This is a genomic window from Collinsella aerofaciens (assembly GCF_015561195.1).
Lineage (GTDB): Bacteria > Actinomycetota > Coriobacteriia > Coriobacteriales > Coriobacteriaceae > Collinsella > Collinsella aerofaciens_AC.
In genome coordinates this window covers 1-57,421 of sequence record NZ_JADMSU010000008.1, presented here as the reverse complement: position 1 = coordinate 57,421, position 57,421 = coordinate 1, and the positions used below count along the sequence as shown (strand labels likewise).

The 57,421-nt window shown below is 61.2% G+C and carries 48 protein-coding genes and 4 tRNA genes (1 of these 52 cut by a window edge); 43 read left to right on the top strand and 9 right to left on the bottom strand.

The window, feature by feature from the left end:
• Positions 1 to 939, top strand: the 3' portion of a protein-coding gene (locus I2H81_RS08195; RefSeq protein ID WP_195645210.1) for an SIS domain-containing protein. The gene continues 30 nt to the left of window position 1, outside the view; 939 of the gene's 969 nt are visible here — the last part of the coding sequence; its start codon lies off the left edge, out of view; the stop codon is at positions 937 to 939.
• Between the two features lie 130 nt (positions 940 to 1,069).
• Here the strand turns inward: I2H81_RS08195 and I2H81_RS08190 are convergent, their stop codons facing one another.
• Complete coding sequence (locus I2H81_RS08190) at positions 1,070 to 2,047, bottom strand: L-lactate dehydrogenase (protein WP_195645209.1); 978 nt, start codon at positions 2,045 to 2,047, stop codon at positions 1,070 to 1,072.
• Positions 2,048 to 2,258: 211 nt separating this feature from the next.
• Here I2H81_RS08190 and metA point away from each other — a divergent pair, with 211 nt between their 5' ends.
• Together metA and I2H81_RS08180 are read left to right on the top strand one after the other, a co-directional pair.
• Entirely contained in the window at positions 2,259 to 3,185 is a 927-nt protein-coding gene (metA, locus tag I2H81_RS08185; protein ID WP_195645208.1) for a homoserine O-acetyltransferase MetA, read from the top strand.
• A gap of 458 nt (positions 3,186 to 3,643) precedes the next feature.
• Positions 3,644 to 4,606 carry a hypothetical protein gene (locus I2H81_RS08180; protein ID WP_195645207.1) on the top strand — a complete coding sequence of 321 codons (963 nt, stop codon included), beginning with the start codon at positions 3,644 to 3,646 and terminating at the stop codon, positions 4,604 to 4,606.
• 270 nt (positions 4,607 to 4,876) lie between these two features.
• Here I2H81_RS08180 and I2H81_RS08175 read toward each other — a convergent pair whose 3' ends face one another.
• Complete coding sequence (locus I2H81_RS08175) at positions 4,877 to 5,473, bottom strand: 5-formyltetrahydrofolate cyclo-ligase (protein ID WP_195645206.1); 597 nt, start codon at positions 5,471 to 5,473, stop codon at positions 4,877 to 4,879.
• A gap of 123 nt (positions 5,474 to 5,596) precedes the next feature.
• Positions 5,597 to 8,635, bottom strand: coding sequence for an insulinase family protein (locus tag I2H81_RS08170; RefSeq protein ID WP_195645205.1), 3,039 nt, complete (start codon positions 8,633 to 8,635; stop codon positions 5,597 to 5,599).
• Positions 8,636 to 9,204: 569 nt separating this feature from the next.
• Between I2H81_RS08170 and I2H81_RS08165 the strand changes: the two genes are divergently transcribed.
• Positions 9,205 to 10,671 (top strand): ATP-binding protein, encoded by a 1,467-nt coding sequence (locus tag I2H81_RS08165; protein ID WP_195645204.1) that lies wholly within the window; start codon positions 9,205 to 9,207, stop codon positions 10,669 to 10,671.
• Positions 10,672 to 10,771: 100 nt separating this feature from the next.
• Here the strand turns inward: I2H81_RS08165 and I2H81_RS08160 are convergent, their stop codons facing one another.
• Positions 10,772 to 11,074, bottom strand: coding sequence for a hypothetical protein (locus tag I2H81_RS08160; protein WP_195645203.1), 303 nt, complete (start codon positions 11,072 to 11,074; stop codon positions 10,772 to 10,774).
• Positions 11,075 to 11,479: 405 nt separating this feature from the next.
• On the opposite strand from I2H81_RS08160, the gene I2H81_RS08155 reads away from it, so the two are divergent.
• On the top strand, positions 11,480 to 12,562 hold the full coding sequence (locus I2H81_RS08155; protein ID WP_195645202.1) for an HNH endonuclease: 1,083 nt from the start codon (positions 11,480 to 11,482) through the stop codon (positions 12,560 to 12,562).
• A gap of 445 nt (positions 12,563 to 13,007) precedes the next feature.
• Here I2H81_RS08155 and I2H81_RS08150 read toward each other — a convergent pair whose 3' ends face one another.
• Both I2H81_RS08150 and I2H81_RS08145 read right to left on the bottom strand, forming a co-directional pair.
• Entirely contained in the window at positions 13,008 to 13,694 is a 687-nt protein-coding gene (locus I2H81_RS08150) for a DUF5710 domain-containing protein (RefSeq protein ID WP_195645201.1), read from the bottom strand.
• A gap of 335 nt (positions 13,695 to 14,029) precedes the next feature.
• Positions 14,030 to 14,104, bottom strand: a tRNA-Val gene (locus I2H81_RS08145).
• Positions 14,105 to 14,393: 289 nt separating this feature from the next.
• On the opposite strand from I2H81_RS08145, the gene I2H81_RS08140 reads away from it, so the two are divergent.
• The 3 genes from I2H81_RS08140 to glmM all read left to right on the top strand — a co-directional run bounded on the left by I2H81_RS08140 (position 14,394) and on the right by glmM (position 19,293).
• On the top strand, positions 14,394 to 15,416 hold the full coding sequence (locus tag I2H81_RS08140; RefSeq protein ID WP_195645200.1) for a DMT family transporter: 1,023 nt from the start codon (positions 14,394 to 14,396) through the stop codon (positions 15,414 to 15,416).
• 149 nt (positions 15,417 to 15,565) lie between these two features.
• Positions 15,566 to 17,878, top strand: a complete 2,313-nt coding sequence (locus tag I2H81_RS08135; RefSeq protein WP_195645199.1) for a DUF4012 domain-containing protein — start codon at positions 15,566 to 15,568, stop codon at positions 17,876 to 17,878.
• Positions 17,879 to 17,961: 83 nt separating this feature from the next.
• Complete coding sequence (gene glmM, locus I2H81_RS08130) at positions 17,962 to 19,293, top strand: phosphoglucosamine mutase (RefSeq protein ID WP_117637400.1); 1,332 nt, start codon at positions 17,962 to 17,964, stop codon at positions 19,291 to 19,293.
• 205 nt (positions 19,294 to 19,498) lie between these two features.
• On the opposite strand, the gene I2H81_RS08125 is transcribed toward glmM, so the two are convergent.
• On the bottom strand, positions 19,499 to 21,073 hold the full coding sequence (locus tag I2H81_RS08125) for a carboxypeptidase M32 (protein WP_195645198.1): 1,575 nt from the start codon (positions 21,071 to 21,073) through the stop codon (positions 19,499 to 19,501).
• Between the two features lie 503 nt (positions 21,074 to 21,576).
• Between I2H81_RS08125 and pheS the strand changes: the two genes are divergently transcribed.
• From pheS to I2H81_RS08095, 6 genes are all read left to right on the top strand, one after another.
• Positions 21,577 to 22,653, top strand: coding sequence for a phenylalanine--tRNA ligase subunit alpha (gene pheS / locus I2H81_RS08120; RefSeq protein ID WP_117648217.1), 1,077 nt, complete (start codon positions 21,577 to 21,579; stop codon positions 22,651 to 22,653).
• Positions 22,654 to 22,833: 180 nt separating this feature from the next.
• The gene (gene pheT / locus I2H81_RS08115; protein ID WP_195645197.1) at positions 22,834 to 25,287 is read left to right on the top strand and encodes a phenylalanine--tRNA ligase subunit beta; all 2,454 of its coding nucleotides are present in this window, start codon (positions 22,834 to 22,836) and stop codon (positions 25,285 to 25,287) included.
• A 325-nt stretch (positions 25,288 to 25,612) separates the two neighbouring features.
• The gene (gene cbiM, locus I2H81_RS08110; protein ID WP_195645196.1) at positions 25,613 to 26,695 is read left to right on the top strand and encodes a cobalt transporter CbiM; all 1,083 of its coding nucleotides are present in this window, start codon (positions 25,613 to 25,615) and stop codon (positions 26,693 to 26,695) included.
• Positions 26,673 to 27,509 carry an energy-coupling factor transporter transmembrane component T family protein gene (locus tag I2H81_RS08105; RefSeq protein ID WP_195645195.1) on the top strand — a complete coding sequence of 279 codons (837 nt, stop codon included), beginning with the start codon at positions 26,673 to 26,675 and terminating at the stop codon, positions 27,507 to 27,509. Before cbiM ends, I2H81_RS08105 begins: the two co-directional genes overlap by 23 nt.
• A gap of 46 nt (positions 27,510 to 27,555) precedes the next feature.
• Positions 27,556 to 28,326 (top strand): energy-coupling factor ABC transporter ATP-binding protein, encoded by a 771-nt coding sequence (locus tag I2H81_RS08100; protein ID WP_229108135.1) that lies wholly within the window; start codon positions 27,556 to 27,558, stop codon positions 28,324 to 28,326.
• 80 nt (positions 28,327 to 28,406) lie between these two features.
• Positions 28,407 to 29,255, top strand: a complete 849-nt coding sequence (locus I2H81_RS08095) for a hypothetical protein (protein ID WP_229108134.1) — start codon at positions 28,407 to 28,409, stop codon at positions 29,253 to 29,255.
• Positions 29,256 to 29,456: 201 nt separating this feature from the next.
• On the opposite strand, the gene pyk is transcribed toward I2H81_RS08095, so the two are convergent.
• On the bottom strand, positions 29,457 to 30,917 hold the full coding sequence (pyk, locus tag I2H81_RS08090; RefSeq protein ID WP_117634311.1) for a pyruvate kinase: 1,461 nt from the start codon (positions 30,915 to 30,917) through the stop codon (positions 29,457 to 29,459).
• A 442-nt stretch (positions 30,918 to 31,359) separates the two neighbouring features.
• On the opposite strand from pyk, the gene I2H81_RS08085 reads away from it, so the two are divergent.
• The 26 genes from I2H81_RS08085 to proC all read left to right on the top strand — a co-directional run bounded on the left by I2H81_RS08085 (position 31,360) and on the right by proC (position 54,874).
• On the top strand, positions 31,360 to 34,041 hold the full coding sequence (locus I2H81_RS08085; protein ID WP_195645192.1) for a cation-translocating P-type ATPase: 2,682 nt from the start codon (positions 31,360 to 31,362) through the stop codon (positions 34,039 to 34,041).
• A gap of 473 nt (positions 34,042 to 34,514) precedes the next feature.
• Positions 34,515 to 35,468, top strand: a complete 954-nt coding sequence (gene rsgA / locus I2H81_RS08080) for a ribosome small subunit-dependent GTPase A (protein ID WP_195645245.1) — start codon at positions 34,515 to 34,517, stop codon at positions 35,466 to 35,468.
• Between the two features lie 251 nt (positions 35,469 to 35,719).
• Entirely contained in the window at positions 35,720 to 36,379 is a 660-nt protein-coding gene (gene cpaB, locus I2H81_RS08075; RefSeq protein ID WP_271817506.1) for a Flp pilus assembly protein CpaB, read from the top strand.
• The gene (locus I2H81_RS08070) at positions 36,379 to 38,028 is read left to right on the top strand and encodes a nucleotide-binding protein (protein ID WP_195645190.1); all 1,650 of its coding nucleotides are present in this window, start codon (positions 36,379 to 36,381) and stop codon (positions 38,026 to 38,028) included. Before cpaB ends, I2H81_RS08070 begins: the two co-directional genes overlap by 1 nt.
• On the top strand, positions 38,025 to 39,353 hold the full coding sequence (locus I2H81_RS08065) for a CpaF family protein (protein ID WP_195645189.1): 1,329 nt from the start codon (positions 38,025 to 38,027) through the stop codon (positions 39,351 to 39,353). The genes I2H81_RS08070 and I2H81_RS08065 overlap by 4 nt, the downstream gene beginning before the upstream one ends.
• Positions 39,326 to 40,252: a type II secretion system F family protein gene (locus tag I2H81_RS08060; protein WP_195645188.1), complete on the top strand. Its 927-nt coding sequence runs from the start codon at positions 39,326 to 39,328 to the stop codon at positions 40,250 to 40,252. Before I2H81_RS08065 ends, I2H81_RS08060 begins: the two co-directional genes overlap by 28 nt.
• Positions 40,249 to 40,890, top strand: coding sequence for a type II secretion system F family protein (locus tag I2H81_RS08055; protein ID WP_055250542.1), 642 nt, complete (start codon positions 40,249 to 40,251; stop codon positions 40,888 to 40,890). The genes I2H81_RS08060 and I2H81_RS08055 overlap by 4 nt, the downstream gene beginning before the upstream one ends.
• Before the next feature lie 10 nt (positions 40,891 to 40,900).
• A complete protein-coding gene (locus I2H81_RS08050) occupies positions 40,901 to 41,134 on the top strand; it encodes a hypothetical protein (protein ID WP_089572694.1) in 234 nt (77 codons plus the stop codon).
• A complete protein-coding gene (locus I2H81_RS08045; protein WP_195645187.1) occupies positions 41,098 to 41,661 on the top strand; it encodes a hypothetical protein in 564 nt (187 codons plus the stop codon). The genes I2H81_RS08050 and I2H81_RS08045 overlap by 37 nt, the downstream gene beginning before the upstream one ends.
• Position 41,662: 1 nt before the next feature.
• Positions 41,663 to 41,881 carry a hypothetical protein gene (locus tag I2H81_RS08040; protein ID WP_195645186.1) on the top strand — a complete coding sequence of 73 codons (219 nt, stop codon included), beginning with the start codon at positions 41,663 to 41,665 and terminating at the stop codon, positions 41,879 to 41,881.
• Complete coding sequence (locus I2H81_RS08035; RefSeq protein ID WP_117563703.1) at positions 41,817 to 42,353, top strand: TadE/TadG family type IV pilus assembly protein; 537 nt, start codon at positions 41,817 to 41,819, stop codon at positions 42,351 to 42,353. Before I2H81_RS08040 ends, I2H81_RS08035 begins: the two co-directional genes overlap by 65 nt.
• Positions 42,354 to 42,417: 64 nt before the next feature.
• Positions 42,418 to 44,478: a hypothetical protein gene (locus I2H81_RS08030; protein ID WP_195645185.1), complete on the top strand. Its 2,061-nt coding sequence runs from the start codon at positions 42,418 to 42,420 to the stop codon at positions 44,476 to 44,478.
• Entirely contained in the window at positions 44,478 to 44,954 is a 477-nt protein-coding gene (locus I2H81_RS08025; RefSeq protein ID WP_195645184.1) for a hypothetical protein, read from the top strand. The genes I2H81_RS08030 and I2H81_RS08025 overlap by 1 nt, the downstream gene beginning before the upstream one ends.
• Positions 44,951 to 45,310, top strand: coding sequence for a DUF192 domain-containing protein (locus tag I2H81_RS08020; RefSeq protein WP_271817505.1), 360 nt, complete (start codon positions 44,951 to 44,953; stop codon positions 45,308 to 45,310). The genes I2H81_RS08025 and I2H81_RS08020 overlap by 4 nt, the downstream gene beginning before the upstream one ends.
• A 58-nt stretch (positions 45,311 to 45,368) precedes the next feature.
• The gene (locus I2H81_RS08015) at positions 45,369 to 45,635 is read left to right on the top strand and encodes a hypothetical protein (protein WP_148332421.1); all 267 of its coding nucleotides are present in this window, start codon (positions 45,369 to 45,371) and stop codon (positions 45,633 to 45,635) included.
• On the top strand, positions 45,635 to 45,919 hold the full coding sequence (locus I2H81_RS08010; RefSeq protein WP_148332461.1) for an ATP-binding protein: 285 nt from the start codon (positions 45,635 to 45,637) through the stop codon (positions 45,917 to 45,919). Before I2H81_RS08015 ends, I2H81_RS08010 begins: the two co-directional genes overlap by 1 nt.
• 123 nt (positions 45,920 to 46,042) lie before the next feature.
• Positions 46,043 to 46,115: transfer RNA gene (locus tag I2H81_RS08005), tRNA-Phe, on the top strand.
• Between the two features lie 483 nt (positions 46,116 to 46,598).
• Complete coding sequence (locus I2H81_RS08000; RefSeq protein WP_055309641.1) at positions 46,599 to 47,660, top strand: glycoside hydrolase family 5 protein; 1,062 nt, start codon at positions 46,599 to 46,601, stop codon at positions 47,658 to 47,660.
• A 6-nt stretch (positions 47,661 to 47,666) separates the two neighbouring features.
• Positions 47,667 to 48,545 carry a 16S rRNA (cytidine(1402)-2'-O)-methyltransferase gene (gene rsmI / locus I2H81_RS07995; protein WP_195645182.1) on the top strand — a complete coding sequence of 293 codons (879 nt, stop codon included), beginning with the start codon at positions 47,667 to 47,669 and terminating at the stop codon, positions 48,543 to 48,545.
• A gap of 69 nt (positions 48,546 to 48,614) precedes the next feature.
• Positions 48,615 to 50,216: a methionine--tRNA ligase gene (gene metG, locus I2H81_RS07990; RefSeq protein ID WP_195645181.1), complete on the top strand. Its 1,602-nt coding sequence runs from the start codon at positions 48,615 to 48,617 to the stop codon at positions 50,214 to 50,216.
• 110 nt (positions 50,217 to 50,326) lie between these two features.
• On the top strand, positions 50,327 to 51,187 hold the full coding sequence (gene rsmA / locus I2H81_RS07985) for a 16S rRNA (adenine(1518)-N(6)/adenine(1519)-N(6))-dimethyltransferase RsmA (RefSeq protein ID WP_195645180.1): 861 nt from the start codon (positions 50,327 to 50,329) through the stop codon (positions 51,185 to 51,187).
• Positions 51,177 to 52,094: a TatD family hydrolase gene (locus I2H81_RS07980; protein ID WP_195645179.1), complete on the top strand. Its 918-nt coding sequence runs from the start codon at positions 51,177 to 51,179 to the stop codon at positions 52,092 to 52,094. Before rsmA ends, I2H81_RS07980 begins: the two co-directional genes overlap by 11 nt.
• A gap of 43 nt (positions 52,095 to 52,137) precedes the next feature.
• Positions 52,138 to 52,224 (top strand) — tRNA-Leu (locus I2H81_RS07975).
• A 390-nt stretch (positions 52,225 to 52,614) separates the two neighbouring features.
• The gene (locus I2H81_RS07970; protein ID WP_195645178.1) at positions 52,615 to 53,553 is read left to right on the top strand and encodes an SPFH domain-containing protein; all 939 of its coding nucleotides are present in this window, start codon (positions 52,615 to 52,617) and stop codon (positions 53,551 to 53,553) included.
• Between the two features lie 6 nt (positions 53,554 to 53,559).
• A complete protein-coding gene (gene rlmH, locus I2H81_RS07965) occupies positions 53,560 to 54,030 on the top strand; it encodes a 23S rRNA (pseudouridine(1915)-N(3))-methyltransferase RlmH (protein WP_035136824.1) in 471 nt (156 codons plus the stop codon).
• Positions 54,031 to 54,103: 73 nt separating this feature from the next.
• On the top strand, positions 54,104 to 54,874 hold the full coding sequence (gene proC / locus I2H81_RS07960; RefSeq protein WP_195645177.1) for a pyrroline-5-carboxylate reductase: 771 nt from the start codon (positions 54,104 to 54,106) through the stop codon (positions 54,872 to 54,874).
• Between the two features lie 157 nt (positions 54,875 to 55,031).
• Here proC and I2H81_RS07955 read toward each other — a convergent pair whose 3' ends face one another.
• Positions 55,032 to 55,205 carry a DUF6724 family protein gene (locus I2H81_RS07955; protein ID WP_006235069.1) on the bottom strand — a complete coding sequence of 58 codons (174 nt, stop codon included), beginning with the start codon at positions 55,203 to 55,205 and terminating at the stop codon, positions 55,032 to 55,034.
• A 111-nt stretch (positions 55,206 to 55,316) separates the two neighbouring features.
• On the opposite strand from I2H81_RS07955, the gene serS reads away from it, so the two are divergent.
• The 3 genes from serS to I2H81_RS07940 all read left to right on the top strand — a co-directional run bounded on the left by serS (position 55,317) and on the right by I2H81_RS07940 (position 57,305).
• Positions 55,317 to 56,600: a serine--tRNA ligase gene (gene serS, locus I2H81_RS07950; RefSeq protein ID WP_195645176.1), complete on the top strand. Its 1,284-nt coding sequence runs from the start codon at positions 55,317 to 55,319 to the stop codon at positions 56,598 to 56,600.
• Positions 56,601 to 56,773: 173 nt separating this feature from the next.
• Entirely contained in the window at positions 56,774 to 57,151 is a 378-nt protein-coding gene (locus I2H81_RS07945) for a hypothetical protein (RefSeq protein WP_195645175.1), read from the top strand.
• A 77-nt stretch (positions 57,152 to 57,228) separates the two neighbouring features.
• Positions 57,229 to 57,305, top strand: a tRNA-Arg gene (locus I2H81_RS07940).
• Positions 57,306 to 57,421: the final 116 nt, after the last annotated feature.

Genomic DNA, 57,421 nt, shown 5'->3' with positions numbered 1-57,421 from the left:
ATCGAGCGCAAGGGCAAGATCGAGAACGTCTTTTGGATCGCTTGCGGCGGTTCGATGATCGATCTCATGCCGGCCAACGAGCTGCTCAAGCGTGAGGCCACCACGTTTACCTCGACGGTCTACACGGCACGCGAGTTTTGCCTGATGGCTCCCAAGAGTCTTGGCGAGAAGTCGCTCGTCATCGCCTGCAGCCACAGCGGCAACACGCAGGAGGTCGTCGACGGCTGCGAGATGGCGCTGGCCGCCGGTGCCGAGGTCATTGCCCTTACCGACTGCGAGGGCTCAAAGATCGACAACGGCAAGTGGACTACCTGGGTCTATCCGTGGGGTGAGGGCGTGTCGCAGGCCGAGGTGCCGCAGGGCATTGGCGCTCTGATCGCCGCCGAGTTGCTCGACCAGCAGGAAGGCTACGAGTCACTCGCCGACATGTATGAGGGCCTCAAGCAGATGGATGCGCTGCTGCCCGCCGCCCGTGAGAAGGTCAACGCCGAGCTGGGCGCCCGCTTTGCCGAGCTCTGCCAGCAGCACAAGTTCTTCTATATCCTGGGCTCCGGTCCCAACTTTAGCCAGACCTATGCCATGGCGATTTGCTCGCTCATGGAGATGCAGTGGCAGCACTGCTGCTACATCCACTCCGGCGAGTACTTCCACGGCCCGTTCGAAGCCACCGAGCCCGGCGTGTTCTACTTTGTGCAGCTCGGATCGGGCGAGTGCCGCCCCATGGAGGAGCGCGCTCTTGCGTTCCTCAACACGCACACCGATACCGTCATGGTGCTCGATGCGCTCGAGTACGGCGTGGGTGAAGTGCCTGCCAGCGTGCGTTCGTACCTGGAGCCGATCTTCTTCTACAACATGAGCTGCGAGCTGCGCGCCGCCCGCGGCAAGGTCTTCGACCACAGCCCCGAGGTTCGTCGCTACATGGGCATCGAGCAGTACTAGGTACCGGGAAAAGTATTCACCTTCGATTCGCAAGCGAACAGCGTGCGTAAAAAGCGGGCCGCGCCGGGGATTTCCGGCGCGGCCCGCTTAGTATCGCGCTTAGATTCGCAAGGTTGCGGCAGCCGGCGGCCTACTTCGCGTCGTATGCCTCGGCGTCCCACCAGTCGAGCTGGGCGATGTTGTCGCGGATGTGCTGGCAGCTCTTGTGGAAGCCCTCGAGCTCGTGCTCGGACAGGTCGAGCGTGTAGACCTCCTCGACGCCCTCGGCGCCGATCACGCACGGCAGGGAGGTAAAGATGCCCTCCTCGCCATACTGGCCGGTTATGAGCGTGGAGGCGGAAAGCACGGCGTGCTCGTTGTGCAGCACGGCGGCGCAGACGCGCGCGGCGGAGTTGGCGACGGCGTACTCGGTGCACTGCTTGCCCTGGTAGGTAACATAGCCGCCCTTGCGCGCGAGCTCCTCGACCTCCATGTGGTCAAAGGCGTACTTGTCGGGGTTCTCGGCCTGGAGCTCGTTAAGGCTCTTGCCGGCGACGGTTGCGGCCTTAAAGGCGGCCAGCTGGCTAAAGCCGTGCTCGCCGATCATGTAGGCGTCGATGGACTTGGGGCTCACGCCGACCTTCTTGGAGATCTCGGTGCGCAGGCGGGCGGAATCCAGACCGCAGCCCGAGCCGATGATCTTTTTGGGATCGTAGCCGGTCAGGTGCCACAGCTCGGTGCACACGACGTCGCAGGGGTTGGAGATGCTTACGAAGATGCCGTCGAAGCCGGCGTCGACGATGCGCTTGGCAAAGGTGCGGGCGGCGTCGGTGGTAAAGAACAGCTCGCCGTCGCGGTTGCCAGCAGCCAGCGCGACCTTACCAGCAGCGTTGACGATGACGTCGCAGCAGGCCAGCTCCTCGTAGTGGTCGTAGCAGTTGACGATCTTGGTGTTATACGGGGCAAACGAAAGGGAGTCGCGCAGGTCCTGGACCTCGGACGTCACCTTGGCCTCGTTGATATCACACAGGTATAGTTCGTCAGCAATGCCCTGCATGAGCAGGCTATTGGCGACATGTGCTCCTACGTGGCCCTGGCCGACCACACCGATCTTACGCGTCTGGTACATATACGTATCCTTTCGGCCGACTTTTTCGCGTCGAACCATTGTAGCGTCCTGCTGCCACTTTGCCAGACTAAAGCGCCGTAGATTTTTGGGACATGCCTTAATCTCTACTTTTGGAGCGATTTGGGCCGCTGACGGCATCGCTGGGCGATGTGCTCGCGCGGATGGGGCCGCTCGTTGTACCATAGCTGCAACTGACTCGTAAGGAGCATCCATGCCCATTCGCATCCCCGACGCCCTCCCTGCCGCCGCGCAGCTCGAGAGCGAGAACATCTTTGTCATGACCGAGTACCGCGCGCTGCACCAGGACATCCGTCCGCTGCGCGTGCTCATCCTCAACCTCATGCCCACCAAAATCGCCACCGAGACACAGATCATGCGCAAGCTCTCCAACACGCCGCTGCAGGTGGAGGTGGACCTGCTGCGCACCAAAACGCACGAGGCCACGCACGTGAGCGCCGGCCACCTGGAGACGTTTTACCGCACATTCGACGACATCCGCGACATCCACTACGACGGCCTGATCATCACGGGCGCGCCGGTGGAGCAGATGCCGTTCGAGGAGGTCGACTACTGGCCCGAGCTCTGCCAGATCATGGATTGGTCCACCACGCACGTGCACTCTACGCTGCATATTTGTTGGGGCGCACAGGCCGGCCTGTACCATCATTACGGCATTCAGAAGTACGACCTGCCGGCAAAGGCGAGCGGCGTGTTCGAGCATTATCTGGTGAAGCCGCAAAGCCCGCTGGTCCGCGGCTTCGACGACCGCTTCTATGCCGTGCATTCGCGCAACACCGATGTGCGCCGCGAGGACGTGGAGGCCGAGCCGCAGCTTGAGGTCGTGGCCGTGTCCGACGAGGTGGGCCTGTACATCGTCAAGTCGACCGACAGCCGCCGTTTCTTTGTCTTTGGCCATCCCGAGTACGATACCGACACATTGCGCCTGGAGTACGAGCGCGACGTGAAGCGCGGGCTCAATCCGGAGGTGCCGGCGCATTACTTCCCGGGTGACGATCCCACCGCCGAGCCGCGCAACGTCTGGCGCAGCCAGGCCCAGCTGCTCTACACCAACTGGCTCAACTACTACGTCTACCAGACCACGCCCTACGACCTGGCCCGCGCTGGCGAGGAGCACTAGGCTGCTGTCGTGGCTGTGGCTGCGGCGGTTACCGTGGCCGCTACGCGACGAGCGTGGATAATCGGACACACGAGCGTGGATTTTCGGACGTTTGAAAACGAGCGTGGATAATCTCCCATTTTTGGCCGAGGAACGGGCTCAAAACGGGAAATTTTCCACGCTCAATTTCTTCAGCCGTCGTACCGGCGGCCCCATCACGCGTCGAGTACATACGGACCATGTCACAAACTAGGTAGTTTTGAGCCACGGCATATTTTCTTTCAATGAAATCGACGGCTTTTGAGGCTCAAAATGTGGAGACAGGGACCTCTCGACAACCGTTCTACCTGCAGATATAAGCCATTAACCTAAAACGTCCAAAACCGTCAAGCATTTGGTCAGCTGCTGGACAGCATTTGGTCAGACTTCGCATGAAACCGTCTGGTACGTTGGCGCCGTTCCAAGAGTTGGGAGGCGACATGGCAAACATGACGGCGAATCAAAGACTCACAAGCCACATTAAAGCTTGCGAGCAGCAGATGAGCTGCGTGTACGCGCGCACGACGGCGGAGGCAAAGCAGATTGAGCGGCGGGTGGTGGCGGGAAGTCTCGAGGTGGTCATGCCGGGGTTGTATGCGCGTCCGGAATACTGGTTCGAGCTCAAGTTTCGGCAACGTTATCTGCATCGGGTGCGGGCGCTTGCGCAAAAGCACCCCGACTGGACGTTTTGTTCCTATACGGCGGCTGTTATCTATGGTCTTTCGGTTTCGCATGCCAATTTGACGCACATCCATATTGCCGTGGCGCCGGCGCAATCGACGATGCCAGGCTCTCAGGTCGTTCGCCATCGGTATGCTTATCGGACACGGGCCAGCCAGATGGATATTGCCGTGACCGATATCGATCAGACGATTACGGATTGCCTGGTCGATGCGTCGTTTGTCGAGGGGCTGATCATTGCGGACTCGGCGCTCCATGAGCAGCTGTTGTCGAAGGAGCATCTCGTTGAGGCAGTCGACAAGCTTGGCTTAAATCGCCGCGGTGTTGTGACGGCGCGCAGGGTTGCACGGTGTGCCGACGGCCTGTCGGAAAGCGGCGGCGAGTCCAAGGCGCGGGCGCTGATGATCGAGCGCGGCTGGCAGGTTCCGGAGCTGCAAGTTGAGCTGTTCGATCCGGTCGAGCCGGGAAGGCCGTATCGCGTTGACTATTTGTGGCGCGTGGGTGACCGGTTGATTATTGGGGAGTTCGACGGATTCGTTAAAAGCGAGAAGGCGGCGGAGGAGGGCAAGCTCGCAAAGGCGCAATTTGACGAGCGCCAGCGCGAGTCGAGGCTTTCGCTGCTTGATAACTGCAAGATCGTGCGCTTGTGCTGGGATGATCTGAGGGATCCGGCAAAGCTCGATCGCAAGCTCAAAGTTGCCGGCGTGCCGCGTGCGTGCTGAGGCAGTAGCAGGGCGTTGAGTCGCACGAGCGTGGAAATCCGGACGGACGAGCGTGGAAATCTGGACGCGTATTGGTTGAGCGTGGATTATCGGACACACGAGCGTGGATTTTCGGACGCTTGCCGAATGAGCGTGGAAATCTGGACAGACGAGCGTGGAAAAACGGACGTTTGCAACATGAGCGTGGATAATCTCCCGTTTTTGGCTCGTAAGGGGGCTCAAAGTGGGAGATTTTCCACGCTCATTTTTTTTGGTGCAGCCCGCCAGCGGTTAGGCGCTGATGATGTTGGGCAGCGGCAGGTCGTGGGCGTCGGTGGGGACGTGGTCGATGCGCTGTTCGTCAAAGGCGATGCCGATGATCTGGCATGTGGCCGAAAGCGTGGGCAGGTAGCGGTCGTAGCAACCACCGCCGTAGCCCAGGCGCGCGCCGGCGCGGTTGAAGGCTACGAGCGGAACGACGATCATGTCGAGAGCTTCGGCGGGCACGATGGGAAAGCGGTCGCTGTCGATGTCCGTGGCCGCGAAGGGTCTCGTGGGGTGGGCGATAAACGGGACCTCGGATGCATCGCCGGCAGAGAGTGCCCGCATGCACATGCGCTGGCCGCATGCGGCGGCGTCGCTTGCCGAGAGCATGCATGGATAGGCTGCGCGCCAGCCACGCGTGGCGGCCGCAGCGGCAAACGCGGCTGGGTCTGCCTCGGAACCCATGGCGGCATAGACGGCGACGGTACGCGGCGTCGCCGAATCCGAGCGCTCCAACAGCTCAACAAGCCGCGCACAGATAGCAGCGGACTTTGCCGCCCGCACATCCAACCCAATCGCATCACGCCGAGCAATCACCGCCCGCCGCAACTCAGCCTTATCCATCCCAGCCCCCTCTCCCAAACCTACCAAAAAGGGACAGGTTTATTTTGACAGGTTTTATCTGGGTAAACGTCAAAACCACCACAAAGGTGCCTGTCCCCTTTGTGGTGGTTTTGCTTGCTGTGGTTAGCCCAGCAGGTCGACTACGTTGAAGTTGGCGTTGCTCTTGGCGATGACGTCGCGGCCGCCAAAGACGCAGGTGGGCGACTCGGCTGCGATGCGCGTGACATCGGCGCCGAGCGAGCGCAGCTCACCGGGCGTGGCGGCGAGCATCTGGGCGCGACGCTCCTCGCGCGCGTGCGGATCGAGCCCGGCCAGGTAGGTCGTGTTGCGGCGCTTGGTGAGCGCGTACGGCTTCACCGGCGCGTCCATGCCGCTCACGCAGCTCACGATAAAGCCCTCGAAGGCGGCCTCGTCGGGCTCAAAGCTGCCGAGCCATTCGCCTGCGCGCGCCACGCGCTCAATCGAGGGGTCGATCGCCGGGTCGCGGTAGGTGTAGAACGCCGTCTGGCGCTCGCCGGCTGCGCGGAATCCGCAGCCGTATGCACCGCCCTTCACGCGGATCTCGTTCCACAGGTAGTCGTAGGAGAGCGCGTTGGCGGCCACGGCCCAAGCGCCTGTCACGTCGAGCCCCAAGCGACGCGGATCGCACGCACGCGCGGCAAAGCAGATGTCGCTGGGGATCACGAAAGCCTCGTGGCAGTCGCACGGCGCCGGCACCACGAGCGCGTCGCGGCCGGCGCCATCGCCCGCGCCAAGCCCCAGGTTGCCCGCGGCATCCCAGTACGCGTCAAAGTCCTCATCGCTGCCGGTAAAGCTCGCCATGCAGCCGTCGGCCACAAAGATGCGGCCTGCCAGCTCGGCAAGTTTGGCACGCAGGTCGTCCAGTCGCTCGTCAAAGTGCTCGAGCAGATCGCGCAGGAATAGGTAGAAGTCCACGCCCGAAAGCTGTTCGCGCACCACGGCTGAAGGCGAGCCGTAGCTCATCGCGCGACCGAGCGCCGCCGAGTGACCGTTGTTGATAAAGCCCTGCTCGAGCCCAATGCGAATCTGCGTGAGCACGTCGCGCACGCGGTCGGCGTCGGCGTCGAGCAATAGCGTGCTCGACCACACCTCGCGCGGCAGGCTCGCCAGCGCATCGATTTTTTCGGACAGGGCACCGGCGCTCACCAGCAGATAGGGGCGCACGCCGTCCACGTCGGGCTGGGTCATGACCTCGGTCGTGAAGCTCAAAAAACCCAGCTTGCCGGCAAGCAGGTTGTCGAGCTCCTCGGCCGAATGCTCGCTCGTGGGCAGCTGCTTGAGCAGGCGGCAGAGCAGCGTCACATAGGGCAGGTCCTCAAACGCGACACAACTCAGGTCGAAGTACTGCATGGCGTAGGCCAGGCGGTTGGTGGGGATGCCGTGGCGCAGACAGGGGATGGGCGCGGTCGTGTCCACAACGAGCGGCGGCTCGGGGCGCGCCTCGCCAATGTCGGACACGCGCAGGCGCGGCAGCGTGGCCTTGGCCTCGGGCGTGTCCTCGGCCTCCTGCGCGGCACGCAGCACGGCCGTGCGCTCGACCACATCGGCCAGCTCGGCATCGTTCATGGCGTCGCGCTTGGCTGTCAGCTCGGCGGCCTCGGTACCCTCCGAACCCTCGGCGGCGTCCACCGGCACCAGCTCGACCAGTGCCATGTGGTCGTTCTGCAGCACCAGCTCGCGCAGCAGGTCCTCAAAGTAGCTGCCGTTCAGCTCGCCGCGCAGCTCCTCGTACACCGGGCCGTACTTGAGTGCCAACGTTGCGGCGTCGTCATCGTAGAGCCAGGTGCTCAGCGCGTCGCACGCAATGGCCACGCCGTCGGCGATACCGTAGTCGCGCTGGCGCAGGTCGTATTCGTTGCTGCTGATGATGGCCTCCAGGCGCTCGCGCGGAACGCCGTGCTCGCACAGGTTGCGGCAGGCGTCTTGGAACACGCGGCGCAGCTCGCGCGCCACGCCGGGCTGCGCGTTTTGCAGCATGATGAGCTCGTAGGGCTGCAGGCTCTCGGCCGCGGTGTAGCTCACCACGTTGCCGCCCAGGCCGGCGGCCAGAATGGCCTTCTTAACCGGCGCTTCGTTGGAACCCAGCAGCGCCTCAAACAAGATGTCCGCTGCGATCGTGCGCTTGCGGTCGAGCGCGCTGCCCAGCACAAGGCCCAGGCCCACCAAGGCGTTCTCGGGCGTGGTGGCCATCTCGACACGCTTGTACTCGCAGGTCACGGGCGCTTGCACGCCCAGCGGATTGGGTGCCAGCGTGGACGGGTTCTCGCCGGCGGCGACGGCTGCGTCCATGCGGCGGCTCGCAGCGCTCGGCTGCGACAGATAGCGCTCGTCCAAAAAGGCCAGTGCGCGGTCCACGTCCAGGTCGCCGTAGAGCGTGATGTAGGAGTTGGAAGGATTGTAGTGGCGCGCGTGCGTGTCCAGGAACTGCTCGTAGGTGAGCGCGGGAATCGCGCGCGGGTCGCCGCCACTCTCGTGCGCATAGGCGGTGTCGGGATAGAGCGCGGCGTTGACGGCGTCGTCCAGCACGCTCATGGGGTCGGACAGCGCGCCCTTCATTTCGTTGAACACTACGCCGTTATAGCGCAGCGTGCCCTCGCGCAGGCTCGCGGAGCTGTCGCCGCCCTCGCCCCCGGCGCTCTCCGGCAGGTCCAGCTCGTAGTGCCAGCCCTCCTGCTCAAAAATGGTGGGCTTGGTATAGATGGCCGGGTTGAACACCGCGTCCAGGTACACGTCCATCAGGTTGTAGAGGTCCTGCTCGTTGGTGGTGGCGACGGGGTAGATGGTCTTGTCGGGGTAGGTCATGGCGTTGAGGAACGTCTGCATGGAGCTCTTGATCAGGTCCACGAACGGCTCCTTGACGGGAAACTTGGCCGACCCGCACAGCACCGAGTGCTCAAGAATATGGAACACGCCGGTGGAATCGGCCGGCGGCGTCTTAAAGCCAATGGCAAAGGCCTTGTTTTCGTCGTCGCACGCCAGGTACAGCAGGCGAGCGCCCGAGACGGTGTGGCGAAGCACGTAGGCGTCCGAGTCGAGCTCGGGTACGGTCTCGCAGCGCTCGACGGCAAAGCCGTGGCAGGTAGTGCCGGGCACCAGCAGTGCGGCGGCAGCGGCGCGCGGGTCGGTTGAGGTGGTGGGCATATGCAGTCTCCTTTGACGCCCCAGCGGGGGCGAATCGAGTCGAATCCTCGAGAGTATACCCATATGGGGGCGCGGCTCTGCGGCGAACTGAAGACGATGCCGGCGGATTGGACAAAGGTCCCGCGCGTTCACCGCACGAGCGTGGAAACTTGGACGCCTATCGAATGAGAGTGGATTTTCGGACGGAATCAGCCTCAAAACGCCCAAAAACCGTCCAAATATCCACCCTCATTTCCCGACCGTCCAAAATCCACGCTCATCCGCCGCCCGCACATCTCTCATATCTCATTCGTCTCTAATACGAGAGATAACAGAAAGATGAGAGATAAATATGAGAGATAACAATGCTGCAAGGAGACAGACAACCATGGTATTGTCTCAATATAGATTGTTTTACCAGCGAAAACATGTTTAAATGAAACAGATGACAGACATCTTATCTTTCATCTCTCACTCCTCTCTAATATGAGAGATAACAGAAAGATGAGAGATAATTACGAGAGATAACTGAGAGACGAAGGAAATCTATTCGCGGCATTCTTCGCAGAACCGAGCGAAAGGACGTGCAGATGAACGAAAACGAACTGACCGGTCTGCTCGAGTCTTTAAGGCGCATGGGCTCGGACGATCTTAACGTTGAGGTCAAGGAGAGCGCCACGACGCTTTCCCGCGACGTATGGGAAACGGTCAGCGCTTTCGCAAACACCGCCGGCGGCATCATCGTACTCGGAGTGAGCGAGCGCGCGGGTTTTGTCCCAGTTGCAAACTTTGAGACCGAGAAAGTGCTCAACCAATTCGTGGCGGGCATGGGCGATGCTGGCGGTCGCGGAAAGCTGGCCAATCCGCCCAAATACACCATTGAGCGCGTGGGGCTTCGGGGTACCGTTGTTCTCGTCATCACAATCGAGGAGCTCGGCCCGTCGAGCAAGCCTTGCTATGTAATAGAACGGGGCGCCCAGGGCGGCAGCTACAAGCGCATCGATGACAAAGACGTGCCGCTTTCGTCGACCGAGGTTTTGGCGCTGTCGTCATACGAACGGACGAGTCCTAGCGATCGCGATACGGTGCCCGGCACGAGTGTGAGCGATCTCGACGAGTCGCTGGTCGACCGCACGATAGAGCGTGCCTATTCGTTGACGCCTCGAGCGATGCACGGTGCGACGGACAGGAAGACAAAGATGGAGCGTCTGAATTTCCTCGACCCCCAGGGCAATGTTACCAAGGCTGGCCTCCTTGCCGCGGGCGTTTACCCTCAGCAGTTCTATCCCAAGCTCTTCATTGATGTAGCTGTCCATGCGGGAACTCAAAAGGGCGCTGCGGGACCGCTAAGGTTTATGGACCGCACAGTCTGCGAGGGCACCCTGGGCGAGATGATTTCGGATACTGTCGCGGCTGTCGCCAAAAACCTGCGCCGCACCTCGACCGTCCAAGGCATCTCGCGTATCGACTCGCTGGAGATTCCCGAGGAGGTCCTGCGCGAGGCAGTCGCCAACGCGGTTATCCACAGGGAATACGGGGATCGGTTCTGTGGGCAATCGATCGCCGTCGACGTTTTTGACGACCGTATCGAGGTGACGAATCCCGGCGGCCTTTATGGAGGGAAGACTCGCGAGAACTTGTTTGACGGCAGCTCCCGATGCCGTAACGCGACGCTCGTGAAACTCATGTCGATTGTCCCGCTGCCGGATGGCGCAGGTTCGCCGGCTGAGGGCAATGGCTCGGGCATCCCGATGATGATCGATGCCATGCGCGCACATGGTCTGGCCGAGCCCCTGTTCTGCCCGGGGTTCGATCGGTTCAAGGTCGTACTTTACCGTTCAAAGATCGAGTCGGTCGATCATGGCGGGGACTTGATTATGACGGCACTCAAGCGCTACGGCGAATTGGGGACGCGCGAACTGGCGGAGCGCACGGGACTCACGGTTTCCCAGGTTAGGGCACGCGTCAATGCGCTCATTGAGCAGGGTGAGCTTGAGCCGACGGCGCCGTCGACAAGCCGCAACCGCAAATATCGACTGTCAGAGCGCGTGGAATAAATGCGTTAGTGGACGAGGCGACCCAATAATCGACCCTCGATTGGCGCCCACTAAGGTAAAGCGGTTGTTGCTCAGTCGACGGTGATGCTAAAGACTCGGCTTACGCCGGCATGGCCCCGAACCCGTCCATCAAGAACAGCCTAAGAACCAGCTTGATGACATATCCCGGTTTGACTTCTGCCGCGTCAAAGACGTGGCGCTCGGTGAGCTCGCTGCAGTATGCATAGATGTCGCGGATAAGGTCCGCGCCCGAAAGCGTAAACATGTAGCCTGCGTCCGAAAGCGCATTGGGCGCGGCGGACAACTTGGCCATGTGACAGAACGTTTGCAGGTCGGGCGCCATAACATTCTGGTAGTCGAGGTGGCCGCTGGCATCCTGTGCGGCAAGCTCCAATTGGCGCACAGGATGCCAGCGCCGCCGCTAACACAAAGCTCGGCGTAGGCGCATTAACGTCCTGAGTGGTCGCTACAAGCCTGCCCGCCGCCTGCGTGACAAGCCAGGCGACCTCGCGCTGGCAGCGCACGGCCTTGCGCGTAACCGGCTTGATGGACGAAGAAGAAACGCTCCCCTTAGGCGGATTCGAAGCAGTCATAAGACCCTCCCATGAACAATCCGGCCCAACAAGCCCGGATGAAACACGTGCTACATCAGTATACAGGGGAGTGGGGTAGCGGGGTACAAGCGCGCCAGCGGCAAACCGAGAGCATCAACGATGTGTCGATCGCGGAATGAGATCTCGTAATAATTGACTCTCGGCCATATTATTGAGGGGCATGACTCGCGTTCGTATGGTTGTAGGTGTTGGCGATGAACGACATTGACCTTGCTGTTCCGTTGATGGATGGACCAAGCTATGACCGTGCCTGCAGTCTCGTGCCTTCCGAATACGTTGAGGCATGGGAGTGGTTTCTGGGTGAGGAGCAGCGCGGCGGCGTTTGGACCAGCCTTCCGCACCGCACCAAGGTAGATAGCCCTCAGTATCAGTATCGTTTGAGAATTGGCTCGGACTTCTTTCCCGTAACGCGGGATTCAGGGATCTTCTGGCCGGGCCAGGATCGGGTGAAGCAAGATCCCAATAAGACGTTTGCGCTTTCGGTCCATAACTCTAAAAAGAGCTTCTACACCGATGTGCCTCCGCTCTATTTGGACGATGGTACGTGGGTCATTAAGTACTCGGTTCAAGCGCCGGGTACCGTTGGTTTTCGAGACCAGAATTACAACCGTAAAATGCTCAACTGCATGGAATGTGGCGTCCCAGTCGGAGTCATATTTGCAACCGAGGTGGGCTATAAGGTGCTCGGCCTTGCGTTTGTTGAGCGGTTCGAGCCGGAAAACGGATGGTTTGTTTTGCACGGTCCTGTTCATAAAGGCGGACCGGACCCTCGTTTTGCGCCCGACATGAGTTATCTGAAGCACGTACCCGTCAATATTGAGTTTGCCGGACAGGGTGCAACCGACGACGAAAAGGTCCGCTATGCGTTAAGGCGCGAGCGATTGGGGCAACAATGGTTCCGCAAGCAGCTCGTTGCCGCCTATGACGGTCGTTGCGCGGTGTCGGACTGCGGCGTCAGCGAAGCTCTGGAGGCTGCACATATCGAGAATTACTCGGGACCCAAATCGCAGGTTGCCAGCAACGGCATTCTGCTTCGGCGCGACCTTCATTCCCTATTTGATGCTCACCTGATTTCGTTTGAGCCTGTTTGCGGCGAATATCGGCTGTGCGGATCGTACCTGCTGGATAAGACCGACTACGCTTCCTTTGCGGGTGCGACGCTAAGGCAGCCGAATGAGCGTCAGTGGCGACCCAATACGGTGTTTCTTGAGGCCCATCGCATTGAGTTCGATCGCTCGGAAAAGAAGCGTGAAAAGGTGGGGCTTCTGCCGTATTAGCGTATTTGGCTTTGGCGGTCTTTTACGATCGTGTTGTTTGATCGGATCGCGTGGCGATGCAATCTCGCGCACGCCTGCTGGTGCATGCTCTTCCTGATTTGTATAGCGAGAGGGGAGCGAGCGTGAGCTGGCGAGGCGATATTGCGATGGGGAAGTACGGAAAACTGCCGTGCGCCCTTATAGACAACAAGATGTTTCCGAGCGTAGAAGTTGATTGCGGGTCGTTTGTCGTCGCCTGTCCTTGCTGCGGCTCGCAAATACCGTGCCTCGACATTTGGTTCATCGATGCGCGCGACAGACTTAGCGACGAAGCGAGAAAACGGACAGGCGTTCATATGCCGGTGTATCAGGAGAAATGCCCTGTTTGTGGCCTCGATATCGTGTACGATGCCGGCGACGAGGGATAGGTGATGCGGAGGAGCTGGCTGTGAAGGCATCTCCGTTCCTACAAATAAATCCCCTCACCGAGCTGCTTGTGGAACTCGGCGTGATGGTCGCGTGCCCAAGTAAAGAGTGCCTGGTCAAAGTCGGTGCGCGTGGCCGGGACGCCAAAGACGCCGGCAACTTCGACACGCACAAAGTCCAGTGCCGGCAGCTTGTTGATGGCGGTGAGGGCAAACGGGGACGTGGGTTCTTCGAACAGATAGTGGCTGCCTTGCAGCGCGTCGCAACTGGTGCACGTGTTGCCGAGCGACGGGGCTTTGGAGGCTCGCGCGCCTACGGGCTTGTAGCCGCAGCGCTTAGAAAGATAGTCGCGGATCTCGCCCGGGACGCAGCCAAGAGCGGGCACGATGGCGAGTGCGTTGGCGTTGGCCGTGTCGATGGTAATGTGCCCGGCTTCGTTGGGCGCGTGCGCGATGGCGATGCCCTTGCCGTCATCGGTTCGATAGGGAATGCCGAAGGCCGCGACCGAGGTCTCTTTGTGACACTTCCAGCACTCGCGCTTGCCCAGTACTAGATATATATACGGCGCTGAGGGGTCGGATCGGTCAACACCGGGCAGCCACTCGGCAAAGGGCTCGGGGTTGACGCCGCTGGGTACATACCAGATCTTCTTGGTTCGGTCCCATTTGGCGCCCAGCGCCTTGGCTTCTTCTTTGTGCGAAAAGGGGACATCGAGCTCGGTGCGCATGGCGGCTCCTTGGTGCTGCAGGTGCAAGTGGCTCAAGGATACCGCAGGGCGCAGACATCGCGGCGTTTTGCTGAGAAGTTGCGGTGCGGACTGATTGGTTATGCCGATGGATAGATCGGCAAGTAGATGGTCGGCTTTTGGCCAGTTGGGCGGTTGGAGCAGCTTGCGGCGCAGTTTTGTGCCTGGCTATTGTTGATGTTGGGGTATTGAATATGTTTGGCAGCCATTCGTCAGGTGAATTGATGCTACGTTGCGATGACGGTTGGAACTGCCAGCGGATTTGGCGACATAAAACAAAACAGCCCAGAGGACATGGCCTCTGAGCTGCGAACATTTGGTGGGCGTTAGAAGATTTGAACTTCTGACCTCTTCCGTGTCAGGGAAGCGCTCTCCCCCTGAGCTAAACGCCCGATCAAGGGTGCGCAAGCGCGCAAGGGATAATATAACGGAGCCTGAACTCGGTGGCAAGAACATTTTTAAAAATCGCTTACATTGTGGAATTCGGGAGCTTTGTCATATCCATTTCAAAAGAGCCCGCTGCCGCGATTTGGCTGTCGCATAATGCAAGGCCATTGCGGTATCGAGCTATGGAAAGACGCCTGCGGAATTGTCCTACCGATAAGCGGACAAGCCTTCGGCTGGTGCCTTCGCCGTGGTAAGGTAAGCCGAATTGCTTCCAGACTGTTTCGGGGGAGTGGAATGAGCAAAGAGTGTGTCGAGCAGGTCGAAGGCGCAGGGGCTTCGGTGCCGATGACCGATATATCGAACATTGATGTGCCCGAGGGCACCGACGAGCTCAGCCGCAACACCCGTCGCGCATGGCGCGACCGCCTGAACAGCGCTTCGACGCGCAAGATGATCACGGGCGTCTTGGCTACGCTGGTGGGCGGTTCGTTTTGGGGCTTCTCGGGCACCAGCGCGAGCTTTCTGTTCGATACCTACCACGTCGACACCTTGTGGCTTATGAGCGTGCGTCAGATTCTCGCCGGTCTACTCTTTATGGCCGTGGTTGTTACGCGCGACCGCGAGCGCCTGATTAAGCTCTGGACCACACCCGCCGATCGCAAGCAGCTGCTGCTCTTTACCGCCTTTGGTCTGCTGTTCAACCAGTTTTGCTATCTTTCGGCCGTGCGCCTGACGAACGCCGGAACCGCGACGGTGCTCCAGTGCCTGCAGCTCGTTATCATCATGGGCTACACCTGCGTGACCGATCGCCGCATGCCGCGTACTCGCGAAGTCATCGGCATTGGCCTGGCTCTGGGTGGAACCTTTTTAATCGCCACCGGCGGCGACCCCACCAGCCTGAATATCTCGCCGCTTGGCCTGGCAGCAGGTCTTATGTGTGCGGTCAGCGCCACGTGTATGGCGGTGATTCCCGCCAAGATCCTGCCCGAATACGGCAGCCCCATCGTCACGGGCTCGGCAATGCTCACGGCGGGCGTGGTCTCGTGCGTCTTCGTGCAGCCTTGGGCGCATATGCCGGCACTCGACGCTGCCGGCGTCGAGGCGCTCGCGGTGTTCGTGGTTATCGGCTCGTTTTTTGCTTACATGCTCTATATGCAGGGCGTTAAGGACATCGGCTCGGTGCGTGCGAGTCTCATCGGAACTGTGGAGCCGGTTTCGGCGACCATCACCAGCGCCGTTATGCTGGGCACGGTGTTTTTGCCGACCGACCTTATCGGCTTTGCCATGATCATCGTGATGATGTTCCTCACGGTGTAGCTGGCGCCGCCGCCAAGACAGAAAAGGTGTTGTGCCGCATTTTCGCCAATTGATGTCCGTGTCTGGAGTTTAGCTGTCGATGTCCAAAATGCCATAAACTAGTAACGTTATGGACTTTTTCATTGCGACTCAATTGCGAGGATTTCTTTATGGCTGGTAATCACTTTAAGGGCAGCGATAGCGGCCGTCCTGCAGTTCCGCCGCGTCCGAACGGGGCTGGTAAGGCCGGCACGCCGGGCGGCGCTGGACAGGGCGGTTCCGGTAAGCGCGTGTCCCCGGGCGAGACGGCGATGTTTACCGCTCTGTACGAGCAGTCACAAAAGGCAAAAAAGACCGGCCGTGCAAGAGGGAATGTCTTTGCGGGCGGTGCAACCTCCACGTCGCAGCCGAGTGGGGCTCCTTCGGTACCCGCGAACAACGCAGGTGCTACCAACGCCGCGAATGCCGCCAGCAACGTTAATGCCGGCAAGGCCGCCAACAATACTCCCTCTGCCGGTGGCGCGGGGCTTACGGGTAACCTTGGCACGATTTACACCGGCGCCTCCGAGACTGGCACGTTCGCCCGCCTGGATGATAGCGGTGCCGAGTTTGCGGGCTCGGGTTCCAAGGAAGATTATTACGATTTTGGCTTGAACTACGGTAGCGACACTTCGTCGAGTTCGACCTCTGACGGCCTGGTCCGTCATCGCCATCGCAAGGGCGAGCGCAAAAAACGTCACACTGGCGCCATTATTGCCGCTGTAGTCGCGGTGCTTCTCGTTGTGCTTGGCGCAAGCGGCTTTATGCTGCTTAACTCGGCAAAGACCGTAAAGAGCGAAGCGAAGGAGGCCGTCGAGATCGTCGGTGGCCTTAAGGACAAGGTCACGTCGGGCGATTTTTCGACGCTGCCTGACGACGCGAAGAAGATTGATGAGCTCTGCGACAGCATGAAGGCGGAGACCTCGAGCCCGCTGTGGACGGCGGCTTCGTTTATCCCGGTGTATGGCAGCGACATCAATGCGGCCCGCACCATGATCGACGCCCTGTCCGATGTCTCGAGCAATGCGCTGGTTCCCATGGCCGATAACCTTTCGCAGGCCACGCCCGGCAAGCTGTTCCAGGACGGCATGATTAACGTGTCCGCGCTGCAGGCGGTCGCCGATTCGCTCTCCGATAGCTCCAAGGTGTTCAAGAGCGCCAACGAGAAGATCCAAGGTATTGGCGATACTCATATTTCCCAGGTGACCGAGCTGGTCGATAAGGCCAAGGACGGCTTTGCTACCCTCAACGGCGCGGTTGACGCGGCGGAGAAGGTCGCCCCCGTCCTTCCCCAGATGCTCGGCGCCAACGGCCAGACGCGTAACTACCTTGTGTACGCCATGAACAACGTCGAGATTCGTGCTTGCGGCGGCTTTGGCGGTTCGCAGGGCCTGATTTCGGTCACCGACGGCCAGATGTCGATTGGCGAGTTTGTTCCCTGCATTGCGCGCAGCAAAGACGGGGCGGTTGAGAGCGTCGACGAAGAAGATGAGACGCTGTTTGGTGACCACAGCAACCTATACATCTCGGGCAACACCTATTCGCCCGACTGGCCCCGTAATTCGCAGCGTGTTGCCGCGCTGTGGAAGTCTGAATATGGTCAGGACGTCGATGGCGTCATTGGTATCGATCCGGTATTCCTGCAGTATCTGTTGGGCCTCGTGGGTAATGTTTCACTGCCCGACGGTACAGTCGTTGACGGCACTAACGCGGCGAAGGTGCTTATGCATGATGTGTACTGGAACTATCCGGTCGAGGAGTCGGACGGCATCTTTGCATCCGTCGCCAGCGCTGCCTTCGACAAGATCCTTGGCGGTATCGGCGACGTCGATGTTGCGAACCTTGTCAGCGCCGTTGAGCGCGGTGCCGAAGAGGGCCGCCTGATCGCGTGGATGAAAAACGATGACGAGCAGAACGCTATCAAGGAGATGAACATCGACGCCTCGCTGCCCGATCCGGATGACCCGAGTGAAGATCCCGTTGCTGGTGTCTACTTTAACAACCTGAGCTTCTCCAAGCTCGACTGGTATCTGAACGCCGATACGCAGATTGGTCAGGGCGTGAAGAACGGCGACGGCGCTTGCTCGTATCGCATCACCGTTACCCTGACGAACATCATGACGCAGGAGGAGGCAGGTAAGCTGCCCGACTACGTAGCGGCCAGTGCGCCTGGGACCTCGCGTGACGATGAGCGCTTGTATGTATCGCTGTTTGCGCCGACAGGCGGCAGCATTACCGATCTAACCGTTGAGGGGACTCAGTTTGGACTGTTCGCTGCCACTTGGCACGGAGTTCCCTGCTATTCGGGAACCGTTGACCTGCATGCTGGCGAGACGACGACGATCACGTATACGCTGACCACGTCGGCCGAGGCGGGGGACAAGCCGCTTACGCTGCGTCAGACTCCTACATGCCAGGCGGCTCGCGACAGCGCGTCGGCGTAGGGTTTTTCTGGTAGCGCAGATAATCGAGTACCATTTTGGGGCGGACAGGCAATCTGTTCGCCCCTATTTTGTAAGGAGAGCGCATGAAGTACTTTGGCACCGACGGCTTTCGCGGTGAGGCCAACGTTGGGCTGACGGTAGAGCACGCTTATAAGATTGGCCGTTTTGTGGGCTGGTATTACGGCGCCAACCGCGAGCGCAAGGCGCGCGTCATCGTGGGTAAGGACACGCGTCGCTCGAGTTATATGTTCGAGGCGGCGCTGGTGAGTGGCCTGGTCGCGAGCGGTGCGGACGCCTATATGCTGCACGTGATCCCCACGCCGGGCGTAGCACATCAGACCGTGGAAGGCTGCTTCGATTGCGGCATCATGATCAGCGCGAGCCACAACCCGTTTTGCGATAACGGCATTAAGCTCGTCAATAGCGACGGTTTTAAGATGGACGAGGACGTACTGGAGCTCATCGAGGACTACGTCGATGGCAAGAGCGAGGTGCCGCTGGCCACGGGCAACCACATCGGCGCCACGGTGGACTACATGCAGGGCCGCAACCGCTATATTGCCTCGCTCATCGCCAGCGCGAACTTTTCGCTGCAGGGCGTCAAGATCGGCATCGACTGCGCCAACGGCTCGGCGTCCTCGGTGGCCAAGCCGGTGTTCGACGCGCTGGGCGCCGACGTGCGCGTGATCAACGCCGCGCCTGATGGTTTTAACATCAACGTCGACTGCGGCTCCACGCATATGGAGCGTCTGCAGCGCCACGTGGTGGAGCAGGGCCTGGACGTGGGCTTTGCCTACGACGGCGATGCCGACCGCTGCCTGGCCGTGGACGAGCGCGGCCGCGTGGTCGATGGCGACCAGATCCTGTACGTGTGCGGCGTGTACCTGAACAAGCACGGTCGCCTTTCGGGCGGTACCGTGGTTCCGACGATTGCCAGCAACTTTGGCCTGATCAAGTCGTTGGAACTTGCCGGCCTAAGCGCCGTGACCAGCGGTGTGGGCGACCGTCACGTGTATGCCAAGATGCGCGAGGGCGGTTACAGCCTGGGCGGCGAGCAGACGGGCCATACGATCTTTGGCGATATCGAGCGCACGGGCGACGGCATTATGACCTCGCTGCGCGTGATGGAAGTGATCCGCGCCGAGCGCGAGACGCTCTCGCAGCTCACGGCTCCGTGCAAGCTGCTACCGCAGGCGCAGGTGGCCGTGCGCGTGGCGGACAAGGACGCCGCGCTCGAGAACATGGGCGTGCAGAACGCCATCGCCGAGGCCGAGGCTGCGCTGGCAGGCGAGGGCCGCGTGCTCGTGCGCAAGAGCGGAACCGAGTCGGTTATCCGCGTGCTGGCCGAGGCGCCCGACCAAGCATCCGCCGATGCCGCTATGAAGCGCATCGCCAACGCACTCGAGGCTCTGTAGTTACGCGGTTTTACCAAACCGCGTAACTACTCGACGCTGCAAACGCCCCTAAGCGGCAATCTGACGTTCAATTTCAAGGGCGCGACCAGAAGGTCAGCGCCCTTTCATTTCACGTCACCTTGCTCGCTTTGGGTCGTTTTCGCTGACGTTGCCAAGACATTGGCGTCAACATGGTTGGCGTTGGCGATGGCGTGCTGGTCAATCCTTACAACTCGTACAGCGTGGTGAACTTGTCCTGCAGGTAGCTGCAGTAGTAGCGGGCGTCAAAGTCCATGCCGCAGGCACCCTTGATGAGCTCCGGCGCGTCTTTGGCGCGGCCCCACTGCCAAATGTGCTCGCCCAGCCAGGTGCGGACGGGTGCTAGGTCGCCGCTCGCACAGGCGCCATTGAGGTCGACACCGTCGCGGCACATGGCCGGCACAAACATGGCATCGTAGGCGCTACCCAGCGCATACGTGGGGAAGTAGCCAAACGATCCGCCGCTCCAATGCGTATCCTGCAGGCAGCCGTGCGTGTCGTCGGGAACGGGAATGCCCAGGTACTCGTCCATAAAGCGATTCCAAAGCGCGGGGATGTCCTTGGCCGTAGCCTCGCCGGCAAACAGCATGCGCTCGATCTGGTAGCGCACCATAATATGCAGCGGATAGGTGAGCTCGTCGGCCTCGGTGCGGATCAACGACGGCTGCGCGATGTTCACGGCGCGGTAGAGCGTGTCTTCGTCGACGTCGCCGTAGACCTCGGGTGCGTGACGACGCAGCACCTCGAGCAGCGGGCCCATAAAGGCGCGGCTGCGACCCACGGTGTTCTCGAAAAAGCGGCTCTGGCTCTCGTGGATGCCCATGGAGGTGCCGCCCTCCAAGCACGTGCGCGCATAGGCGGGATTGACGCCCAGCTCGTACATGGCGTGTCCCGCCTCGTGGATGATGCTGTAAACGTTGGAGATGCAATCGTCCTCGTAGATGTGCGTCGCGATGCGCGCATCACCCACGGCAAAGCCCTCGCTAAACGGATGCTCGGTAAAGGCAAGCGTGGTGTCGTCCAGGTCCAGGCCGACAAGCTTCATAAGGTCGAAGCTCATGGCGCGCTGGGCGGCCTCGGGCACGTGGGCGTGCAAAAAGTCGGCAGCCGGCTGCTGGCCGCGCTCGCCGATGGCGTGCACGAGCGGCACGACCGTGGCCTTGACCTCATCGCAAAACGCATCGAAGCTCTTGGCGGAAAGGCCGCGCTCGTACTGGTCGAGCCAAACGTCGTATGGATCGCGCTTGGGGTCCATGAGCTCGGCCTGATGCTTAAGTTGGGCGACGATTCTATCCACATAGGTCTCAAAGCTCGCCCAGTCGTTGGCTGCCTTGGCCTTGTGCCACACGGCGTCCGCCTCGCAGGTGAGCCTGGTCCAGGCCTCGGCCTCCTCGGTGGGGATGACGCTCGCCTCGCGCTGGTCGCGGCCGAGCACGCGGATCTCGTCGAGCAGCTGCGGGTCGTCGATCTTGCCGCCCGCGACCGTCTCGCGTGCCAGCGAGCGCACAAGTTCGATAGACTTTTTGCTGGTCAGAAGCTCGTGATGCTCGCCGGCAAGGGTGCCCATGGCGTCGGCGCGCGCTGCGGCGCCGTTGGCGGGAGCAATGGTCGCGCCGTCAAACTCGGCAATCTTGAGCAGGTACTCGCGGGTCCACAGTTTGCCCTCGAGCTTGCGGAACTTCTTGACGGCCTTATCGACCTTCATGCTCTTGGGCATCTTGTCCGCTGCGGGCTTGGCCTTCTTATCTTTACTCTTTCCCATACCATATCCTTGATCTCGCAGGTCGAGCGCCACGGGTGGGCGCGCGGCCAGTTTGCACAGCTACCTGCCTTGTACCCAGCGCGAACAAAACGGAACGCGGCGATATGCTCGCAGAATGTGTTATCCTATAGCCCAATGCGTTGACGGAGAGGGTTTTGCCCGCCGCGTCGCCGGCAAGAGAGGGAAGGTCATGGGCTGCAAGCCTTCCTGCGGCGGCAAGGGCCAAGCGTTCACTCCCGAGCAGCAACCTCAACGGGCGCGCGGCCAGCGGCGGCGAAGCCCCAGTAGGGAAGCCGTGAGCCTCGCGATAAGGGGCGCAGAGTGGGCGCGGCGGGCCAGACATCCGCCGGGTCAAACAAGGTGGTACCGCGGAATTCAACCGTCCTTGGGCAATGCACATGCCCGAGGACGGTTTTTTGTTACCGAACCGGGCCGCGTTTTCGCAGCGCCAAGTGGCATCGGTCGCCCCGGCAAGCGAATGCGCGAGAGACGAAAGGGAAGACATGAGTCTGATTGATGATCTGGTCAAACTCGAGGAAGAGGCCAAGGAGCTCGTCGCAGGCGCCGACGACGCCGCCAAGCTCGAGGCTGCGCGCGTTGAGCTGCTCGGCCGCAAGGGCCGCATCACCGGCCTGATGCGCATGATGGGCAAGCTCGCCCCCGAGGATCGCCCCGTTATGGGCAAACGCGCCAACGAGATGCGCCAGCTGATCGAGGGCATGCTCGACGAGCGCAACACCGAGATGAAGGCCGCCGCCCTCAAGCGCGCACTGGAGCACGACGCCGTCGACATCACGCTGCCGGGCGTCCGTCCGCAGATCGGTCACCAGCACCTGATCAAGCAGATCATCGAGGAGGCCGAGGACATCTTCTGCGGCATCGGCTATACCGTCGAGTCCGGCCCCATGGTCGACACCTCCTACTACAACTTCACCGCGCTCAACGCCCCCATGGATCACCCGAGCCGCTCGGCCCGCGACACGTTCTACGTGGTTGACAACAACCCCGGTAGCGTCGCGCACCCCGAGGCCCACGCCCACGGCGAGTCCGACGTGCTGCTGCGCACCCAGACCTCGGGCGTGCAGATCCACACCATGGAGTCGCAAAAGCCGCCCATCTACATGATCTGCCCGGGCACCGTCTACCGCCCCGACACGGCCGACGCCTGCCACCTGCCGCAGTTCAACCAGATCGAGGGCCTGGTCGTCGACGAGGGCATCACCTTTGGCGACCTTAAGGGCACGCTCGACTACTTTGTTAAGTGCATGTTTGGCGAGGACCGCAAGACGCGCTACCGCCCGCACTTCTTCCCCTTCACCGAGCCCAGCTGCGAGGTGGACGTGAGCTGCCACGTGTGCGGCGGCAAGGGCTGCAACTTCTGCAAGCACAGCGGCTGGATCGAGATCCTGGGCTGCGGCATGGTCGACCCCAACGTGCTCATCAACTGCGGCATTGATCCCGAGAAGTACACCGGCTTCGCCTTTGGTATTGGCGCCGAGCGCGTCGCGGCCCTGCGCTACGACCTGCCCGACCTCAGAACGCTCATGACAGGCGATATGCGCTTCTTGAACCAATTTTAAGTTGACCTGTCCCGGCGGCTTCCCGAGCCACCGCACCTTGCCTTTCAATCGTCGGTTGCGTACCTAAGTACGCGGCCCTCCTCTTTCAAGGCAATCTGCGGCACCTCGGAAACCCGTCTCCGTAGCTGGAGTTTTCCGTCTGTTTAATGCAGGCGTTACAGATGAAAGGAGACCAGTTAGATGCGCGTTTCTTACGACTGGCTCAAGACCATGATCGATATTCCGGAGGATCCCAAGACTCTTTCGGACGAATATATCCGTACCGGCACCGAGGTCGAGGCGATCGACACCGTGGGCGAGTCCTTCGACCACGTGGTGACTGCCAAGGTGCTCACCAAGACCCCGCACCCCGATAGCGACCATATGTATGTGTGCTCGGTCGACGTGGGCGACAAGAACCTCGACGCCGATGGCAACCCCGCTCCGCTGCAGATCGTTTGCGGCGCGCAGAACTTCGAGGCCGGCGACCACATCGTCACGGCCATGATCGGCGCAGTTCTGCCTGGCGACGTCAAGATCAAGAAGAGCAAACTGCGCGGCGTCGTGTCCATGGGCATGAACTGCTCCGCGCGCGAGCTCGGCCTGGGCGGCGACCACTCCGGCATCATGATCCTGCCCGAGGATACGCCCTGCGGCATGCCGTTTGCCGAGTACGTGGGCTCGAGCGACACCGTGCTCGACTGCGAGATCACGCCCAACCGTCCCGACTGCCTGTCCATGATCGGCATGGCCCGCGAGACCGGCGCCATCTTCGACCGCGATTTCCACGTTGAGCTGCCCGCCATCAAGGCCGAGACCGGCCGCGCGACCGACGACGAGCTTTCCGTCGAGATCGCCGACGAGGGCCTGTGCGACCGCTATGTCGCCCGCATCGTGCGCAACGTGAAGGTCGGCCCGTCGCCCGACTGGATGGTCAAGCGCCTCAACGCTCTGGGCGTGCGCCCGCACAACAACATCGTCGACATCACCAACTATGTGATGATGCTTACCGGTCAGCCGCTGCACGCCTTTGACCTGGACACCTTTGCCGAGCGCGATGGCCACCGTCGCGTGGTGGTTCGCGCCGCCCAGCAGGATGAGAAATTCACGACGCTCGACGGCGAGGAACGCACGCTCGACGCCGGCATGGGTCTCATCACCGACGGCGAGCGCCCCGTGGCGTTGGCCGGCGTTATGGGCGGCATGGATTCCGAGATCGAGGATGACACCGTCGACGTGATGGTCGAGAGCGCCTGCTTCAACGCCGGTCGCACCTCGCACACCAGCCGCGATCTGTCGCTGATCTCCGACGCCTCCATTCGCTTTGAGCGCCAGGTTGACGAGACCGGCTGCGTGGATGTCGCCAACGTTACCTGCGCGCTCATCGAAGAGATCGCCGGCGGCGAGGTTGCTCCCGGCTATGTCGATGTTTTCCCCGCGCCCAAGACCATCGACAGCATTAAGCTGCGCCTGGCCCGCGTGCACGCCATCTGCGGTGCCGACATCGAGCCCGACTTTATCGAGCGCTCGCTCACCCGCCTGGGCTGCACCGTCGAGCGCGACGGCGAGGACTTTATGGTCACGCCGCCGAGCTTCCGTCCCGACCTGCCGCGTGAGATCGACCTGATCGAGGAGGTCCTGCGCCTGTGGGGCATGGGCCGCGTCACGGCGACCATTCCGGCTGCCAAGAACCACATCGGCGGCCTGACGCGCGAGCAGAAGCTCACCCGCAAGGTCGGCGAGATCCTGCGCGCCTGTGGCCTCAACGAGACCACGACCTTTGGCTTTGCCGCCCCGGGCGACCTGGAGAAGATTGGCATGTCCACCGAAGGCCGCGGCTGCCCCGTGGTGCTCATGAACCCGCTGGTGGCCGAGCAGACCGAGATGCGTCGTTCGCTGCTGCCGGGCCTGCTGCAGTCCGTGGCCTACAACGAGGCGCACGGTACGCCCAACGTGCACCTGTACGAGGTCGGCAGCCTGTTCCACGGTCGTGAGAACGCCAGCCTGCCCAAGGAGACCAAGTCCGTGGCGGGTGTGCTCTCGGGCCAGTGGAGCGAGCAGTCCTGGAACATGAAGTACCGCAAGCTGCGCTTCTTCTTTGGCAAGGGCATTGTCGAGGAGCTGCTCGCCCAGCTGCGCATCGAGAAGGTTCGCTTCCGTCCCGTCGAGGGCGAGGGCTACGCTTTCTTGCAGCCGGGTCGTGCGGCCGAGGTTCTGTCCGGCGGAACCGTGCTGGGCTGGGTCGGCGAGATTCACCCCGAGGCGCGCGAGGCTATGGGCATCGATGAGGTCGTCGTTGCCTTTGAGCTCGATCTGGACAAGCTGATCAAGGGCGCCCGCAATCAGGAGAACTACCGTGAGTTCTCGCAGTACCCGGCCGTTGAGCACGACCTTGCTATCGTGGTCGACAACACTGTGACCTGCGAGGATCTTGAGCGTCGTATTACGAGTGCCGGCGGCAAGCTGCTCGAGGGCGTGCGCCTGTTCGATGTCTACCGCGATCCGGTCCGCATCGGCAAGGGCAAGAAGTCCATGGCCTTCGCGCTCACGTATCGCTCGGAGGACCACACGCTTACCAGCGAAGAGGTCGAGAAGGCGCACCAGAAGATCGTCACCAAGGTGTGCAAGGGCGTAAACGGCGAGGTTCGCTCGTAATCTTTGCCGTTCGGAACCCGCCCCCTGCGGGGTTTTCACGGCAACTTCCTCGCCGCTTCGCGGCTGCGGGATGTTGCCTTAGAAAACCCCTCTCGGGGGCGGGTTCCTGCGTTAACCTTGTTGCGAGCGGACCGTACCTTCTTCCGGGTGACCGGAAAGTTGGGAGTGCATGGGCCTTTATTGGACGGTGCGTGGACCTGGGTTAATAACGTACGTATTGCAAGGGCGTGCTGCGTTGTGGGCGGTGCGCCTTTTTGTTAGTATGCAGAGTCGGTGTTACGGATTGTTGGAAACGTAACACGCAACGTTCTGATTGAGAGGGCTCATGCATATTCCCGATAATTATCTGTCCCCGCAGACCGATGCCGTTATGGCGGTGGCGATGGTGCCCGTTTGGGTCCATTGCATCAAAAAGGTACGCGCCACGCTCGATCGCGAGCATATGGCGTTCCTGGGCATTTGCGCCGCATTCTCCTTCTTGCTCATGATGTTCAACGTGCCGCTGCCCGGTGGCACCACTGGTCACGCCGTTGGTGGTGCGCTCATCGCACTGCTGCTGGGTCCCGAGGCCGCTGCCATCGCGGTTTCGGTCGCGCTGGCGCTGCAGGCGCTGCTGTTTGGCGACGGCGGCGTTCTGTCCTTTGGCGCCAACTGCTTTAACATGGCCTTTGTGCTGCCGTTTACCGCTGCTATCGTGTTCCGTGCGCTCAACAGCCGTCTGAACGACAAGAGCTGGGGCACCTCGGTTTCTGCCATCGTGAGCGGTTGGGTCGGCCTGTGTCTGGCGGCCCTGTGCGCGGCGATCGAGTTTGGCATTCAGCCGATGCTCTTCACCAACGCTTCGGGCGCTCCGCTGTACTGCCCCTTCCCGCTGTCCGTGGCTATTCCGGCCATGTTGGTCCCGCATATGCTGGTTGCCGGCGTGGTCGAGGGCGTGGCGACGGCCGCCATCTACGGCTTCATTAAGAAGACGGCGCCGAGCATTATCGTCGGCCCCGAGGCCGCCGATGGCCAGCTTGCCGCCGATGGTACCGCCAAGAAGACTTCCCTGATCCCTACGCTCATTCTGGTCGCCGTGCTTGTCGTGGCTACGCCGCTCGGCTTGCTTGCCACCGGTGACGCCTGGGGTGAATGGGACGCCGAGGGCGCCGCGACCGCCGTTCAGGAGGCTGGCGACGACAGCCTGCAGGCTTCGGTCGGCCTCGATACCCCGACCTTTGCCGATGCTCTGCCTACGGGTGATTACCTGCAGGCCTATTCCGAGGAACAGGGTCTTGGCTTTGCCGGCCAGGCTGCCATGTATATCCTGTCCGGCGTGATTGGCGTGGCGGTGCTCACCATCGCATTTCGTCTGATCTCGCTGACGGTTAAGGAAAGCGGTGCTCATGGCAATAGCCGAGCTGCCTAGCTGGCTCGCGGTCGAGCAGCGTTACGAGCCCGCGGGGGCTCGACATCGTGTGATGCAAAAGAACGTCCTGCACCTGGCGAGCCTGCTTGAGCGGGTTCGCCTGGGCGGCGGCGCACACAAGGGCGGGTCGATAATCGACCGCGCCCTTTCTTCCGTTTCGGCCCCGGTGCGTTTGGTAGGGATGTTCGTTTGCGTTCTGTGCGTGTGCCTGACGCAGAGCCCGCTGTACCTCATGTTGATGGCGGCTATCGCGCTGGTGCTCGTTGCCGTGCGCCCCGTACGCGGGCTGCGGGCAACCTTTGTGCCGGCGCTTGGCGCTGCGGGGCTCGCGGTGGTTCTGGCACTGCCTGCCCTGCTGCTGGGCGCGTCTGCCACGGGTGCCATGCTCAAGATCGCGCTCAAGACGTTTATTAATGTGTCGCTGGTGCTGGGTGTTTCGTGGACCCTCACGTGGAGCCGCATGTCGGCGGCGCTCAAGATGCTACATCTACCCGACGAAGTTATCTTTACGTTTGATATGGCGCTCAAGCATATCGAGGTGCTGGGACGCACGGCGCACGATCTGTGCGAATCGGTCATGCTGCGCAGCGTTGGCCGTGCACCTGCGGGTTTTTCGCGCACCGACTCGCTGGCGGGTATCATGGGCATGACCTTTATCAAGGCGATGGAATGCAGCAGCGCGATGGACGAGGCTATGCTTTGCCGCGGCTTTGCCGGCGTGTATCCGGCGCCTGCACGCGGCGGGTTTGGCTGGCGCGATGCAATCTATGCGGCCGGCGTGGCGCTGCTGGCAGTGTTGTGCGCCGTGCTGTAGGCGCTGCTGGTTCCGACTGGGGATGCAAATAGGGAAGGGCGACGTTTTGACGATCGATATGAATGGTGCGGCGGGCACGAACGGTGCGGGCGGCACCAAGGTCGCGCCGCTCATCGAGCTGCGCGACGTGGTGTTCTCCTATGCGGGGCATACGGTTGTCGATGGTGTGTCGCTGCAGGTCGATCGTGGTGAACTCGTTGCCCTGCTCGGTCCCAACGGCTGCGGCAAGACCACGATCATGCGGCTCATCAATGGCCTTGAGCTCGCGGATGCCGGCACGTATCTGTTTGATGGACGCGTGGTTGACGCAGCGTATCTCAAGGATTCCGCGGCCGCTCAACGGTTCCATCAGCGCGTGGGCTTTGTGTTCCAGAACGCCGATGCTCAGCTCTTTTGCGCCACGGTCGGCGAGGAAGTTGCGTTTGGCCCCGCCCAGATGGGACTTCCGGCAGACGAGCTCGACCGCCGCGTGCGCGATGCCATGGAGCTGTTTCAAGTTGCCGACCTGGTCGATGCCTCGCCCTATCAGCTCTCGGGCGGGCAAAAGAAGCGCGTTGCGCTGGCTGCGGTGGTGTCGATGAACCCGGATATCTTGGTCCTCGACGAGCCAACCAATGGGCTCGACGAGGATTCATGCGACATCGTGGTCAACTTCTTGCTGGCCTACGTTGCTGCTGGTAAGACGGTTTTGATGAGCACGCATCACCAGGATTTGGTGCGACGCCTGGGGGCCCGTGCAATCTATATCGATCGATATCACCATGTGGTCGAGGCGCCCGTGCCGTCGTATGGAACCGAAAGCGGTGCTACAGAATAGTTGCTGCGTAGAGCGTGCGTAGCCGCCCGCGCGGCTTTGCCGTGATGGTATAGTTATCCAGGTTTTTTATGGGGGTGGCTATGCCAAGTTGGAACATTCATATCGCTCAAACGGAGCGCTTGCTGGCGCGTGCTGGCGTGCTTGCCGATAGCGTTCGTGACCGCAATGCCTTTTTGTTTGGCTGCGTGGTTCCGGACATTTTTGTGGGCTACATGGTTCCCGGTATCGCTGATCCCATTCCGTATCGCATTACGCACTTTGCAAAGCCCGAGCCTATCCCTAAGCCGCGCGAGCACGAGTTCTGGGATACCTATGTGGCGCCGCTGCTTAAAGGCGCACCCGCGGGCGAACCCGCTGAGGCTACCTCGATTGTCGAGGAGCGCGAGCGACTGAATCGCGTGCACTATCCCCAGCGCTACAGGGATGCTGAGCCGGTTATCGGTCCCGGCGCTCGTGAGTTCTCGCTTGCGTCTGAGGATGTGGCGCAGTCGTTGCTCGATTTGACACTGGGAGTCTGGTCGCATCTGGTGGCCGATACCGTATGGAATACGCGCGTGAACCAGTACCTGGAGGCGCACGGCGGCAAACCGTGCGAGGAATTCCGCATTAAAAAGCAAGGCGACTTTGACTGGTTTGGCAAGACGCTCGGTATTGTTTCGATTCCGCGCGCGACCGATCGCCTGTATACTGCGGCGACGCGTTTCGGGCAGTATCCCATCCAGAAGGAGTATGTACTCAAGACCATCGGCGTTATACACGAGATCGTGCGCGAAAACCCCGGTGAGCCCGATCATCCGCCATACCGCCTGCTGACCGAGGAGTTCTTCGACGCAACGTTTACCGAGGTCATCGAGCTGACCGAGGCGGGCTTTGCGGCTCGCGTTGCCGCTTCTGACGTTTCCGCAGTCCCTCTGATCACTAGCTGCTAGCCGACGACTTGACGGTGAACAGTTCATCCCAATTGACCAACAGTTCCTGTCGCAGGGCATCTTCGATGGTGCACTCAGTATCGGAAAGGCTCGCGACTGATCACAAATCGATGAAGCGGCATACGAAGAAGGTTTAAAAAAGGGCCCGGAAGGCAAAGCCTTCCGGGCCCTTTGCAATGCAAATCTGCTTGCAAGTGCGATTTAGCGTACCTGAGCGACGTAAGCGACGTTGGTCGAGGAGACCTTGTCCTCGAGCTGGACGCTCATGCGGGGATCGCCGGCGGTGGCGACGGTCAGATCGCCGGCCTCGACGTAGCCGAGCTCCTTAGCGGTCTCGATCGCCTTGACAATCGTGCCGTTGACGGTGCCCTGGGTAATCTCGGCCTGGTGCGGGATAACGCCCCAGTACATGATCATCTGCTGGACGGCCCACTCGTGGCGGGAGAACGCGCAGATCGGCATGTTGGGACGGAAGTGCGAGATCAGGCGAGCGGTACGACCGGTGGTCGTCGGCACGGTGATGCACTTGGCGCCAACGGTGGTAGCCATGTTCACAGCGGACATACCCACAACGTTGTTGACGACGCGGGTGCCGTGAGCATCGGCCGGAACCTCGAGCGGAGCGTGGGCCGGGAGGTACTTCTCGGTCTCGAGAGCGATGCTGGCCTGCATCTTGACGGCCTCGACCGGGTACTTACCGGCAGCGGACTCGCCAGAGAGCATAACGGCGTCGGTGCCGTCGTAGATGGCGTTAGCAACGTCGGCAACCTCGGCGCGCGTCGGGCGCGGGTTCTGCTGCATGGAGTCGAGCATCTGCGTAGCGGTGATGACGGGCTTGTAAGCCGCGTTGCACTTGGCGATGATCTCCTTCTGGATGTGGGGAACGAGCTCGGGCTTGATCTCGATGCCCAGGTCGCCACGGGCGACCATGATGCCGTCGGAAGCCTCGAGGATCTCGTCAAAGTTCTCGACGCCCAGGGCGCACTCGATCTTCGGGAAGATCGTCACGTGCTCGCCACCGTTCTCGCGGCAAAGCTCGCGGATGCCGCGGACGGACTCGCCGTCACGGATGAAGGAAGCGGCGATGTAGTCGATGTTCTCGGTCAGGCCAAAGAGGATGTCCTGACGATCGCGCTCGGTGATGGCGGGCAGCGAGATGTTGACGTTGGGCATGTTGACGCCCTTGCGCTCGCCGATCAGGCCGTCGTTCTTGACGACGCAGGTCATGTCCTGGCCGCTGACGGACTCGACCTCGAGGGCAACCAGACCGTCATCGATCAGGATGAGGGAGCCCTTCTCGACCTCGGAGGGCAGAGCCAGGTAGTCGAGGGAGATGTGCTCGGCGGTGCCGTGGAAATCCTCGGACGTGGGCTGAGCGGTGACGACAATCTTGTCGCCGGTCTTGACGGCAACCTTCTTGCCGTCGACCAGAAGGCCGGTGCGGACCTCGGGGCCCTTGGTGTCGAGCAGGATGCCGACGGGCAGACCGAGCTCCTTGGAAATACGACGGACGCGCTCGATGCGACCGTGGTGCTCGTCGTAGGATCCGTGCGAGAAGTTAAAACGGGCGACGTTCATGCCCGCCTTGATCATCTCGCGGATGGTCTCGTCGCTATCGCAGGCGGGACCCATGGTGCATACAATCTTAGTGCGCTTGTACATTCAGACCTCCATCTGACATCGTCTTGCGCTGATAGATAAACCATAAGAAATAAAATCGAGTTGATTATAACGAAATACCGACCGAATACCCCAAAAAAACGACCGTATGCCGATTAAGAAGTTCATTTTTTGCGGGAAAAACGGTATATGCAAAAATTTTACCAACTGCTCTTACCGCTGCTATCTGGGCGATATTTCAGTTTGACGAAGTGCCGAAGAAAAAACGTTTTACCAACATTGAGCATCACACGGTCTGCACCGTTGCACTCGAGCCGTGTTTCCAATTGGAATGTTTTGGCTAGACCCGCCGCTTTGGGGTACCATAGCCCCACTATCAACTGCCGCTCAGCACGGCAGCCTTGATGAGCCCTTGCCCTTCTCCTGGGAATTATGATCGGGCATCAATCTGCTGAGTGGCTCGAATCCCAGGAGGGGACTCTATATGCAAAAGGAATACCTGTCCGCCGCGGCGGAGGTGCTCAGCGACCAGGGTGTCGATGAGAACCTCGGCCTGAGCACCGGCGAGGCGTCGTCGCGCCTCGCCAAGACAGGCCCTAACAAGCTCGAGGAAGCAGAGAAGACACCGTTGTGGAAGCGCTTCTTTGAGCAGATGGCCGACCCCATGGTCATCATGCTGATCGTTGCCGCCGTCATCAGTGCACTCACGGGCATGGTCAAGGGCGAGCCCGACTTTGCCGATGTCTTCATCATCATGTTCGTCGTTATCGTCAACTCGGTGCTGGGCGTGGTCCAGGAAGCCAAGAGCGAGGAGGCCCTCGAGGCCCTGCAGGAGATGAGCGCGGCGCAGTCCAAGGTGCTGCGCGACGGCAAGCTCGTGCACCTGCCGAGCGCTGAGCTCGTGCCCGGCGACGTTATCATGCTCGAGGCGGGCGACTCCGTCCCGGCCGACTGCCGTGTGCTCGAGAGCGCCACGATGAAGATCGAAGAGGCCGCACTCACCGGCGAGTCGGTGCCCGTAGAGAAGCACGCCGACGTGATTGAGCTTGCCGCGGGCACCGATGACGTGCCGCTCGGCGACCGCAAGAACATGTGCTACATGGGTTCCACCGTGGTGTACGGTCGCGGCCGCGCCGTCGTGGTCGGCACCGGCATGGATACCGAGATGGGCAAGATCGCCGGTGCCCTGGCCGAGGCCAAGGAAGAGCTCACACCGTTGCAGGTGAAGCTCGCCGAGCTCAGCCGCATCCTTACCATTATGGTTATCGTCATCTGCGTTGTGATCTTTGGCGTCGACATCCTGCGCCACGGCGTGGGCAACGTCCTTACCGACCCGACTGCCCTGCTCGACACCTTTATGGTTGCCGTCTCGCTCGCCGTCGCCGCCATCCCCGAGGGCCTGGTCGCCGTCGTGACCATCGTCCTTTCGCTTGGCGTGACCAAGATGGCCAAGCGCCAGGCGATTATCCGCAAGCTCTCTGCCGTCGAGACCCTTGGCTGCACGCAGACCATCTGCTCCGACAAGACCGGTACCCTTACCCAAAACAAGATGACCGTCGTCAAGCACGAGCTCGCCGCGCCTGAGGAGAAGTTCCTGGCCGGTATGGCTCTGTGCTCCGACGCCCAGTGGGATGAGGAGCTGGGCGAGGCCGTGGGTGAGCCGACTGAGTGCGCGCTCGTCAACGACGCCGGCAAGGCGGGGCTCACCGGCCTGACCGCCGAGCATCCGCGTGTGGGCGAGGCCCCGTTTGACTCGGGCCGCAAGATGATGTCCGTGGTCGTCGAGACCCTGGACGGCGAGTATGAGCAGTACACCAAGGGCGCGCCCGATGTGGTGATCGGCCTGTGCACCCATATCTACGACGGCGACAAGGTCGTTCCACTGACCGAGGAGCGTCGTGCCGAGCTCGTGGCCGCCAACAAGGCCATGGCCGACGAGGCCCTGCGCGTGCTGGCGCTGGCAAGCCGCACCTACACCGAGGTCCCGGCCGACTGCAGCCCCGCCGCGCTCGAGCACGACCTGGTCTTTTGCGGCCTGTCCGGCATGATTGACCCGGTCCGCCCCGAGGTCGCCGACGCCATACGCGAGGCGCACGACGCCGGTATCCGCACCGTCATGATCACGGGCGACCACATCGACACCGCCGTGGCCATCGCCAAGCAGCTGGGCATCGTCGCCGATCGCAGCCAGGCCATCACCGGTGCCGACCTCGATCGCATGAGCGACGAGGAACTCGACGCGCACATCGAGGATTACGGCGTGTACGCCCGCGTCCAGCCCGAGCACAAGACCCGCATCGTCGAGGCTTGGAAGTCGCGCGACCAGATCGTGGCCATGACGGGCGACGGCGTCAACGACGCTCCGTCCATCAAGCGCGCCGACATCGGCGTGGGCATGGGCATCACCGGTACCGATGTCACCAAGAACGTCGCCGACATGGTGCTTGCCGACGACAACTTCGCCACCATCATCGGTGCCTGCGAAGAGGGCCGTCGCATCTACGACAACATCCGCAAGGTCATCCAGTTCCTGCTTTCGGCCAACCTTGCCGAGGTATTCTCGGTGTTTATCGCCACGCTCATCGGCTTTACCATCTTCCAGCCGGTGCAGCTGCTGTGGGTGAACCTAGTTACCGACTGCTTCCCCGCGCTCGCGTTGGGCATGGAGGATGCCGAGGGCGACATCATGAAGCGCAAACCGCGCAACGCCAAGGACGGCGTCTTTGCCGGCAATATGGGCCTGGACTGTGTGGTCCAGGGCCTAATCATCACCGTGCTGGTGCTGGCGAGCTTCTTTGTGGGCGTGTACTTTGACATGGGCTACATCCACATCGCCGATATGATCGCCGGCAATGCCGACGAGGAAGGCGTGATGATGGCGTTCATCACGCTCAACATGGTCGAGATTTTCCACTGCTTCAATATGCGCAGCCGTCGTGCGTCGCTGTTCACCATGAAGAAGCAGAACAAGTGGCTGTGGGCTTCCGCCGCGCTGGCGCTGGTGCTGACGGTGATCGTAACCGTGCAGCCGACGCTTGCCGAGATGTTCTTTGGCCCCGTGACGCTTGAGCTCAAGGGCGTTCTTGCCGCGCTGGGCCTTGCCTTCCTGATTATCCCGCTGATGGAGATCTACAAGGCGATCATGCGCGCGGTTGAGAAGGAGTAGCGCACTCGTCCGGGCCCGCCCCACGCCCTTTCTCCCTCACTGGTCCTCGCGCTTCGCGCTGCGGGATCGTTCGGGAGAAAGGGCTTCCGGGGCGGGCCCTGCGGTGACGTTGCTGACTTTTCTCCCGTGTGGATGATAAAGGCCGAGGGAAAGTGTGTGAGTCGGTCGAGCATTTGCTCGACCGACTCTTTTTTGTGGGAAAATACCTGTTCAGTTGTGATTTATGGTGCTGGGAGGCGCTTGTGGGCAAGGCGAAGGCTAAGGCGAAGAAAAAGACGACGGGGGCGCGGGCTAAGCGCGATCGTCGTCGGAAGCTCGCGACCGAGGCTCCCGCGTCTGCTGAGGAGCTGCTGGCAAGCGTGCCGGGACTCGACGCGCTGCAGGATGTTCCGGCGTTTGATGACCTGCCGGTCGATGAAGCTCAGCAGGCTGCCTTTGATGATTTCTGCGCACATGCCGAGGAGCCCGAGCAGATGCAGCTTGGCGCCGTGGTGCGCTTGGATCGTGGGTTTCCGCTGGTGGCGACTGCCGACGATACCTTCCGCGCCGAGCATGCCGTGGGATTTGCCAAGTCGCGCGGTGGGGACGAGGTCCTGCTGCCTGCCGTGGGCGATCGTGTGGCGGTGCGCCGTGCTCCCGGGCACGATATGGGCGTGATTGAATGCGTGCTGCCGCGCCGTACGAGCTTTGAGCGTTGGCGCGGCTGTGCCCGCGGAGAGCGCCAGGTGCTCTGCTCCAACGTGGATAGCGTGCTAATCGTGCAGGCGCTCGGTGCCGGCGAGGTGCTGCTCGACCGTGTGGCGCGCTCGCTGGTGTTGGCGCTCGACTGCGATGCCGAACCGGTGGTGGTACTCACCAAAGCTGACCGTTGCGATGCCGAGGAGCTCGAGCGCGATCTGGACCGCGTGCGCCGCCTGGTGGGTCCGGACGTGCGCGTGATCGTGACGTCCTCTGCCGAGGGCCGCGGCCTGGACGAGGTCCGTGCCTGCGTGCCTGTCGGGAGCTGCGCCATGATTCTGGGCGAGTCGGGTGCCGGCAAGTCGACGCTGCTCAATGCACTGCTGGGCCACGATACGTTGGCGACCGGCGGTGTGCGCGAACGCGACGACCAGGGCCGTCACACTACCGTCGCGCGCGTGATGGTGGCGCTGCCGGGCGACGCCGGCGTGATCGCCGATGCCCCGGGCCTGCGCAGCCTGCCGCTCGTGGGTCACGAGCGGGGTCTGGCCCGCGCCTTCCCCGAGATTGTCGAGGCATCGCGCGCGTGCCGGTTTGGCGATTGCACGCATACCCATGAGCCAGGTTGTGCCGTTCGCGAGGCCGAGGACGCCGGGCAGATCGACAGCCTGCGTCTGGAAACGTTCCAAAACCTGGCGTCATCCATGCGCGTGAGCGCTCAAATGCTCGATCCCGATGTCCATCTGTAATTGATTTTTCCTATGACAGCCGTCTCCCAACTGTTCGGGAGACGGCTTTTTGCTGCGGAAAAGCCTCGAAACATGCAGTTTGCTGACGTGCCGACCAAAACCTTGCCACGAGCTTGACGGGCTGGTCAGCTTTTGGTCAGCGATTGGTTTGACATCGAAAACCAAGATCGCGATTGCGCCGCTTTGCACTCTGACCGCCCAGACAATGGTGGTACGGGCATTCGCCCGGCACTGCCATGAGAGGAGCGGCCGTGAACAAGAGCAAGCGCATCGCCATCAGTCTGGTCGCGGGCGTGCTCGCTGCTCTGCTCTGCATGGTTTACGGCTCGTCGATCCGCTCGCAAGCCGAACAGGTCCAGGCTGAGACCTTGGCCAAGTACGGTGGCGACCGCGTCGAGGTATGTGTCGCGGCGCGCGATATCGATGTGGGCGAGACCCTCGATGAGACCAATGTCATAACCCAGGAATGGCTGACGAGTCTGCTGCCGCGTGACACGGCGACCGAGCTGCGCCAGGTGCGCGGCGACGTGACGACTTCGCGTATTCCCAAAAACGCCGTGATCTGCAATGTCTACACCAAGGCCGAGAGCCACAAGCTCGAGGTGCCTAAGGGCAAGGTCGCCGTTTCGGTGGCGGTCGATGCCGAGCACTCGGTCGGCGGTGCTGCGGGCGTGGGCAGCTACGTGGATGTGTATGTGCAAAAAGACGGCGTAACCGATCGGCTGTGCGGCGCGTACGTGATCGATACCAGTGAGGATTCCGGTGCCACGCGCGAGGGCAAGATCGAATGGGTGACGCTGGCGGCTGACCCCGAAGACGTCAAGGAACTGCTGGGAGCCTCGGGCAAGGGAACGGTCAGCTTGACGATTCCCGCCACGGCGCGCGGCAAAAAGAGCGGAGGCGACGAGTGATGAAGGCGATCTGGCTTGCGTGCTGTGCGTGCGGCGATTACGGGCTGTTGCAGCGGGAAGTCGAGGGCCGTGATGTGGGTGCACAGGTGCTTCGCGTGGGTGACCTGGACGGGCTGATTTCCATGGCGCGGGCGTTTCCGTCGCGCCGCGGGGCTGCCATCATCGCGGCGTCTCTGTTTGATACCGAAGATGTGCGCAAGACTGTTGCGCGCCTGACGGCCGAAGGCCGCGTGAGTCGCGTGGTCGTGTTGATAGAGGCGCTCGATCCGTCGGATATCGAGGGGCTGTTTCGCGCGGGGGCGACCGAGGTCATCGCTGCACACAGTATATGCGGCAACGGGCGCGCGGGCGAGGGAGCGGTTGATTCCGATCGGCGCATGACGATTGAGCCCGATGCTTTTGTTGATAGGGAACCCGGGGCGCCTCGCGCTACAAGAGGCCCGCGTGTTGATGATTATGGAAAAGCGGAAGCCGAGCATGGTCGGCGCCCCCGGAACCCCCTTGTATACGATGACGCTGGAGGGCCGGCGCAGCATGCTGGCGATTCCCCGGCTGTAGATATGGGATACGTGCACGGCGTGAATCCGGCGGATGAACTCGATGAAGTTGAGGGCTTTGCCGGGTGCGGCGAGCTGTCGCTGATGCAGCATGAGCAGATTGCACAGAACGAGCCTGCCTCGCAGACCGAACAAGCTGCCATGCCGGCTTGGACGCAGCGTGTGGTTGCGGCGGGGGAGACGGGGACGCTGTCACCGACGCCCGCCCCGCCGCCTCCGATGCCGCCGGCAGACGCTGCCGCTTCGCCGCATCGAGCTCCGGTCATCTGCGCCATTTCGGGTTCGGGCGGTTGCGGCAAGTCGACGATCGTTGCCACCATGGCACACACATCGTCGCTGTTGGGCTTGCGTGCCGCCGTGCTCGACCTGGACCTGATGTTTGGAAACCTTTACGACTTGTTAGGCGTCGATGCTCCGCGCGATATGGCGGCACTTATCGAGCCGTCGGCGGCGGGCACGCTCACCGAGCCGGATATCGTAGCCACATCGATGCGCGTGGCACCGGGCGTTACGCTCTGGGGTCCCGTCGCGGCGCCCGAGCAAGCCGAGCTCATGGCACGTCCGGTGGAGCTACTGCTTGATGTTCTGCGTCGCGAATCCGACGTGGTCTTTATCGATACCTCGGTCTTTTGGGGCGACGCCGTGGCGGCTGCGGTGGCGGCGAGCGACCGTTGCCTGGTCGTTGGCGATGCGGCGGTGTCGTCCGCGGCATCGGCATCGCGCGTCATTGAACTGGCAGGTCGAGTAGGTGTGCCGCGCACGCGCATGAGCGCCGTGTTCAACCGGTTCGGTGCGCGCGGGGCAGACGAGGACGTCGTCATGCGCTTTGAGATTGCCTGCGCGTTGAGCTCCAAGATTCGTATCGCCGATGGCGGGCAGGATCTCGCCGCGCTCATGGCGTTTGGGCGCGCTGACGAGGCGGTGGGGCAGACCAGCGCTTTCGCGACTAGCGTGCGCGAGGCCACGCGCGAGATGCTCGTGGAACTGGGGTGCGCCGTCGGCCTTTGGAGCGATATGGTCGCCGACCGTGCAACGCGTACCGAACGCCCGCGTATCCGCCTTCCCTGGTCGCGCGAGGGTGATCAGCGATGAGCCTGCAAACGAGGATTAAGGCTGCCGGCGCTGCGGCGGCGGCAGCGCCTGTAGATGCGGGGCGTCGCCGCGCTGTGAAACGACGCACCAAGCGCGCCGTGATGGACCGCATGGGTTACGACGAAGTGGCGCGTATCAGCGCCTATATCGACCCGGCACTTGCCCGCTCGGAATTGCGTCCTGCGGTGGAGGCGGCGCTCAATGTTGAGGAGCCGACCGATCTCGCGACGCCCGAGCGCGAGACCATCATTGACGAGATTTTGGATGACGTGGTGGGCTTGGGGCCGTTGCAGCCGCTCATCGAGGACGACACCGTTACCGAGATCATGATCAACGGCTGCCGCTCGGCTTTCTTTGAACGCGGCGGCGTCTTGCACCCCATCGAGCATGCGTTTGAGGATGATGAGCAGATCCGTGTGCTTATCGACCGCATTATCTCGCCACTTGGCCGCCGTATCGACGAGCGCAGCCCCATCGTCAACGCCCGCCTCAAAACGGGCTATCGCGTCAACGCGGTGATTCCGCCTGTGGCGATTGACGGACCGATTCTCACCATCCGAAAGTTCTCGGACCGTATCTGCTCGCTGGACGAGCTCGTGGGGTTGGGATCGCTGCCGCTTTGGTATGCGCAGCTGCTGTCGTGTGCGGTGTCGCTGCGACAGGACCTGGCGGTTGCGGGGGGCACGGGATCTGGTAAGACCACCCTGCTCAACGCGTTGTCATGTGAGATTTCCACCGGCGAGCGCATCGTGACGATCGAGGACTCTGCCGAGCTCAAGTTTGCGCATCATCCGCACGTGGTGCGCCTAGAGGCGCGCGAGGCTTCAATTGAGGGCGAGGGCGCGGTGACGATCCGCGACCTGGTAACTAATGCCCTACGCATGCGCCCCGACCGCATCGTGGTGGGCGAGGTGCGCGGTGCCGAGTGCTGCGACATGTTGCAGGCCATGAACACGGGCCACGACGGGTCGCTCACCACGCTTCATGCGGGTTCAGAACAGGAGACCGTGGTGCGTCTGACGTTGCTTGCACGTTATGGCATCGATCTGCCGAGCGAGCTCATCGAGGAGCAGATTGCCATGGCGCTCGACGGCATCGTGATGTCCGAGCGCCACGCCGATGGCAGGCGTTTCGTCTCCTCGTATTCGGGGGTGCGACGCGCCGCATCGGGCGGCGTAGAGCTCGAGCGCTATGTGACGTTCGATGCCGCCGAGCGCACCTGGACGCTTGACCGCGAGCCGCCGTTTATCGCAGAAGGCCTGCGGTCGGGGGCGCTCACACAAGAGGAGGTGGACGAATGGAGATCACTGTGCCCCTCGTCGTAGGGGGCTTGGCAGGGCTTTCTGTCGCGACGGCGTGCGGGGCGGAACCTCGTGTGCCGCAGGTACCGCCGGCGGAGCTGGCACGTCAGGCGCTCGAGACGGTGGCAGAGAAGCTGCCGCGTGAGCTGGTGGAAAACGATCTGCTGAAAAAGATCGCCCGTTCGTGGGCATCGCTGGCTCCGGCGCATCGCCTTGGCCTCGTGATCGAAGATGCTTCGGGACGTTTGGCGTTTCTGCTGCTATCGAGCGGTGTCTGCTGCGTTTTACTAACGATGGTGTCGTTATCGCCCCTCGGATTTGCCTTGGGACTTGTTGCTCCGTTTGCCGTTGGTGCCGCTCGGGATGGCTTTGAGAGCCGGCGCGAGCAACACGATGCAGAAGAGGCAATGCCCGAGGCGTTTACCGCACTTTCCATGTCGCTTGCCTCGGGACATTCGCTGGCCCAGGGCATGCGCTTTGTGGGCGCTCATGCGCAAGAGCCAGTGCATACCGAGTTTTTGCGGGTGGCGGCGGCGATCGACTGCGGCGTCTCGGCGACCGACGCGCTCGATGACTTGCTCGTGCGTATCGACGCCCCCGGTCTTTCACTTGTGACCTTGGCGCTTAAGGTGTCTCAGCGCACCGGCGCTCCGCTTGCCGACTTACTGTCCGAGGCGTCGAGCATGGTGGGGGAGCGCATTGAGCTCAAGCGCCGCCTGGATGTTAAGACGTCGCAGGCTCGCATGTCTGCGCATATGGTCGCAGCGATGCCGGCGGGCATGTGCGCGGTGTTGGCGCTGCTTTCGGCAGATTTTCGTCGCGGTCTTGCGACGCCTGCCGGCGCGGGCGCTGTGGTGCTGGGTCTTGCCCTCAACGCCGTTGCCCTGGTGGTTATCCGGCGCATTATGCGGGTGGAGCTATGAGCGCCCCGGTTGCAGTTGCGGCTTGCCTGTGCGCCCTGAGTGTATTTGTCGCGACGGGTTTGGATCGGGCGGATGCACGCAAGATCGCAGGGGCCTGCAAGCGCGAGGCGGTGCTGGTCGCTGCCGCGGGTCGCTCGGTGGTCGATGCTCTGACCGCGCGAGTGAAGGGCGCGGTTGGAGCGGGCGGCCCGGCGCGAGTGTCGCTCGGCGAAGTGTCCGAGATGATCGATGTTGTGCGCTTGGGTCTTTCGGCCGGTCTTTCGTTTGATGCGGCGCTTGAGATTTTCTGCGCCAACCGCCGGTCAGTGCTGGCTCTTCGCCTTGAGCGCGCCTGCATGGCGTGGCAGGTGGGCGTGGGCACGCGTGAGGACGAGTTGTTGGCCGCCGCGCGCGACCTGGACGTGCGAGCGCTCGAGACCTTTGCCATCACGGTGGGGCAGGCGCTCGCCCTGGGTGCCCCACTTGCCGAGACGCTGGCCGCTCAAAGTCGCGAGATCCGTGCGGCTCATCGCGCCGCGGTCGAGCGCGAGATCGAGCGTGCGCCCGTCAAGCTGCTGATTCCCACCGGCACGCTCATCTTGCCGGCGTTGCTTCTGTCCATATTGGGCCCGCTGCTGGGAGCAGGCGGGATGATGTAGGGAGGAATACATGAACACGATGACTGACGCTGCTGGCAAGGTCCAGGGCTGGGCGTTTTGCCGGGCGGCACATGTTCGTCAGCGCGCCAAGGAACTATTGCAGGAGGAGAGTGCACAGGGTACCACCGAGTATGCCATCTTGGTCGGCGTGCTCGTGGTGATCGCGATTATCGCCATCGTCGCATTTAAGGGCAAGGTCCAAGATCTATGGAACGCTATCAGCGAGGGCATCAACAGCCTGTAGAGGGCGAGCGCCCCATCGGGGTGCTGCTGGTGTTTGCTTGCCTGACCGTGGCGATAGCGGCGGTGCTTTGGGGGCTTAACGCCGCGCGGCAGCAGCGTCCTGGGACCGCCTCCAATTTGGGCTCAGATTCGGCGGTGGCGTCTCAAAAAGATGAGATGCGAGATGCGGACGATTCGGATGTCGCTGTCACGGCGCAAACCTTTCTGCGGACGCTCGACAAGCGGTCTGGCACTGCGACGGATTCGCCTGAGGGCAACGCGATTGCGGTCCGGCTTGCATGGTCCGAGGACCGACCGATGACCGAAGCGGCGGCGGATATGCTGCGTGCCTATCGCGAGGTACCCACGGCGCAACTTGCTCTGAGCGGCTATCTCGACATCAAGGGAAACGTGTGGGGCGCCATCGTGCGCGACGGACGCGGCTGGGTCGATATGGTGACAATTGCCGCGGATGCTGGCGATGCTTCGTGTCGTCTGCGCGCCGTGCGCCTAAGCCCGCAGGCAACGGACTCAAAGGAGGGATCGTGAAATGCATGATGTCCTGTGTGAGGAATCTGCCCAGGCGACGGTCGAATACGCCATCGTCACGGTGGCGCTGTTATCGATCGTGCTGGCGATCGCGGGACTTTGGCGTGCCGGCACCGATGGGCGCTTGGCGGCGCTGGTTGAGCGGGCGGCATCCCATGGCGTTGCCTCGACGTCGGTTATCGACGCCGCTGCGGCCGCTAAGGACATCGCGTTGTATTGATGCCGCGCGCGAGGACCGGGCGCAGTCTACGGTCGAGGCCGCTTTTTTGCTGCCGACGTTTCTGACACTCATCCTTCTCGCGCTGCAACCGGTGTGCCTGCTCTATACGCGCGCGGTCATGGAGTCTGCCGCCGCCGAGACCGCGCGGCTCATGACCACGACGACGGCGGAGGACGACGATCTTAAGGAGTTCACCCGCCGCCGACTTGCCGCAGTGCCCAACGTTTCGATCTTTCATGCCGGCGGGCCGTTGTCGTGGGATATCGAGCTTGGCCGGGCCGGTGCGGGTGGCGTCTCGTCCGTGTCCGTTTCCGGCGAGGTCAAGCCGTTGCCTGTGATCGGTGCGTTTGCGCAGGCTATGGGTGGTACCGCCGAGGGCGGCTACGTTGAGCTCAAGGTCGATGTCTCGTATCAATCGCGTCCCGAATGGCTGGAGGGAGATTATGATTCGTGGATTGCTGCATGGGATTAAGCGTTTCTGGTCTAGACGCGTTTTGACGCACCGTCCGAGCTGCCATCGCAAGCGAGGCGGCTTTATGGGTCGAGCCGGTGTCGATCTGTTTATCGAAGACGGCGCCTATACCACGCTTTCTTCTGCCGTGGTCATCCTAGTGGTGCTCACATTGTTGTTTTCGTCGACCGCGGCGATATGGAGCATGTCGCGTGCCGGGGATACCCAGGTGGCGGCTGATAGCGGCGCGCTGGCGGGTGCCAACGTAGTGTCGTCCTATCACACGGCTGCCACGGTGGTTGATGCGAGCATCTTGAGTCTGGGGCTGGCGGGGTTTGCCACGATCGGGACGGGCCTGGTCGCCATCCTCATCCCGGGTGCCGAGCCGGTTGCCGGCAATATGGTCGACACCGGGATTGAGATCATTAAAACGCGCAACAAGTTTGCCAAAAGCGCATCGGAAGGCTTACAGAAAATCGAGACGGCTCTGCCGTATCTGATCGCCGCGCGTGCCACGCAGGCTGTGTCGGCGCAGGATACCGATAGTGTGACCTATACCGGTACGGCGCTTGCCGTGCCCAGGACATCCGAGTCTGACTTCGCTGCGCTCAAAGGATCAGAGATCTCGACCGATACCATTAAAGACACATCAGATGATTTAGAGTGTGCGGCCGAGGAGCTGCGGAAGGCTTCTGAGGACACGGCGAAGGCTAAAGAGCGTGCTTGGCTGGCGGATTGTGGTGGGTCTGACAAGAGCTCGGTCGGCAGCTGTTCTTGCATGTGGGAGCGTGCGAAAAGCCTAACGGATCTCTCCGGTGTTCAAAATCCGCATTACTCATCGAGCGTTACGTGGGAGCCCCAAGTTGCCCTTGATCGCGCGAAGGACTACTACCATTGGCGTCTGACAAATGAGAAGCCCCACGGCTCGAGTGTCGAGATGAAGGCAGAGTCTGCGGCGCGTAAGGCGTTTTATACCTATGCGAGCGCGGAGGTCGATCGGGCACATATAACCGAGAACGGAGACAGGGTTTCCTCCTATATTCCGCTGCTGCCGCGCAACTCTGATGAGGTTCGGGCGACGGAACTCTATACCGATGCGGTGTGGCCGACTAGCGTGAACGATGACAAGGCGTATCTGCATTACGGGACGACCTGCCCTAACTATAAGAAAGGGACGCCGAGCGGATTTGCTTCGGTTGCCGATTACGATGGACAGGATAAATGCAGCAAATGCCATTTTGGCGTTTTGTCGCTTGGTGCTGTTGCGGTGCCTTCAACCTCTATCGAAAACGGCTTTGAGTATCACTTTGACAAGTTTAAAGACGCCCTGGAGGACTACGTCGACTGTCGCAACAAGGAGCTCGAGCTCGAGCGTCAGACCGAGGACGAAGCCGACCGTGCGGGCAATGCGTTCGATACCGCCATCAAAGAACTTTCCGGTGAGCGTCCGCGTATCGCCCCACCTGGCCGCAACGGCGTAGTCGCCTTTGCAGTTTCGGGTGATATTACCAGCCCCGATCAACTTAACTCTTCGTTTAACACGGCGGTTGAGCTTGGCAGTCGCGGTGCCATCTCTGCCGCGGTGCTGGCGCCCGATGAGGCGACGGCGCAAAACAACGTGCTTTCGCGATTTTTCTCGACATTGAAGGAACGCTCGGGTGGCGTTGCCGGCGTACTCGATGGCGTCATGGATGTTTGGGGACGGCTGCTTGTGGGATACGGAGACATCCAAGGTTCGGCCGACGAACTTGTGGACGAGATGATTAAGGGCCTAGGAGGGGGCAACGGTGCGTTGGGCTCCATTGCATCGTGGCTCGGCGATACCGTTTCGGCGTCCGTGGCGGCGCTGGGTTTGGAACCGTGCGACTTGCGCCTGCGAAAGCCGGTGCTGACCGATTCCGCCAACGTCATTAAGAGTCCGGGGTCTGACATTGCCGGTCTCTCTCAAGCGCAAGACAAGCTGCGAAGTATTCCGTTGGGCGTGACCGATCCCAAGGCGCTTTGCGAGGCGTTGGAATATCAAGTCGAACGCACCATCAGCGGTACGGTGTTCACGCTTGCGGAGATTCCTCTGCCCGGCGGCGGCTCCATCCCGCTCACCGTCGATGTCGCCACGCTGGTTGGCGCTCTGGGCGGTGGGTCGTAATGAGTATCCGCATGCGTCTGCGCGAGGAGCACGCCCAAGCGACGGTGGAGATGGCAGTGGTTACGCCCGTTTTGCTGGTGCTGGCACTCATCGTGTACAACGTCATGATCTTTGCCAGTGCTGTCGCGCGCTTCGACCGCGTGGTGCCCGACATCGTGTTGGCGCACGCCGTGGCGTCGGAGGGGGAGGGCGACGAAAGCTCTGTCGATGCCTCGGCGACGGTCCAGACTCAAATTCTGAATGCCATGGAAGGCTATGACTTGCAGATTGAAGTGTCGAGCGAGCAAGGCGCGGAGGCATCGGATGGTGGCCTGCTCTCCCTATCCGGTACGTTTAGGACCTATACCTGCACCATGCACTATGAACCGTGGCCGAGTTCGCTGAGCATCGCCGGCGTTTCCCTGGGGGCGCCGGCCGTGCTCACGCATGAACGTGCGGTGACGGTCGATCCATGGCGCCCGGGGGTGGTCATGTGAGTGCGGCCTCGTCCTATATCGCCTACGCGCGGGCGCTCAACAGGTTGGGCTGGACGCCGGCCGAGTTTGTGGTGGCGGAGTCGTTTACCGTGCGTCTGCGCGGCATGCTGGGACGGCGGCCGATTGCCGCCAGCGGACTGCCGCTTGTCATGGCGTTTCCGCGCTGTTCCTCGGTTCACACCTGCTTTATGGCCTATCCCATCGACATCGCCTTTATCGATCGCAATGGCAATGTTCTTGCTTGCTGCGAAAACGTTCGCCCATGGCGCATGTGTTCCTGCCCCGGCGCCTGGGCGGCACTCGAGCGCCCTTCGATCATTGTTTCGACCCCTGCTCTCCAACGCGTGCCGGCTTAAGAATTGGCGACAGCGGACTTTCGTCATACGAAATTTGGTACGATGGAGGAGGAGATGCATGGATGTTGAGATCCATCCCAACGCTAAAAAGCACCTGACGGAAAAACAGGTGCTTGGTGCTTGGCTCGCGGTTACTGAGTGTATTCGCCGCGAGTCGGAAGACGAGCCGCCGAGATGGCTTGCGATTGGATGGCTTCCGGACGGACGAAGCGTGGAGCTCGTTGCGGTCGAACTTATTCGTGGATGGCTCATTATTCATGCCTTGTCTCCGGTTCAGAAGAAATTCTGGCAAGAGATTGAGCGAGCTCGGCAAAGGGGTCGATGATGGGCAAGACATATACGACCGCTAATGGTCAGGTTGTAACGGATGAAATGATTGACGCGTGGTGTGAGTCGTACGAGCGCGGAGAGTTTCCGGATGGCGAACACACCGTTGGTGGGATCGTGCATGGACGGCCCCCGCTCTCAGGTGAGGGGACGGCAACGCTGTCGGTCAAGATTCCTCTGGGAATGAAGGAGGCCATTCGTCGACGGGCGGCTGCCGAGGGAATGACGCCAAGTGAGTTTGCCCGTGCGGCTCTGAGCGAAAAACTTCTTGCTGCCGGCTGATGCCTCTGACGTGCCGATTTAAAGAACCGAGGCTGTGCTCAAAAACTTTTTTGAAATTCTCGGTTGACCGGAACGCGTCCTTGGTTATACTAATCAAGCCTTGAAACAAGGCACACCTCAAATGGCTGGGTAGCTCAGTTGGTAGAGCAGAGGACTGAAAATCCTCGTGTCAGGGGTTCGATTCCCTTCCCCGCCACCTTGAATTGACTAGGACCTCTGCAAAGGGGTCCTTTTCTTTTATGCAGCCCCCACATGGAATCGAACCCCGTGAGGGCGCGGAGCTGAGTAAACGCGTAAGCGTTTGCCAGCGCAGCTCGCAAGGCGCGTAAGCGCCGCAGCGGTCCGTCCGCGCAGCGCGCGGACGCGATTCCCTTCCCCGCCACCTTGAATTGACTAGGACCTCTGCAAAGGGGTCCTTTTCTTTTATGTAGGGTTCTGCGGAAACTGCGTCCCAGAATAAGGGCTCAGAACGGGACACACTTTCCGGTGCCTGCCTCCGGCGCGCGTACGTACCTTGTCGCACCATTCCGAGCCCGTCTGCTCCCAGACATTCCTCCCACTTTCGCGTCACTTTACAGACCGTTCGGTCGCCTGTCCGCACACGCGGGTATACTCAAAACGATACTTATCCTATGCAATACGATGCGGGTTCGACCTGCATGATCCGAAGGGGGCAGTGATGGAGAGGATACTCGGCGTTAATCTCTCTGGTTGGTTTATTCCCGAGCCTTGGGTGACCCCGTCGCTGTACGCGGCGACCGGTGCATCCAACGCAGCCGAGCTGCAGGAGGCCATGGGTACCGCCGCCTATAACGAGCGCATGCGCCGCCATTACGAGACGTTTGTGAGCGAGGACGATTTTCGTCGCATGGCGCAGATCGGTCTCAATGCCGTGCGTCTGCCGGTGCCCTGGTATGCCTTTGGCTCACAGGAGTCCGATGCCTCCTACATATCGGTTGTCGATTACATCGACCGCGCGATTGAGTGGGCTGCCAAGTACGACATCCGCGTGCTGCTCGATCTGGCAACCGTGCCCGGTGGCCAGGGCGATTCCAACGATTCGCCCACCACGCCGGAGGCTGTCGCCGAGTGGCATTCGTCCACCAACGGCCGTCATGTCGCACTCGACGTGCTTGAGCGCTTGGCCGATCGCTATGGCGAGGCCGAGAGCCTGCTGGGCATTGAGCTGCTGGACACGCCGCAGATGAGCGTTCGCAAGAGCCTCTTCACCATGACGGATGGCATTCCCGCTCACTACCTGCGCAATTTCTATCGCGATGCCTACGAGCTCGTCCGTTCGTATATGCCCGAGGATAAAATCGTCGTCTTCTCGTCGTCGGGGCATCCCAGCGAGTGGAAGCATTTTATGCGCGGCGCCAAGTACAAGAACGTCTACATGGACCTTCACCTGTACCATTACCGCGACGAGTATGCGCTCGACATCACGAGCCCCCGCGGGCTGACGACGGCGATTTCGCGTAACAAGCGCGAGCTTAAAGAAGCGATTTCGACAGGGTTCCCCGTGCTGGTGGGCGAATGGTCGGGCGCGGCGATCTTTGCCAACTCGTCGGTTACGCCCGAGGGCCGCAATGCTTACGAGCGCGTGTTTATCGCCAACCAGCTGGCTTCGTTTGCGCCGGCTGCCGGTTGGTTCTTCCAAACGTGGAAGACCGAGAAGCGCATTGCAGCATGGGACGCCCGCGCGGCGCTCGGTACGCTCGAGCGCGGCATGATTGAATAGGTTGATATGACGCAAAACAGCGCCCATATGGGCAAACTCTATATGGTCGGCACGCCCATCGGCAACCTGGGCGACCTGTCCCCGCGCGTTGGCGAGGCGTTTGCCGCCGCCGATGCCATCTGCTGCGAAGACACGCGTGTGACGTCAAAGCTGCTGATGCATCTGGGCATTTCCAAGCCGCTTGTCCGTTGCGACGAGAATGTGATCGCCAACCGCGCCGCCGGCCTGGTCGACCGCCTGCTGGCGGGGGAGACCCTCGCCTTTGCCTCGGACGCCGGCATGCCGAGCGTGTCCGATCCCGGCCAGGCGCTGGTCGAGGCGGCACGTGAGGCCGATGTGCCCGTCGAAGTTATTCCCGGGCCCTCTGCTTGCGTCACGGCGCTCGTTTCGTCCGGCATTCCCTGCGAGCATTTTTTCTTCGAGGGCTTTTTGGGCCGAAAGCACGGCGACCGCGTGCGCCGTTTGCAGCGCCTTGCCGTGGTGCCCGGCGCACTCATCTTCTACGAGTCTCCACATCGCATCGTCGCGACGCTCGAGGCCGTGGCGGAGGTCTTTCCCCAGCGTGAGGTTGCCGTCTGCCGCGAACTCACCAAGCTGCACGAGGAGGTCTTGCGCGGGCCCGCTGACCAGCTTGCCGAGGAGCTGCGTGCTCGCGGCGAGGTAAAGGGCGAGATTGCGCTGGTCATCGCGCCGCCGAGCGAGGATGAGGAGGCCGGCATCGCGCCGGTTGGCGCTGCGGTAGCGGATCCCGACGAGGCCCTGCGCGAGGATATCCGCACCGCGCTCGAGGAGGGGGAGCCCGCCTCTGCGGTGGCCAAGCGCCTGTCTCAGAAGTATTCGCGCCGCAAGCGCGATGTCTATGCCATGGTGCTCGATATGCAATAGATGGAGGATATCCAGCCCTTGCGCTAGAATCATCCCCTGTATGCAACGTTTTTCTGGAGGACAAACCCCATGGATCAAAGCAAGCCTTCGTTCTTTATCACGACGCCCATCTACTACGTCAACGCCGATCCGCACCTGGGCACGGCTTATTCCACCATCATCGCCGACGTTCAGGCTCGCTATCGCCGCTCCGCCGGCTATAACGTCAAGTTCCTGACTGGCATGGACGAGCACGGCGAGAAGGTCGCCGAGGCCGCTGCCAAGCACAACATGACGCCGCAGGAGTGGACCGACAGCCAGGCTCCGCACTTCAAGGAGCTTTGGAGCAAGCTCGAGATCTCCAACGACGACTTCATCCGCACCACCGAGCCGCGCCAGCATCATGCCGTGCAGTACCTGTGGGAGCGCATGAAGGAGTCCGGCTACCTGTATAAGGGCAGCTACGACGGTTGGTATTGCGTGCCTGACGAGACCTACTTCACCGATACGCAGGTCCAGAAGGGCGACGAGGAGTACGGCAGCGTCGGCCAGCACCTGTGCCCTGACTGCCACCGTCCGCTTGAGCGCGTGCAGGAGGAGTCCTACTTCTTTAAGCTTTCCGCTTTCCAGGACAAGCTGCTCAAGCTTTACGACGAGCACCCCGACTTTGTCGAGCCTGCGTTCCGCATGAACGAGGTACGTAGCTTTGTCGAGGGCGGCCTTAATGACCTTTCCGTGAGCCGTACGAGCTTTGACTGGGGCATTCAGGTCCCGTTTGACGAGGGTCACGTGACCTACGTGTGGTTCGATGCGCTGCTCAACTATATGACGGCCGTCGGCTACGGTGTCGACACCGACGAGGCGCGTGCCGAGCTGGCCTATCGCTGGCCCGCGCAGTTCCACATCGTGGGCAAGGACATCATCCGCTTCCACTGCGTCATTTGGCCCGCCATGCTCATGGCCATCGGCGAGGCCCTGCCCGAGCACGTCTTTGCCCACGGCTTCCTGACCGTGCGCAATGCCGAGACCGGCAAGGCCGAGAAGATGTCCAAGAGCCGCGGCAACGCCATCGCTCCGCAGGACGTTATCGACATGTTGGGCGTCGAGGGCTATCGCTACTACTTTATGACCGACGTCGTCCCCGGCACCGACGGTGCCATCAGCTTCGATCGCATGGAGCAGGTCTACAACGCCGACCTGGCCAACAGTTGGGGCAACCTTATCTCGCGTTCGCTCAACATGAGCGGCAAGTACTTTGATGGTTGCGCGCCCGCCAAGCCCGCATCGTTCGATGCGTTCGACAACCCGCTGGCAAAGATCGCCGATGGTCTGGTCGAGCGCTACATGGCCAAGATGGACGTGCTCGATTACGGCGGAGCCAAGGACGAGGTTATGGAGCTCATCCATGCCGCTAACCACTACATCGAGGACTCCGAGCCCTGGGCGCTTGCCAAGGACGAGGCCAAGGCTGACGAGCTGGCATTTGTGATCTACAACCTGCTCGAGGCCATCCGCATCGCCGCCCACCTGCTGATGCCGCTCATGCCCCAGACTTCTGCCGAGGCTCTGCGTCGCCTGTCTTGCGAGGACGAGGCCGCGAGCGACGACCTCAAGGGCATTTGCACTTGGGGCCTGCTTGCTGGCGGTCAGCCCGTCGAGAAGGGCGATCCGCTGTTCCCGCGTCTGGCGTAGAGACCGCGCGAGCGCCATATCGGCAATTTGCTGTTTAGCTGTAAGGGCATGGCCGCCACGGTCCATGCCCTTTTGTTTCAAGACGCCGCCATCATGCTAAGGAGGCAACCATGACAACTTCGCCTTTGGCAAACCCCACGGCCACCAGGGAGCTGCTGGAGGAGTTTGGCCTTGCGACCAAGCATCGCCTGGGCCAGAACTTTCTAATCGACAATCATGTGATCGAGCGTATCTGCGAGCTTGCCGAGCTTGCAGGTGACGAGCGCGTACTCGAGGTGGGTCCGGGTTGTGGAACGTTGACACTTGCGTTGCTGCAGGAAGCGGCGTGCGTTACGTCCATTGAGGCCGATCCCGAGCTTGAGCCGGTGCTCGATGCCCACGCCGCCGACTATGCCAACTTCCGCTTTATCATGGGCGATGCGCTCAAGGTGACGCCGGAGCAGATTGAGCAGGCCGCCGGTGGTGAACCCACGGTGTTTGTCGCGAATCTGCCCTATAACGTGGCGGCGACGATCATTCTTCAGTTCTTCCAGACGATGCCCGCGCTTAAGCGCGCTGTCGTCATGGTGCAAAAGGAGGTTGCCGATCGCATTGCCGCAACGCCGGGCAACAAGACCTATGGCGGCTACACGGCAAAGCTTGGCCTGTATGCGCAGGTGACGGGTCGCTTTGAGGTGCCGCCGCGTTGCTTTATGCCGGCGCCACACGTGGACTCGGCCGTCGTGCGTATCGACCGTGTTGACGGTGTGGTGCCCGAAGGACTCGATCGCGAATTTGTGGCCCGCGTGATTGATGCTGCATTTGCTCAGCGTCGCAAGACCATCCGCAATTCCATGAGCGCCAACGGCTTTGCCAAGGACGTGCTCGATGCCGCCTTTGAGGCTTGCGGTATCGCACCCACCACGCGCGCCGAGACGCTCGGCGTCGCCGCCTTTGTCCGTCTGGCCCAGGAGCTAATCCATGATGCCTAATGCCGAACGCGTGACGTTTACCAAGAAAAAGAAGACAGTTGCTTGTCCCGTGCCCTTGGCACCGCTTGCCGACACACATGCGCATCTGCTTTCGTTCTGGGGCAAGGACGTGCCCGAGACACTCGTGCGTGCCAAGGCGGCAGGCATCGACCTGTTGGTGACGGTCTTCGATCCCATTGCCGATAAGCGCAGCGTGACGGACTATAGCGACTGGCTGACGCGCGAGATTCTGCCGATGCGGGATATCCCGCAGATCAAGTATCTTGCCGGCGTGCATCCGTATGGCGCGCCGGACTATACCGACGACGTTCACGCACAGGTCGTTGCCGCACTCGATGACCCCTTATGCGCCGGTATTGGCGAAATCGGTCTGGACTACCACATGGATTACGACGACGACATCACGCCGGCGCCCCACAGCGTGCAGATTGATTGCATGGCGCGTCAGCTCGAAGTCGCCGTGCGCTGCAATGTGCCGGTGGAGTTGCACCTGCGGCACGAGGACTCGGATGGGGAGCGCACCTCGCATATGGATGCGTACAACGTGCTTCGTGAGGTGGGCGTGCCCCAGGCCGGTTGTGTGCTGCACTGTTTTGGCGAGGACCGCGCCACGATGGAGCGCTTTGTGGAGCTGGGCTGCTATATCGCCTATGGTGGTGCGGCCACCTTTAAGCGCAACGACGACGTGCGCGAGGCATTTGTGGCAACCCCACTCGACCGCATTTTGTTCGAGACGGATTGCCCGTATATGGCACCGGAGCCCATCCGCGGTCTTGAATGCGAGCCCGCAATGATCTCCATTACGGCAAACGCGCTGGTTAACGACCGTGTCGATCGCACTGGTGAGGACGCCGAAACAATCGCGCATGCCGCTTGGGAAAATGCCTGCAAACTTTTTCAAAAATAGTTCTTGCGTTCGCGGTGGCGCTCCGTTATTCTAATTCCTGCACGCGGGCGTGGCGGAATTGGCAGACGCGTACGGTTCAGGTCCGTATGGGGGCAACCCCATGAAGGTTCAAGTCCTTTCGCCCGCACCATTGATTGAAAGAGCTCCCAGCAATGGGAGCTTTTTTGTTATGGGCTGTTTTTGGCAGGTTTGGCTTATCAATTTCGCACGACAGAAACCCCTGTGGTCAAAAAACGGCAAATATGAGTACTGTTATGAAAATGGATACATTTCTCGAAACCATTTTCTTGCATGTTACGCAACAGATGTACGTTAATCTGGCTTATCTCAGAGATAAAGTGAAGCGATTTCGATCTAGATCTCTGCTCCAACGGGGCGATTTTGCTTAGAAAACGCTGCTACTAAACTTGTAACAGTACTCATATTTGGCCTTTTTTGACCACGGGCCCTCTTGTTAGTGTCACGCGGCCGCTCCGTGCGGGTATCCTAGTGCCAACGTGCGCCTATCAGAGGAGAGACCATGCTGTTTTCCGGTATCATCGCCGCCCTTACCAGCCTTTTGATTCCCATTATCATCCTGTTGCTGCTGCTCCCCAACGCCTGCTACGTCGTTGAGCAGCAGCACGCTGTGATCATCGAGCGCCTGGGCAAGTTCAACCGCATCGTCAACGCGGGCTTCCACATGAAGGTGCCCGTGATCGACCGCAAGGCCGCTACGGTGAGCCTGCGCACCATGAAAAACGGCTTTGGGATCGACGTTAAGACCCAGGATAACGTGACTATCGGCCTTGAGGTCTCCGCTCAGTACCACGTGAGCTACGACATGGGCGCCGGCCCGGCAGATTCGGGCATCTACAAGAGCTACTACATGCTGCAGGAGCCCGTCGACCAGATGCGCGACTTCATCACCGACGCCCTGCGCTCCTCCATCCCCGTCTACACACTCGATGAGGTCTTTGCCAAGAAGGACGACATCGCCAAGGATGTCAACGCTACCGTTTCCGAGCAGATGGCCGCCTACGGCTTCACCCTCGTGTCGACGCTCATCACCAAAATCGCACTGCCGACCGAGGTCGAGAACTCCATGAACGACATCAACGCCGCCCAGCGCAAGCGCGCTGCCGCGCAGGAGCTCGCCGAGGCCGACCGCATCAAGCGCGTCACCGAGGCGACCGCCGAGGCCGAGGCGATGGAAAAGGCGGGTGAGGGCATCGCCAACCAGCGCAAAGCCATCGCGCTGGGCATCAAGGATTCGCTCGAGATTATCCAGGAGACAGGCGTTGGCAACGATGAGGCCAACCAGCTGTTCATGTTTACGCAGTGGACCGAGATGATGACGGAGTTCGCGCGTACGGGCAAAAACTCGACGGTCGTGTTGCCGAGCGACTTCTCACAGTCGGCCTCTATGTTCGAGCAGATGCTGGCCGCAGGCAAAGTTCAAAACGATTCGAAGGAGTAGGCGCGCGTGAAATACACCGTCGTTTGCGTCGGCAAGCTCAAAGAGCGCTTTTGGAAGGATGCCTGCGCTGAGTACACCAAGCGTCTGGGCGCCTATGCCAAGGTGGATATCCGCGAGGTGGCCGATATCGACCCGGCCAAGGCGGGCGGTGTGGATGCCGCGCGTGACAAGGAGGGGGCGGCGATTCTTGCTGCCTTGCCGTCCCGAGCGCATGTGATCCTGCTGGCTATCGAGGGCAAGGAGCGTTCGAGTGAGGAGCTCTCGGCGAGGCTCGACGATCTTATGCTGCGAGGCAGCAGCGACATTGCCTTTGTAATCGGCGGTTCGGACGGCGTGAGTGATGAGGTGCGCGCCCGCGCCGACGAGATGCTCAGCTTTGGACGCATTACCTTGCCGCATAACCTGGCGCGTGTGGTGCTGCTAGAGCAGATTTACCGTGCCTGCAAGATCAGCCGTGGCGAGCCGTATCACAAATAGGTCGGCAATACGAAACAATGGCGTGGGACAATACCTTTCGTTTTGAGGAATGTGTCTGAAAGGACTGTGTGATATGAAGATTGGATTTGTCGGTTTTGGCAATATGGCGAGCGCTATGGCTGATGGCTGGATCGCTGCCGGTGTAGCCGCGAGCGACATGTGCGCCTGTGCGGGTCGCTACGACGCACTGGTTGAGCGTTGTGAGACGCGCGGGATGGTCGCTTGCCACGATGCCGCCGAGGTTGTCGCCGCATCCGATATCGTGGTCGCTGCGGTCAAGCCGTACATGATCGAGAAGGTATTCGCCCCGCTCCAGGATGCTCTTGCCAAAAAGGTCGTTCTGTCGGTTGCCTGGACCTGGGACAGTGCCAAGTGGGAGCAGGTCCTGCCGGGTGTCGCGCATATCTCGACGGTGCCCAACACACCGGTTTCGGTGGGCGAGGGTGTCATCGCCTGCGAGAAGTCCTCTACGCTTAGCGATGAGCAGCGTGCTGTTGTGCTCGACCTGCTCGGTAAGCTTGGCACGGTGGTTGAGCTCGATACGAGCCTGCTGTTTGTGGGCGGCACGGTTGGTGGTTGCGCTCCGGCGTTTGTCGCCATGGCAATCGAGGCCCTGGGCGATGCGGCGGTCAAGCACGGTATCCCGCGTGCGGATGCCTATCGCATTGTGAGCCAGATGGCGCTGGGTACGGCAAAGCTGCAGCTTGCAACCGGTCAGCATCCTGCGGCGATGAAGGATGCCGTGTGCTCGCCCGGCGGTGCCACCATCAAGGGCGTCGTTGCGCTCGAGGACGCCGGCATGCGCAGCGCCCTGGTCAAGGCAATCGACGCAACCCTTCAGTAAAACCTGCTATTTAGGGACAGGTTTATTTTGGCAGGTTTTTCCTGCGGTTTTGTCCTTTTAGCGAAAAGCGCCCCGCAACTGGTTCAATTCCAGTTGCGGGGCGCTTGCGTTTGCCCAGATAAAACCGACCAAAATAAACCTGTCCCTTTTTGGCAGGTTAGTCCCAGAAGCTGTCTTCTTCGTCCTCGGACTTGGGGCCGCGGTCGACATACATCTTATGGGTGCGCTTCTCCATTACAAAGGCAAGAATCGCAAACAGCAGGATGCCGCCGGCGAAAAGGATGGCAAAACCGGTGCGGGTGCCAAACAAAAAGGAAAAAACTGCGTCCATTGGGTGCCTTCTTGCGTAGTTGAGTTGGGTCGTAAACGCTCATAAGTATATACTTGCCCATACATGTACAAGGTTGCAACCTAAATGGAATGTATATCGCCGGAGGATCTAATGCTTGATATCAAGTTTGTTCGCGAAAACCCCGATGCCATCGATGTCGCCATGGCTAACCGCCAGACGTCTTGGGATCGCGAGAAGTTCTTTGAGCTCGACGACGAGCGTCGTGCCGTCATCACCGAGGTCGAGGAGCTTCAAGCCACGCGCAACGCCGAGTCCAAGAAGATTGGCGCCCTGATGAAGGAGGGCAAGAAGGACGAGGCCGAGGCCGCCAAGGAGGTCGTGCGCGCCGTCAACGAGAAGATTGACGGTCTGGCCGAGCGCCGCACCGCCCTCGAGCAGGAGCAGTACGACTTCATGGCTCACCTGCCCAACATTCCGTGCGATGCCACCCCGTACGGTAAGGACGAGGACGAGAACATCGAGCGTCGCCGCTGGGGCACCCCGCGCGAGTTCGACTTCGACTTTAAGCCGCACTGGGACCTGGGCACCGATCTGGACATCCTCGACTTCGAGCGCGGCAACAAGCTCTCCGGCAGCCGCTTCACCGTTCTCGGTGGCGCCGGCGCCCGCTTGGAGCGCGCCCTTATCAACTTCTTCCTGGACACGCACACGAGCCGTGGCTTCAAGGAGTGGTGGCCGCCTATCGTCGTCAAGCGTCAGACCATGTTCGGTACGGGCCAGCTGCCCAAGTTTGAGGACGACGCCTATCACGTCTCGGGCGACAACTTCCTGATCCCCACCGCCGAGGTCGTGCTCACCAACCTGCACGCCGGCGAGGTTCTCGACGCCGACACCCTGCCGCGCCGCTACACCGCCTTCACTCCCTGCTTCCGCGAGGAGGCCGGTTCCGCCGGTCGTGACACCCGCGGCATCATCCGTCAGCACGAGTTCGACAAGGTCGAGATGGTCAAGTTTGCCAAGCCGGAGGAGTCCGACGAGGAGCTCGAGAGCATGACCGCCGAGGCCGAGTACCTGCTGCAGCAGCTGGGTCTTCCGTATCGCGTGATTAGCCTGTGCACCGGCGACCTGGGCTTCTCTGCCCGTCAGACCTACGACGTCGAGGTCTGGCTGCCGAGCTACAACGCCTACAAGGAGATCAGCTCCTGCTCCAACTGCGGCGACTTCCAGGCTCGCCGCGCCAACATCAAGTATCGCGACCCCGAGAACTTCAAGGGTTCGCGCTACCTGCACACCCTTAACGGTTCCGGCCTGCCGGCTGGTCGTACCATGGCTGCCATTCTGGAGAACTACCAGAACGCCGACGGCACCATCACGATCCCCGAGGTCCTGCGTCCCTACATGGGCGGCCTCGAGAAGATCGAGCCGGTCGCGTAACTTGGCTGCATAGGGGATATGCAAGGGCGCTCCTTCGGGGGCGCCCTATTTCGTGCGCAGGTCCATACCATGCCGTGCGGACAGCTCAATAGAAAACACACGAACAAATGTTCTGTATACAGTCATCTACCTGCTATGCTTTTGCTAAATAAGAGCGAGAGAAAGGGGACACGATGGAACTGTTTGATGATCGGGTGGTTTTGTTTGAGAGCGACGAGGGCGGGGAGTACCTGCTTGTAACGTGTGAACCGTCTGGCATGGGTGGCCTGGTGGTTCGACAGACGAGCGAGGGGCCGTTGACGCAATGGTGCTACGAGGAGTCGCCTCATGTGGTTGAGACGTTTGTGGCGCACGAGGGGCTTGTGGTCCTAGAGCATTTCTATGGGGTCCAGACATCTAATCAGGTTGCTCGCATGTTGAGCATCTCGTTTGCCGATTACGATTGTGCCCAGCGGGTGAGATCGCTTCTGAGGGAACTTGATGCTAAGTTTGACGTGATCGAAAGGCCAATCGATCGTACGGGGAACGGCGGTATATGCGGAGCAGCATGACAAAACTGCGTTCCACAAAAAAGTTTGAGATTGTGCTTGACTCCAATAAGCTAAAGTGGTTTTATATGTCTTGCGCTGCGGCGTTACCTCAGCTGGATAGAGGGTCTGACTACGAATCAGAACGTCATAGGTTCGAATCCTATACGCCGCACCAATCGAACTTGAAGCCTCCGGCAACGGGGGCTTTTCTTTTGGCTCTGTTAGACCAGGATTGACATACATGTGTCCCCACGGTGCCATATCGTTGACCCCATAGACCGCGATGATGGG

Bases quoted from the DNA above. Each gene is read 5' to 3' on its own strand.
- I2H81_RS08190 (WP_195645209.1), bottom strand. From the start codon at position 2,047: ATGTACCAGACGCGTAAGATCGGTGTGGTCGGCCAGGGCCACGTAGGA.
- metA (WP_195645208.1), top strand. From the start codon at position 2,259: ATGCCCATTCGCATCCCCGACGCCCTCCCTGCCGCCGCGCAGCTCGAG.
- I2H81_RS08180 (WP_195645207.1), top strand. From the start codon at position 3,644: ATGGCAAACATGACGGCGAATCAAAGACTCACAAGCCACATTAAAGCT.
- I2H81_RS08175 (WP_195645206.1), bottom strand. From the start codon at position 5,473: ATGGATAAGGCTGAGTTGCGGCGGGCGGTGATTGCTCGGCGTGATGCG.
- I2H81_RS08170 (WP_195645205.1), bottom strand. From the start codon at position 8,635: ATGCCCACCACCTCAACCGACCCGCGCGCCGCTGCCGCCGCACTGCTG.
- I2H81_RS08165 (WP_195645204.1), top strand. From the start codon at position 9,205: ATGAACGAAAACGAACTGACCGGTCTGCTCGAGTCTTTAAGGCGCATG.
- I2H81_RS08155 (WP_195645202.1), top strand. From the start codon at position 11,480: ATGAACGACATTGACCTTGCTGTTCCGTTGATGGATGGACCAAGCTAT.
- I2H81_RS08150 (WP_195645201.1), bottom strand. From the start codon at position 13,694: ATGCGCACCGAGCTCGATGTCCCCTTTTCGCACAAAGAAGAAGCCAAG.
- I2H81_RS08140 (WP_195645200.1), top strand. From the start codon at position 14,394: ATGAGCAAAGAGTGTGTCGAGCAGGTCGAAGGCGCAGGGGCTTCGGTG.
- I2H81_RS08135 (WP_195645199.1), top strand. From the start codon at position 15,566: ATGGCTGGTAATCACTTTAAGGGCAGCGATAGCGGCCGTCCTGCAGTT.
- glmM (WP_117637400.1), top strand. From the start codon at position 17,962: ATGAAGTACTTTGGCACCGACGGCTTTCGCGGTGAGGCCAACGTTGGG.
- I2H81_RS08125 (WP_195645198.1), bottom strand. From the start codon at position 21,073: ATGGGAAAGAGTAAAGATAAGAAGGCCAAGCCCGCAGCGGACAAGATG.
- pheS (WP_117648217.1), top strand. From the start codon at position 21,577: ATGAGTCTGATTGATGATCTGGTCAAACTCGAGGAAGAGGCCAAGGAG.
- pheT (WP_195645197.1), top strand. From the start codon at position 22,834: ATGCGCGTTTCTTACGACTGGCTCAAGACCATGATCGATATTCCGGAG.
- cbiM (WP_195645196.1), top strand. From the start codon at position 25,613: ATGCATATTCCCGATAATTATCTGTCCCCGCAGACCGATGCCGTTATG.
- I2H81_RS08105 (WP_195645195.1), top strand. From the start codon at position 26,673: ATGGCAATAGCCGAGCTGCCTAGCTGGCTCGCGGTCGAGCAGCGTTAC.
- I2H81_RS08095 (WP_229108134.1), top strand. From the start codon at position 28,407: ATGCCAAGTTGGAACATTCATATCGCTCAAACGGAGCGCTTGCTGGCG.
- pyk (WP_117634311.1), bottom strand. From the start codon at position 30,917: ATGTACAAGCGCACTAAGATTGTATGCACCATGGGTCCCGCCTGCGAT.
- I2H81_RS08085 (WP_195645192.1), top strand. From the start codon at position 31,360: ATGCAAAAGGAATACCTGTCCGCCGCGGCGGAGGTGCTCAGCGACCAG.
- rsgA (WP_195645245.1), top strand. From the start codon at position 34,515: ATGCAGCTTGGCGCCGTGGTGCGCTTGGATCGTGGGTTTCCGCTGGTG.
- I2H81_RS08070 (WP_195645190.1), top strand. From the start codon at position 36,379: ATGAAGGCGATCTGGCTTGCGTGCTGTGCGTGCGGCGATTACGGGCTG.
- I2H81_RS08065 (WP_195645189.1), top strand. From the start codon at position 38,025: ATGAGCCTGCAAACGAGGATTAAGGCTGCCGGCGCTGCGGCGGCGGCA.
- I2H81_RS08060 (WP_195645188.1), top strand. From the start codon at position 39,326: ATGGAGATCACTGTGCCCCTCGTCGTAGGGGGCTTGGCAGGGCTTTCT.
- I2H81_RS08055 (WP_055250542.1), top strand. From the start codon at position 40,249: ATGAGCGCCCCGGTTGCAGTTGCGGCTTGCCTGTGCGCCCTGAGTGTA.
- I2H81_RS08050 (WP_089572694.1), top strand. From the start codon at position 40,901: ATGAACACGATGACTGACGCTGCTGGCAAGGTCCAGGGCTGGGCGTTT.
- I2H81_RS08045 (WP_195645187.1), top strand. From the start codon at position 41,098: ATGGAACGCTATCAGCGAGGGCATCAACAGCCTGTAGAGGGCGAGCGC.
- I2H81_RS08040 (WP_195645186.1), top strand. From the start codon at position 41,663: ATGCATGATGTCCTGTGTGAGGAATCTGCCCAGGCGACGGTCGAATAC.
- I2H81_RS08035 (WP_117563703.1), top strand. From the start codon at position 41,817: ATGGCGTTGCCTCGACGTCGGTTATCGACGCCGCTGCGGCCGCTAAGG.
- I2H81_RS08030 (WP_195645185.1), top strand. From the start codon at position 42,418: ATGGGTCGAGCCGGTGTCGATCTGTTTATCGAAGACGGCGCCTATACC.
- I2H81_RS08025 (WP_195645184.1), top strand. From the start codon at position 44,478: ATGAGTATCCGCATGCGTCTGCGCGAGGAGCACGCCCAAGCGACGGTG.
- I2H81_RS08015 (WP_148332421.1), top strand. From the start codon at position 45,369: ATGGATGTTGAGATCCATCCCAACGCTAAAAAGCACCTGACGGAAAAA.
- I2H81_RS08010 (WP_148332461.1), top strand. From the start codon at position 45,635: ATGGGCAAGACATATACGACCGCTAATGGTCAGGTTGTAACGGATGAA.
- I2H81_RS08000 (WP_055309641.1), top strand. From the start codon at position 46,599: ATGGAGAGGATACTCGGCGTTAATCTCTCTGGTTGGTTTATTCCCGAG.
- rsmI (WP_195645182.1), top strand. From the start codon at position 47,667: ATGACGCAAAACAGCGCCCATATGGGCAAACTCTATATGGTCGGCACG.
- metG (WP_195645181.1), top strand. From the start codon at position 48,615: ATGGATCAAAGCAAGCCTTCGTTCTTTATCACGACGCCCATCTACTAC.
- rsmA (WP_195645180.1), top strand. From the start codon at position 50,327: ATGACAACTTCGCCTTTGGCAAACCCCACGGCCACCAGGGAGCTGCTG.
- I2H81_RS07980 (WP_195645179.1), top strand. From the start codon at position 51,177: ATGATGCCTAATGCCGAACGCGTGACGTTTACCAAGAAAAAGAAGACA.
- I2H81_RS07970 (WP_195645178.1), top strand. From the start codon at position 52,615: ATGCTGTTTTCCGGTATCATCGCCGCCCTTACCAGCCTTTTGATTCCC.
- proC (WP_195645177.1), top strand. From the start codon at position 54,104: ATGAAGATTGGATTTGTCGGTTTTGGCAATATGGCGAGCGCTATGGCT.
- I2H81_RS07955 (WP_006235069.1), bottom strand. From the start codon at position 55,205: ATGGACGCAGTTTTTTCCTTTTTGTTTGGCACCCGCACCGGTTTTGCC.
- serS (WP_195645176.1), top strand. From the start codon at position 55,317: ATGCTTGATATCAAGTTTGTTCGCGAAAACCCCGATGCCATCGATGTC.
- I2H81_RS07945 (WP_195645175.1), top strand. From the start codon at position 56,774: ATGGAACTGTTTGATGATCGGGTGGTTTTGTTTGAGAGCGACGAGGGC.